The organism is Geodermatophilus sp. URMC 62, assembly GCF_052931475.1.
Genome location: NZ_JBRFHY010000001.1, coordinates 1,088,489 through 1,146,159, shown reverse-complemented (window position 1 = coordinate 1,146,159; position 57,671 = coordinate 1,088,489). Strand labels below are relative to the sequence as shown.

Annotated in this window: 45 protein-coding genes and 1 pseudogene (2 of these 46 running past the window's edge); 27 read left to right on the top strand and 19 right to left on the bottom strand. The window is 72.8% G+C overall.

Features of this window, described 5'->3' with window-relative positions; translation table 11 throughout:
• Window positions 1–1,178, top strand: partial view of a 2-succinyl-5-enolpyruvyl-6-hydroxy-3-cyclohexene-1-carboxylic-acid synthase gene (gene menD, locus ACU616_RS05415; RefSeq protein ID WP_446757452.1) — the 3' portion only. 499 nt of this gene lie to the left of the window's left edge; only the last 1,178 of its 1,677 coding nucleotides appear in the window; its start codon lies off the left edge, out of view; its stop codon occupies window positions 1,176–1,178.
• 18 nt (window positions 1,179–1,196) lie between these two features.
• On the opposite strand, the gene ACU616_RS05410 is transcribed toward menD, so the two are convergent.
• Both ACU616_RS05410 and ACU616_RS05405 read right to left on the bottom strand, forming a co-directional pair.
• Window positions 1,197–1,817 carry a class I SAM-dependent methyltransferase gene (locus ACU616_RS05410; RefSeq protein WP_446757451.1) on the bottom strand — a complete coding sequence of 207 codons (621 nt, stop codon included), beginning with the start codon at window positions 1,815–1,817 and terminating at the stop codon, window positions 1,197–1,199.
• Window positions 1,817–3,088 (bottom strand): isochorismate synthase, encoded by a 1,272-nt coding sequence (locus tag ACU616_RS05405; protein WP_446757450.1) that lies wholly within the window; start codon window positions 3,086–3,088, stop codon window positions 1,817–1,819. Before ACU616_RS05405 ends, ACU616_RS05410 begins: the two co-directional genes overlap by 1 nt.
• Before the next feature lie 35 nt (window positions 3,089–3,123).
• On the opposite strand from ACU616_RS05405, the gene ACU616_RS05400 reads away from it, so the two are divergent.
• From ACU616_RS05400 to ACU616_RS05310, 19 genes are all read left to right on the top strand, one after another.
• A complete protein-coding gene (locus ACU616_RS05400; RefSeq protein WP_446757449.1) occupies window positions 3,124–3,843 on the top strand; it encodes a demethylmenaquinone methyltransferase in 720 nt (239 codons plus the stop codon).
• Window positions 3,844–4,090: 247 nt separating this feature from the next.
• Complete coding sequence (locus tag ACU616_RS05395; protein ID WP_446757448.1) at window positions 4,091–4,762, top strand: phosphoribosyltransferase; 672 nt, start codon at window positions 4,091–4,093, stop codon at window positions 4,760–4,762.
• A gap of 52 nt (window positions 4,763–4,814) precedes the next feature.
• Entirely contained in the window at window positions 4,815–6,089 is a 1,275-nt protein-coding gene (locus ACU616_RS05390; protein WP_446757447.1) for a geranylgeranyl reductase family protein, read from the top strand.
• A gap of 163 nt (window positions 6,090–6,252) precedes the next feature.
• Window positions 6,253–6,615, top strand: coding sequence for an NADH-quinone oxidoreductase subunit A (locus tag ACU616_RS05385; RefSeq protein ID WP_106275325.1), 363 nt, complete (start codon window positions 6,253–6,255; stop codon window positions 6,613–6,615).
• Between the two features lie 15 nt (window positions 6,616–6,630).
• Complete coding sequence (locus ACU616_RS05380) at window positions 6,631–7,311, top strand: NuoB/complex I 20 kDa subunit family protein (protein WP_446757446.1); 681 nt, start codon at window positions 6,631–6,633, stop codon at window positions 7,309–7,311.
• A complete protein-coding gene (locus ACU616_RS05375; protein ID WP_446757445.1) occupies window positions 7,308–8,045 on the top strand; it encodes an NADH-quinone oxidoreductase subunit C in 738 nt (245 codons plus the stop codon). The genes ACU616_RS05380 and ACU616_RS05375 overlap by 4 nt, the downstream gene beginning before the upstream one ends.
• Before the next feature lie 10 nt (window positions 8,046–8,055).
• Window positions 8,056–9,378, top strand: coding sequence for an NADH-quinone oxidoreductase subunit D (locus tag ACU616_RS05370; RefSeq protein ID WP_446757444.1), 1,323 nt, complete (start codon window positions 8,056–8,058; stop codon window positions 9,376–9,378).
• 73 nt (window positions 9,379–9,451) lie between these two features.
• Window positions 9,452–10,465: an NADH-quinone oxidoreductase subunit NuoE gene (gene nuoE / locus ACU616_RS05365; RefSeq protein WP_446757443.1), complete on the top strand. Its 1,014-nt coding sequence runs from the start codon at window positions 9,452–9,454 to the stop codon at window positions 10,463–10,465.
• Window position 10,466: 1 nt separating this feature from the next.
• Complete coding sequence (gene nuoF, locus ACU616_RS05360) at window positions 10,467–11,795, top strand: NADH-quinone oxidoreductase subunit NuoF (protein WP_446757442.1); 1,329 nt, start codon at window positions 10,467–10,469, stop codon at window positions 11,793–11,795.
• Entirely contained in the window at window positions 11,792–14,299 is a 2,508-nt protein-coding gene (locus ACU616_RS05355) for an NADH-quinone oxidoreductase subunit G (RefSeq protein ID WP_446757441.1), read from the top strand. Before nuoF ends, ACU616_RS05355 begins: the two co-directional genes overlap by 4 nt.
• The gene (gene nuoH, locus ACU616_RS05350; protein WP_446757440.1) at window positions 14,296–15,807 is read left to right on the top strand and encodes an NADH-quinone oxidoreductase subunit NuoH; all 1,512 of its coding nucleotides are present in this window, start codon (window positions 14,296–14,298) and stop codon (window positions 15,805–15,807) included. Before ACU616_RS05355 ends, nuoH begins: the two co-directional genes overlap by 4 nt.
• On the top strand, window positions 15,800–16,474 hold the full coding sequence (gene nuoI, locus ACU616_RS05345; protein ID WP_446757439.1) for an NADH-quinone oxidoreductase subunit NuoI: 675 nt from the start codon (window positions 15,800–15,802) through the stop codon (window positions 16,472–16,474). Before nuoH ends, nuoI begins: the two co-directional genes overlap by 8 nt.
• Window positions 16,471–17,298: an NADH-quinone oxidoreductase subunit J gene (locus tag ACU616_RS05340; protein WP_446757438.1), complete on the top strand. Its 828-nt coding sequence runs from the start codon at window positions 16,471–16,473 to the stop codon at window positions 17,296–17,298. The genes nuoI and ACU616_RS05340 overlap by 4 nt, the downstream gene beginning before the upstream one ends.
• A gap of 73 nt (window positions 17,299–17,371) precedes the next feature.
• Window positions 17,372–17,671 carry an NADH-quinone oxidoreductase subunit NuoK gene (gene nuoK, locus ACU616_RS05335; protein WP_073421291.1) on the top strand — a complete coding sequence of 100 codons (300 nt, stop codon included), beginning with the start codon at window positions 17,372–17,374 and terminating at the stop codon, window positions 17,669–17,671.
• Window positions 17,672–17,686: 15 nt separating this feature from the next.
• On the top strand, window positions 17,687–19,591 hold the full coding sequence (gene nuoL, locus ACU616_RS05330; RefSeq protein WP_446757437.1) for an NADH-quinone oxidoreductase subunit L: 1,905 nt from the start codon (window positions 17,687–17,689) through the stop codon (window positions 19,589–19,591).
• A 61-nt stretch (window positions 19,592–19,652) separates the two neighbouring features.
• Window positions 19,653–21,326: an NADH-quinone oxidoreductase subunit M gene (locus tag ACU616_RS05325; RefSeq protein WP_446757436.1), complete on the top strand. Its 1,674-nt coding sequence runs from the start codon at window positions 19,653–19,655 to the stop codon at window positions 21,324–21,326.
• Window positions 21,326–22,864, top strand: a complete 1,539-nt coding sequence (nuoN, locus tag ACU616_RS05320) for an NADH-quinone oxidoreductase subunit NuoN (protein ID WP_446757435.1) — start codon at window positions 21,326–21,328, stop codon at window positions 22,862–22,864. Before ACU616_RS05325 ends, nuoN begins: the two co-directional genes overlap by 1 nt.
• Entirely contained in the window at window positions 22,864–23,922 is a 1,059-nt protein-coding gene (locus ACU616_RS05315; protein ID WP_446757434.1) for a polyprenyl synthetase family protein, read from the top strand. Before nuoN ends, ACU616_RS05315 begins: the two co-directional genes overlap by 1 nt.
• Before the next feature lie 11 nt (window positions 23,923–23,933).
• Window positions 23,934–25,160 carry a PQQ-dependent sugar dehydrogenase gene (locus tag ACU616_RS05310; protein ID WP_446757433.1) on the top strand — a complete coding sequence of 409 codons (1,227 nt, stop codon included), beginning with the start codon at window positions 23,934–23,936 and terminating at the stop codon, window positions 25,158–25,160.
• Window positions 25,161–25,455: 295 nt separating this feature from the next.
• Here ACU616_RS05310 and ACU616_RS05305 read toward each other — a convergent pair whose 3' ends face one another.
• Complete coding sequence (locus tag ACU616_RS05305) at window positions 25,456–26,115, bottom strand: pyridoxamine 5'-phosphate oxidase family protein (RefSeq protein ID WP_446757432.1); 660 nt, start codon at window positions 26,113–26,115, stop codon at window positions 25,456–25,458.
• Between the two features lie 85 nt (window positions 26,116–26,200).
• Between ACU616_RS05305 and pdxR the strand changes: the two genes are divergently transcribed.
• Window positions 26,201–27,595, top strand: a complete 1,395-nt coding sequence (gene pdxR / locus ACU616_RS05300) for a MocR-like pyridoxine biosynthesis transcription factor PdxR (RefSeq protein ID WP_446757431.1) — start codon at window positions 26,201–26,203, stop codon at window positions 27,593–27,595.
• Window positions 27,596–27,653: 58 nt separating this feature from the next.
• Here pdxR and ACU616_RS05295 read toward each other — a convergent pair whose 3' ends face one another.
• Complete coding sequence (locus ACU616_RS05295) at window positions 27,654–28,766, bottom strand: 2-oxoacid:ferredoxin oxidoreductase subunit beta (RefSeq protein ID WP_446757430.1); 1,113 nt, start codon at window positions 28,764–28,766, stop codon at window positions 27,654–27,656.
• Window positions 28,763–30,706, bottom strand: a complete 1,944-nt coding sequence (locus tag ACU616_RS05290; RefSeq protein ID WP_446757429.1) for a 2-oxoacid:acceptor oxidoreductase subunit alpha — start codon at window positions 30,704–30,706, stop codon at window positions 28,763–28,765. Before ACU616_RS05290 ends, ACU616_RS05295 begins: the two co-directional genes overlap by 4 nt.
• Before the next feature lie 142 nt (window positions 30,707–30,848).
• Between ACU616_RS05290 and htpX the strand changes: the two genes are divergently transcribed.
• A complete protein-coding gene (htpX, locus tag ACU616_RS05285) occupies window positions 30,849–31,784 on the top strand; it encodes a zinc metalloprotease HtpX (protein WP_446757428.1) in 936 nt (311 codons plus the stop codon).
• A gap of 64 nt (window positions 31,785–31,848) precedes the next feature.
• On the opposite strand, the gene ACU616_RS05280 is transcribed toward htpX, so the two are convergent.
• Entirely contained in the window at window positions 31,849–33,630 is a 1,782-nt protein-coding gene (locus tag ACU616_RS05280) for a putative bifunctional diguanylate cyclase/phosphodiesterase (protein WP_446757427.1), read from the bottom strand.
• Window positions 33,631–33,746: 116 nt separating this feature from the next.
• Here ACU616_RS05280 and ACU616_RS05275 point away from each other — a divergent pair, with 116 nt between their 5' ends.
• A complete protein-coding gene (locus ACU616_RS05275; protein WP_446757426.1) occupies window positions 33,747–35,108 on the top strand; it encodes an aminotransferase class V-fold PLP-dependent enzyme in 1,362 nt (453 codons plus the stop codon).
• Window positions 35,109–35,157: 49 nt separating this feature from the next.
• Here the strand turns inward: ACU616_RS05275 and ACU616_RS05270 are convergent, their stop codons facing one another.
• The 4 genes from ACU616_RS05270 to ACU616_RS05255 form a co-directional block, all read right to left on the bottom strand.
• Window positions 35,158–36,729, bottom strand: coding sequence for a DUF6297 family protein (locus tag ACU616_RS05270; protein ID WP_446757425.1), 1,572 nt, complete (start codon window positions 36,727–36,729; stop codon window positions 35,158–35,160).
• A complete protein-coding gene (locus ACU616_RS05265) occupies window positions 36,726–37,421 on the bottom strand; it encodes an ABC transporter ATP-binding protein (RefSeq protein WP_446757424.1) in 696 nt (231 codons plus the stop codon). The genes ACU616_RS05270 and ACU616_RS05265 overlap by 4 nt, the downstream gene beginning before the upstream one ends.
• Before the next feature lie 469 nt (window positions 37,422–37,890).
• On the bottom strand, window positions 37,891–38,730 hold the full coding sequence (locus ACU616_RS05260) for an IS5 family transposase (RefSeq protein ID WP_446757423.1): 840 nt from the start codon (window positions 38,728–38,730) through the stop codon (window positions 37,891–37,893).
• A gap of 396 nt (window positions 38,731–39,126) precedes the next feature.
• On the bottom strand, window positions 39,127–39,585 hold the full coding sequence (locus tag ACU616_RS05255; RefSeq protein WP_446757422.1) for a nuclear transport factor 2 family protein: 459 nt from the start codon (window positions 39,583–39,585) through the stop codon (window positions 39,127–39,129).
• A 286-nt stretch (window positions 39,586–39,871) separates the two neighbouring features.
• On the opposite strand from ACU616_RS05255, the gene ACU616_RS05250 reads away from it, so the two are divergent.
• Window positions 39,872–40,180: a hypothetical protein gene (locus ACU616_RS05250; RefSeq protein ID WP_446757421.1), complete on the top strand. Its 309-nt coding sequence runs from the start codon at window positions 39,872–39,874 to the stop codon at window positions 40,178–40,180.
• A gap of 692 nt (window positions 40,181–40,872) precedes the next feature.
• Window positions 40,873–41,175 (top strand): transposase, encoded by a 303-nt coding sequence (locus ACU616_RS05245; protein ID WP_446757420.1) that lies wholly within the window; start codon window positions 40,873–40,875, stop codon window positions 41,173–41,175.
• A gap of 232 nt (window positions 41,176–41,407) precedes the next feature.
• Here ACU616_RS05245 and ACU616_RS05240 read toward each other — a convergent pair whose 3' ends face one another.
• From ACU616_RS05240 to fxsT, 6 genes and pseudogenes are all read right to left on the bottom strand, one after another.
• Entirely contained in the window at window positions 41,408–42,838 is a 1,431-nt protein-coding gene (locus tag ACU616_RS05240) for a M28 family peptidase (RefSeq protein WP_446757419.1), read from the bottom strand.
• 214 nt (window positions 42,839–43,052) lie between these two features.
• Window positions 43,053–45,044 carry a S41 family peptidase gene (locus ACU616_RS05235; RefSeq protein WP_446757418.1) on the bottom strand — a complete coding sequence of 664 codons (1,992 nt, stop codon included), beginning with the start codon at window positions 45,042–45,044 and terminating at the stop codon, window positions 43,053–43,055.
• Between the two features lie 448 nt (window positions 45,045–45,492).
• Complete coding sequence (locus ACU616_RS05230; RefSeq protein ID WP_446757417.1) at window positions 45,493–45,933, bottom strand: HEAT repeat domain-containing protein; 441 nt, start codon at window positions 45,931–45,933, stop codon at window positions 45,493–45,495.
• 45 nt (window positions 45,934–45,978) lie between these two features.
• Window positions 45,979–46,467: a hypothetical protein gene (locus tag ACU616_RS05225; protein WP_446757416.1), complete on the bottom strand. Its 489-nt coding sequence runs from the start codon at window positions 46,465–46,467 to the stop codon at window positions 45,979–45,981.
• A 748-nt stretch (window positions 46,468–47,215) separates the two neighbouring features.
• Window positions 47,216–47,545: pseudogene (locus tag ACU616_RS05220) on the bottom strand (transposase); the annotation flags it as partial.
• 268 nt (window positions 47,546–47,813) lie between these two features.
• Window positions 47,814–50,741, bottom strand: a complete 2,928-nt coding sequence (gene fxsT, locus ACU616_RS05215) for an FxSxx-COOH system tetratricopeptide repeat protein (protein WP_446757415.1) — start codon at window positions 50,739–50,741, stop codon at window positions 47,814–47,816.
• Window positions 50,742–52,198: 1,457 nt separating this feature from the next.
• Here fxsT and ACU616_RS05210 point away from each other — a divergent pair.
• Window positions 52,199–53,005, top strand: a complete 807-nt coding sequence (locus tag ACU616_RS05210) for a tetratricopeptide repeat protein (RefSeq protein WP_446757414.1) — start codon at window positions 52,199–52,201, stop codon at window positions 53,003–53,005.
• Between the two features lie 815 nt (window positions 53,006–53,820).
• Here ACU616_RS05210 and ACU616_RS05205 read toward each other — a convergent pair.
• From ACU616_RS05205 to ACU616_RS05195, 3 genes are read right to left on the bottom strand one after another with little or no spacing between them, the layout of a single operon-like run.
• Window positions 53,821–55,377 (bottom strand): CapA family protein, encoded by a 1,557-nt coding sequence (locus ACU616_RS05205; protein ID WP_446757413.1) that lies wholly within the window; start codon window positions 55,375–55,377, stop codon window positions 53,821–53,823.
• A 13-nt stretch (window positions 55,378–55,390) separates the two neighbouring features.
• Entirely contained in the window at window positions 55,391–55,657 is a 267-nt protein-coding gene (locus tag ACU616_RS05200; RefSeq protein WP_446757412.1) for a hypothetical protein, read from the bottom strand.
• Window positions 55,654–56,457 carry a transposase family protein gene (locus tag ACU616_RS05195; protein WP_446756502.1) on the bottom strand — a complete coding sequence of 268 codons (804 nt, stop codon included), beginning with the start codon at window positions 56,455–56,457 and terminating at the stop codon, window positions 55,654–55,656. The genes ACU616_RS05200 and ACU616_RS05195 overlap by 4 nt, the downstream gene beginning before the upstream one ends.
• 477 nt (window positions 56,458–56,934) lie before the next feature.
• Between ACU616_RS05195 and ACU616_RS05190 the strand changes: the two genes are divergently transcribed.
• On the top strand, window positions 56,935–57,671 hold the 5' portion of the coding sequence (locus ACU616_RS05190; protein WP_446756511.1) for an IS110 family transposase. It continues 316 nt past the right edge of the window; only the first 737 of its 1,053 coding nucleotides appear in the window; its start codon is at window positions 56,935–56,937; its stop codon lies beyond the right edge, outside the window.

Here is a 57,671-nt window from a genome sequence, read left to right as displayed (position 1 = left end):
CGGGCGACCCCGGGCCGGTGCAGCTGAACCTGGCGTTCCGCGAGCCGCTGCTGCCCGACGGGGAGCCGCAGCCCGCCGGCGCGTGGGCGGGACGGGACGGCGGCGCGCCCTGGACGGCGGGCTCCGCCCCGGCGCCCGGGGCCGACCCGCTGCCGGGCGGTCCGCGCACGCTCGTCGTCGCCGGTGACGGGCCGACCGCGGTCGGCCGGGCCTGGGCCGCCGGGGCCGCGGCGGCCGGCTGGCCGGTGGTGGCCGAGCCCAGCGGTGGCGCGTGGACCGGCGACGCCGTCCGCGGCGGGGCGCTGCTGCTCGGCGTGCCCGGCTGGCTGGACGCGCACCGGCCCGAGTGGGTCGTCGTCGTGGGCCGCCCGACCCTGTCGCGGCCGGTGTCGGCGCTGCTGGCCGACCCGCGGGTGCGCGTGGAGACGGTCGTCGCGACACCGCGCTGGCCCGACGCCGGCCGGTCGAGCGCGCTGGTCACCCGGGCCGCGCCGCCGACGGGGCCGGCGTCCGACGACGGCTGGGCCGCCGCCTGGCGCGATGCCGCCGGCCGGGTCGGGACGGCGGTCGACGCGCTGCTCGGCGCCGCGCCCGGGCTGACCGCCGCCCGGCTGGCCCGCGACGTCGTCGCCGCGCTGCCGGCCGGGGCGCTGCTGGTGCTCGGCTCGTCGACGCCGGTGCGCGACGTCGACCGGCTCGCCGTCCCCCGCGGGGACGTGACCGTGCTGGCCAACCGCGGCGTCGCCGGGATCGACGGGACGGTCTCCACCGCGGTCGGTGCGGCGCTGGTGCACGGCGGGCCGGCCGTGGCGCTGCTGGGCGACCTGACGTTCCTGCACGACCTGCAGGGCCTGCTCACCGGCGACGGGGAGGCGCGGCCGGACCTCACGGTCGTCGTGCCCGACAACGACGGCGGCGGCATCTTCGCCCAGCTCGAGCCGGGCCGGCCGGCGCACGCCCGTGACTACCGGCGGGTGTTCGGGACGCCGCACGGCCGCGACCTGGTCGCGCTCGCCGAGGCCCTCGGCTGGCCGGCGACGGCGGTGCGCGACGCCGGCGAGCTGGCGGCGGCGCTGGCGCCGGGCGGACCCCGCGTGGTCGTCGTCCGCACCGACCAGCGGGCCGAGGCCGACCTCGCCGTCAGCCTCCGCGACGCGGCGTCCCGGGCCCTCACCTGACCGTCCGGGGCCGGCAGCTCACCCGGGGCGGTGCCACACCAGGGCGTACCGCCAGAACAGCAGCCGGCGCACCCGGACGCCGGGCAGCACCGCCCGTGCCCGCCGCCGCACCTCCCGGACGGTGAGCTCCGGCTCCCGCACCGGCATCCCCGGCGTCCGCTCGGGGCGTGGCGACCGGCGCAGCAGCCGCTCCACCCCGACGGCGCGGTGCAGCACGGCGGCGACCGCCTCGACCGGCAGCTCCCGGGGCAGGTCGCGGCGCGGCAGGGCGACCATCGCCAGCACCCCGCCCGGCCGGACCGCGGCGCCGAGGCAGCGCAGTGCCTCCTCCAGCGGGAGGTGGTGCAGGGAGCTCACGCCGACGACGGCGTCGTAGCCGCCCGCCGGCAGCTCGAGGGCCAGGACGTCGGCCTCGACGACGCGGACCGTCGCGGGCACCCGCGCCCGGGCCAGCGCCACCATCTCCGGCGACCGGTCGACGGCGTCCACGCGCGCGGCCCGCTCAGCGAGCAGGACGGCCAGGTCGCCGGCCCCGCACCCGACCTCCAGCACCCGGTCGCAGCGCGGCGGCAGCGCCCGCAGCAGCACCGGCCGGTAGTGCGCGTCGTGGTCCCAGGACAGGTCCGGGACCGGTCGCATCAGCTCTCCAGCGCGGCCTGGACGGCGGCGAACTTGGACTGGGTCTCGGCCAGCTCCGCGGCCGGGTTGGAGCCGGCCACGATGCCGCAGCCGGCGAACAGCCGGGCGGCGGCCGGGTCGGCGTCGGAGAGCTGGGCGCAGCGCAGGGCCAGGCCGAACTCGCCGTCGCCGCGGCCGTCGAGCCAGCCGACCGGCCCGGCGTAGCGGCCGCGGCCCGTGCCCTCGAGCTCGGCGATGACCGAGGCGGCGACGTCGGGCGGGGTGCCGCAGACGGCGGCGGTCGGGTGCACGGCGTCGACCAGCTCCAGCAGCCCGGCGCGGCCGCCGGCGCCGGACCGGCGCTGGGTGCCGGTGACGTCGGTGGCCAGGTGCCGCACGTTGGCCAGCGTGAGCAGCGCGGGTTCCGCGGGCACCGACAGCGCGGTGCAGTAGGGCTCCAGGGCCTGCACGAGGGAGTCGACCGCGAGGGCGTGCTCGGCGCGGTCCTTGGCCGAGGACAGCAGCCCGGCGGCCAGCCGGTCGTCGTCGGCCCCGGCGCCCCGGGGTGCGGTGCCGGCCAGCACCCGCGCGGACAGCTCCCGGCCCGTGCGCCGCAGCAGCAGCTCCGGGGTGGCGCCGAGCAGGCCGTCGACGGCGAAGGTCCAGCAGTCGGGGAAGCGGGCGGCCAGGCGGTCGAGCAGCCGGCGCGGGTCGAGCGGGACGTCGGCGGTGACCAGCAGGTCACGGGCGAGGACCACCTTGGCCAGCTCGCCGGCGCCGATGCGCTGCACCGCGGCGGCGACCGCCGAGCACCAGGAGGCGGGGTCGAGCGCACCGTCGGCGTAGCGCAGCCGGGCCGGTGCCGGGGGCAGCGGCGGGCCGGCGGCGAGCAGGTCGCGCGGGTCGGCGTCGCCGGCGGAGGTCAGCCAGGCGACGCCGGCGCACCGGCCGACGACGACCTCGGGGACGACGAACACCGACGTCTCCGCGGCCGGGTCGAAGGCGATGCTGGCGAAGACGACCGGCCCGGAGCCGGGGACGCCGACCTCGTCGTCGACCACCAGGTCGGCGCTGCGGGCGGCCCACCAGGCCGCGGCCTCGGCGAGCGCGCCGGGACCGCGGACCTCGAGCCGGTCGGCCTCGCCCCAGCCCACCAGGCCCTCGCCGCGGCGCACCCACGACAGGGCGCCGGTGCGCGGCAGCAGCCCCAGCAGGTCGGGGGAGTCCTCGAGCGCGACGGTCGTGACGGCGGGCGCGGCGGCGTCCGTCGAGGTCACGGCCGCCGCGGTCACGGCTCCAATGTAGGCAGCCGGTAGCGTCGGCCGCCGTGGGACACCGGCGAGAGAGCGCACACACCGCCGGGGTGCGGGCCGGGCTGGACAAGCAGCCGGCCGACGTCGCGGCGATGTTCGACCGGGTCGCCCGCCGCTACGACGTCACCAACACCGTGCTGTCGGGCGGTCTGGACGCCGGGTGGCGGCGGGCCACCCGGGAGGCGCTCGGGGCGCGACCGGGGGCGACGGTGCTCGACGTCGCGGCCGGGACGGCGGTGTCGACCGTCGAGCTGGCCGCGGCCGGCGTGCACGCGATCGCCTGCGACTTCTCGCTGGGGATGCTGCGGGCCGGGGCGGCGCGGCCGGTGCCCAAGGTGGCCGGTGACGCGATGGCGCTGCCGCTGGCCGACGCCAGCGTCGACGGGCTGGTCATCTCCTTCGGCCTGCGCAACGTGGCCGACCCCGACGCCGCGCTGCGCGAGTTCGCGCGGGTGGTGCGGCCGGGCGGGACGCTCGTCGTCTGCGAGTTCTCCAGCCCCGTCTGGGCGCCGTTCCGCACCGTCTACACCGAGTACCTGATGCGGGCGCTGCCGCGGATCGCCCGCGCGGTGAGCAGCAACCCCGACGCCTACGTCTACCTGGCCGAGTCGATCCGCGCCTGGCCCGACCAGCCGGCGCTGGCCGCGCGCGTCCAGGCGGCCGGGTGGGCCGACGTCGAGTGGCGCGACCTCACCGGCGGCATCGTCGCGCTGCACCGCGCCCGCCGGCCGTAGGTGACCTGCTGGACGGCCCCGTCCAGGGGCCCGCACCGCGCGGAGCGTGGTGTGGAGGGCGACGGGGTCCTTGTAGCGTCGGTCCATGACGACACCGACCCCGATGCCCGAGCCGCCCGGGCCCTCCCCGTCGCCGGTCGACCCGATCTCCCCGCCGTCGCCGGCCCCGCTCCCGCAGCCCAGCCCGACCGACCCCACCGCCCCACCGCCCTCGGGACCGCAGCCCGTCTGACGCGGCGGCGGCGCGGTGGGCCACCGTCGCCCGTTCGCCGACCGGCGCGACGCCGGCCGGCAGCTCGCCGCGCGCCTCACCGACCCGGGCCGGACCGGCGCCGTCCCGCTCGGGCCCGACGCGCTGGTCCTCGGCCTGCCCCGCGGCGGAGTCGTCGTCGCCGCCGAGGTCGCCGCGGCGCTCGGCGCCGAGCTCGACGTCGTCGCCGTCCGCAAGCTCGGGCTGCCCGGCCACCCCGAGCTGGCCATGGGCGCCCTCGCCGCCGTCGGGGACACCGTGCAGAGCGTCCGCAGCGAGGCCGTCCTCGCCCGCGTGACCGTCGACGCCGCGGCCGCCGACGAGGTCTACCGCGCCGAGCTCGCCGAGCTGCGCCGCCGCCAGCGGGCCTACCGCGGCGACCGCCCACCGCCCGACGTCGCCGGCCGCACCGTCGTCCTCGTCGACGACGGCCTGGCCACCGGCTCCACCGCCCGCGCGGCGCTGGGCGCCGTCCGCGGGGCCGGCCCCGCCGCCGTCGTCGTGGCGGTCCCCGTCGGCGCCCCCGACGTCTGCTCCGGGCTCGACGCCGACCAGGTCGTCTGCCTGCTCACCCCCTCGCCGTTCGGCGCGGTCGGCCGGTACTACGACGACTTCGGCCAGACCACCGACGACGAGGTCGCGGCGGCCCTGGCGAGGTCCCCCGCCTAGGCTCGGACGGCGGTCCGGAGGGGCTGCAGCCGAGCACCGAGGGGGCCAGCGCGTGACGAGTCCGACCGCCGGGGGCACCGCCGACGTCGTGGTGGTCGGTGCCGGCCCCGCGGGGTCGGCCGCCGCCTGGACGCTGGCCACCGCCGGACTCGACGTCGTCGTGCTGGAGAAGGCCCGCTTCCCCCGCGAGAAGGTCTGCGGCGACGGCCTCACACCGCGCGCGGTGAGGGCGCTCGACGAGATGGGCGTCGACACCTCGCCCGCCGCCGGCTGGGTGCGGCACCGGGGGCTGCGCGTGTTCGGCGGCGGCCAGGTGGTCGAGGTCGACTGGCCGCGGCTGGACTCCTGGCCCTCCTACGGCCTCATCCGGGCGCGGAGGGACCTCGACCCGATGCTGGCCGAGCACGCCGTCGCCGCCGGTGCCCGGCTCGAGCAGGAGGTCACCGTCACCGACCCGCTGCTCGACGACGCCGGCCGGGTCGCCGGGGTGCACGCCCAGGCGGGTCCCGGCAGGGAGGCGGTGACCTGGCGGGCGCCGCTGGTCGTCTCCGCCGAGGGCCTGTCCGGCCGGCTGGCCAAGGCGATCGGCCTCACCCGCCGCGAGGACCGGCCGCTCGGCGTCGCCGTCCGCCGGTACGTCGCGACGCCGCGCGGTGAGGACCCCTGGCTCGACATCTCCTTCGACCTCTCGACCGAGGGTCCGACCGCCGACTCCATGCCCGGCTACGGCTGGTCCTTCGGCATGGGCGACGGCACCGCCAACGTCGGCTTCGGCCTGCTCGACACCCGGCGCGGCGGCGGCACCGACCCCCGCACCGTGCTGCGCCGGTGGCTGGCCACCCTGCCGCCGGAGTGGGAGCTCGGCGAGGAGCACGCGGTCACCCCGCTGCGCGGCGCCGGGCTGCCCATGGCGCTGGGCCGCGGCCCGGCCTACACCCGGGGCCTGCTGCTGGCCGGCGACACCGCCGGGGTCGTGAACCCGTTCAACGGCGAGGGCATCAGCTACGCGCTCGAGACCGGCCGGATGGCCGGCGAGACGGCGGCCGCGGCGCTGGCGGCGGCGGAGGGGCCGGCCCGCGAGGCCGTCCTGCGGCGCTACCCGCAGTGGCTGCGCGAGGAGTACGGCCGCCACCACCGCCTCGGCACGGCGTTCCTCGCCCTGCTCGACCGGCCGGGCCTGGTCCGCTTCGCCACCGCGCACGGGCTCAAGCGCCCGGCGATGGTGGCCGCCGCCCTGCGGCTGATGGGCAACCTCTCCGACGGCCGCGACGGCGACCGCATCGACCAGGTGATCGCGCTGCTCACCCGGCTCACCCCGTCGGTCTGACGGCGGGTGAGCCGGTCCGTGACCGGACCGTGACCGGCTGGTGGGAAGTCGACCACCCCCCGCGCTTCCGATCGGCAGACCCGAGGCATAGGCTCAGAACCGTCCATTTGTGAATTTGTTCACAAGCTCCGTGCACGTCGCGTGACGCCGAGGGGAGGCGCTGGTGCTCTCGACCTACGTGCCCATCGTGGGTCTGTTCGCGCTGGCCGCGGCCTTCGCCCTGTTCTCCGTCGCGGTCGCCCCGTTCGTGGGTCCGCGCCGCTACAACCGGGCCAAGCTCGAGGCCTACGAGTGCGGCATCGAGCCGGTCGACCAGCCGCTGCACGGCGGCCGCTTCCCGGTGAAGTACTACCTGACGGCGATGCTGTTCATCGTCTTCGACATCGAGATCGTCTTCCTCTACCCGTGGGCCGTCGCCAACGACGCGCTGGGTGTCTTCGGCCTGGTCGAGATGGTCGTGTTCATCGCGACCGTCTTCCTCGCCTACGCCTACGTGTGGCGCCGCGGCGGCCTCGAGTGGGACTGACGGTGAGGAGCTGACATGGGTCTCGAGGAGAAGCTGCCCAGCGGTTTCCTGCTGACCAGCGTGGAGAAGCTGGTCAACTGGACGCGCAAGTCCTCGCTGTGGCCGGCCACCTTCGGCCTGGCCTGCTGCGCCATCGAGATGATGGCCACCGGCGCCGGCCGCTACGACCTCGCGCGCTTCGGCATGGAGGTCTTCCGCGCCTCGCCGCGCCAGGCCGACCTGATGATCGTCGCCGGCCGGGTGAGCCAGAAGATGGCGCCGGTCCTGCGGCAGATCTACGACCAGATGCCCGAGCCCCGCTGGGTGCTCGCCATGGGCGTGTGCGCGAGCTCCGGCGGCATGTTCAACAACTACGCGGTGGTGCAGGGCGTCGACCACGTCGTCCCGGTGGACATGTACCTGCCCGGCTGCCCGCCGCGCCCGGAGATGCTGATGGACGCCATCCTCAAGCTCCACCACAAGATCCAGAACGAGCCCCTCGGGGAGCGGCGGGCCCGCCAGCTCGAGCGGGACCGGGCCGAGGGGCGCGCCCGCGACCTGCTGGTGGAGATGCCCTCCAGCGTGCGGGTCGACAAGGCCGCCCGGCGCGCCTACGAACAGGCCGCGGCCGAGGGGCGGACCGGCCAGTTCGCCATCGAGCAGCGCGGCGGCAAGGCCGTCCTGCTGCCCGAGCCGTACGTGCGGAGCGAGCGGTGACCGGCCCCGGCGACCGCAGCGGCGCCGACGCCGGCCAGGGCGTGACCGCGCCCAGCGGCGGGTTCCGCAAGGGGGCCTTCGGCGTCAGCGGCAGCGGCGACACCTCCGGCTTCGGCGGCCTGGTCCGCGTCGAGCCCGGCGGTGCGGTGGCGCTGCACTCCACCGACCGGCCCTACGGCGGCTGGTTCGACGAGGTCACCGACGCCCTGATCGACGCCGTCGGCGCAGCCACCTACGCCGCCGCAGTCCGGCGGGTGCTGGTCGACCGCGGCGAGATCACCTACTTCGTCGCCCGCGAGCACCTGCTCACCCTGGTGCGGGCCCTGCGCGACGACGACGCGCTGCGCTTCGAGCTGTGCAGCAGCGTCTCCGGCGTCGACTACGAGGGCAGCGGCGGCCCGGCCGCCGCCCCCGGCCGGCCGCGGCTGCACGTCGTCTACCACCTGACCTCGATGACCTACCGGCGGCGGATCCGCCTCGAGGTCGCCGTCACCGCCGAGGACCCGCACGTGCCGTCGGTGTCGTCGGTGTACCCCACGGCGGACTGGCACGAGCGGGAGACCTACGACATGTTCGGCGTCGTCTTCGACGGCCACCCGGCGCTCACCCGGATCCTCATGCCCGACGACTGGGACGGGCACCCGCAGCGCAAGGACTACCCGCTCGGCGGCGTACCGGTCGAGTACCACGACGCGACGATCCCGCCGCCCGACACCCGGCGCACCTACCGGTGAGGGGCCTGCGATGAGCACCACGTACGACCCGTACGCCGGGTCGCGGCAGACCACCGAGGGCCGCGTCTACACCGTCACCGGCGGCGACTGGGACCAGACCCTCGGCAGCGACCTCAGCGGCGAGGAACGCCTCGTCGTCAACATGGGGCCCCAGCACCCGTCCACGCACGGCGTCCTGCGGCTGGTGCTCGACCTCGAGGGCGAGACGGTGACCAAGGCGCGGGTGGTCATCGGCTACCTGCACACCGGCATCGAGAAGAACGTCGAGTACCGCAACTGGACGCAGGGGACGACGTTCGTCACGCGGATGGACTACCTGGCCCCGCTGTTCAACGAGGCCGGCTACTGCATGGCCGTGGAGAAGCTGCTCGGCATCGAGGTGCCGCAGCGCGCGCGGACCATCCGGGTGCTGGTCATGGAGATCAACCGGATCGCCTCCCACCTGGTCGGGCTGGCCACCGGCGGCATGGAGCTCGGCGCGCTCACCGGCATGACCAACGGCTTCCGCGAGCGGGAGCTGTGCCTCGACCTGCTCGAGGAGATCACCGGCCTGCGGATGAACCACGCCTACATCCGCCCCGGCGGCGTGGCGCAGGACCTCCCGCCCGGCGCGGTGGACTCGATCCGCGAGTGGCTCGCGGTCATGCCCGGACAGCTGGCCGGCTACCACAAGCTGCTCACCGGCCAGCCGATCTGGCAGCGCCGGCTCAAGGACGTCGGCTACCTCGACGTCACCGGCTGCCTGGCGCTGGGCGTCACCGGGCCGATCCTGCGCGCGGCCGGCCTGCCGTGGGACCTGCGCAAGGTCGACCCCTACCTCGGCTACGAGTCCTACGACTTCGAGGTGCCGACGGCCGACACGTCCGACGCGTGGGGCCGCTACCTGGTGCGCATGGCCGAGATGTTCGAGTCGCTCAAGATCGTCGAGCAGGCGCTCGACCGGCTCGAGCCCGGCCCGGTCATGGTCGAGGACCGCAAGATCGCCTGGCCCGCGCAGCTGTCCCTGGGTGCCGACGGCATGGGCAACTCCCTCGAGCACGTCAAGCACATCATGGGCACCTCGATGGAGGCCCTGATCCACCACTTCAAGCTGGTCACCGAGGGCTTCCGGGTGCCGGCCGGGCAGGTGTACGTGCCGGTCGAGTCGCCGCGCGGCGAGCTCGGCTACCACGTGGTCAGCGACGGCGGCACCCGCCCGTTCCGCGTCCACGTGCGCGACCCCAGCTTCGTCAACCTGCAGGCGACCGCGGCGATGAGCGAGGGCGGCATGATCGCCGACGTCATCGCGGCCATCGCCTCCATCGATCCCGTCATGGGAGGTGTGGACAGGTGAGCGAGCTCGCGAGCTCACTGAGGGACACAGCAGCGCTGCGAACGGCGTCGACGAGCGCCAGCGAGGAGACGTCGTGAGCTCGCTGCCCGGGTCGTCGGAGGGGGCGGCCACGACGGGGCTGGTCGACAACCCGGTCGAGCCGGCCCCCGCCGACCTGCCGCCGATCCCCGCGCAGGCCCGGCTCGAGGCGCGGGAGATCATGGCCCGCTACCCGCAGCCGCGCTCGGCCCTGCTGCCGATGCTGCACCTGGTGCAGAGCTACCAGGGCTACGTCTCACCCGAGGGCGTCGCGCTGTGCGCCGAGGAGCTGGGGCTGACCAAGGCCGAGGTCGGCGCGGTGGCGACCTTCTACACGATGTACAAGCGCCACCCGACCGGCCGGCACATCGTCAGCGTCTGCACCAACACCCTGTGCGCCGTCCTCGGCGGGCAGCGGATCATGGACGCCCTCTCGGCCGACCTCGGCGTCCACCACGACGAGACGGCGGCCGACGGCTCGGTCACCCTCGAGCACGCCGAGTGCCTGGCCGCCTGCGACTACGCGCCGGTGGTCACCGTCGACTACGAGTTCTACGACCAGCAGGACGTCGACAGCGCCCGCGCGCTGGTGGCCGCGCTGCGCCGGGGCGAGAAGCCGCACCCCACCCGCGGCGCGCCGCTCACCGACTTCCGCGGCGTCTCCCGCCAGCTGGCCGGCTTCTCCCAGCACGCCGACGCCGCGGCCGCCCGGGCCGCCGTCGACGCCCCGGGGGAGTGGGGCCCCACCCTGGCCGGCGTCCGGCTGGCCGCCGAGCGCGGCGAGGCCGCCCCGCCGATGGACGGCCCCGAGCCGCAGCCCGCCGACGACGGCGAGCCCGCCGACACGGTGGCCCCGTCCGGCGACGCCGGCCGGACGCCCGAGAAGGAGGCCGCCGACGCGCGCGTCGCCGCGGCCGACAACCCCGCCGAGCGCGCCGGTGCGGCGCAGACGCACCCCGACCGCGGCACCGAGTACGGCCGGAAGACGCCGCCCGGGTCCCGCCCCACCCCCGACACCCCCGCAGGGACCGAGCCGGGCACCTCCGGCCAGGGTCCAGGGAAGGCCTGACATGCCGCTCACCCCTGTCCTCACCTCGCGCTGGGGCGCCGACCAGCCCTGGCGGCTGGCCACCTACGAGTCGCTCGACGGCTACGCCGCGCTGCGCACCGCGCTGTCGATGGCCCCCGACGAGCTGGTGTCGCTGGTCAAGGACTCCGGCCTGCGCGGCCGCGGCGGCGCGGGCTTCCCCACCGGCATGAAGTGGAGCTTCATCCCGCAGCCCAAGCCGGGGGAGACGCCCACCGGGCCGGCCGCCATGCCCAAGTACCTCGTGGTCAACGCCGACGAGGGCGAGCCGGGAACCTGCAAGGACCTCCCGCTGATGATGACCGACCCGCACGCCCTGGTGGAGGGCGTCATCATCTCGGCGTACGCGATCCGCTGCCGGTTCGCCGTCATCTACGTCCGCGGCGAGGCGGTGCACGCCCACCGCCGGCTGGTCAACGCCGTCGAGGAGGCCTACGCGGCCGGATACCTCGGCACCGACGTCCTCGGCTCGGGCTACGACCTCGAGCTGGTGGTGCACGCCGGCGCCGGGGCCTACATCTGCGGCGAGGAGACGGCGCTGCTCGACTCGCTCGAGGGCTACCGCGGCCAGCCGCGCCTCAAGCCGCCGTTCCCCGCCGTCGCCGGCCTCTACGGCGCCCCGACGGTCATCAACAACGTCGAGACGCTGGCCACCGTGCCGTTCGTCGTCCGCGGCGGGGCGGAGTGGTTCAAGCGGTTCGGCCCGGAGAAGTCGCCGGGACCGAAGATCTACTCGCTGTCGGGCCGGGTGGTGCGCCCGGGCCAGTACGAGGCCCCGATGGGCACGACGATGCGCGAGCTGCTGGCGATGGCCGGTGGCGTCCGTCCCGGGCACGAGCTCAGGTTCTGGACGCCGGGCGGCTCGTCGACGCCGTACTTCACCGCCGAGCACCTCGACGTCCCGCTCGACTTCGACTCCGTGGGCGCCGCGGGCTCGATGCTCGGCACCACGGCGCTCATGGTGTTCGACGAGACCGACTCGATCGTCGAGGCGACCCTGCGGTTCACCCAGTTCTACGCGCACGAGAGCTGCGGCAAGTGCACCCCGTGCCGCGAGGGGACCTACTGGCTGGTGCAGGTGCTGCAGCGCCTCGTCGACGGCCGGGGCACCGCGGCCGACCTCGACCTGCTCACCGACACCTGCGACAACATCCTCGGCCGGTCGTTCTGCGCGCTCGGTGACGGCGCGACCAGCTGCATCACCAGCTCCCTGAAGTACTTCCGCGACGACTACGTCGCCCTGCTGCCCCCCGAGGAGCAGGCCCGCCTGGGCCGCTCCCTGCGCCTCGAGCCCGTCGGAGTGGCCTCGTGACACTGACCCCCACCAGCCCCGAGCCGGCGGCGGCGGTGCCGCCCGGCGTGCCCGGGCCGCACACCCCGCCCGACGCCGTCCACTGCACCATCGACGGCTTCGACGTCGCGGTGCCCAAGGGGACGCTGATCATCCGGGCCGCCGAGATGGTCGGCATCCAGATCCCGCGGTTCTGCGACCACCCCCTGCTCGACCCGGTCGGCGCCTGCCGACAGTGCCTGGTCGAGGTCGAGGGCCAGCGCAAGCCGGTCGCCTCCTGCACCATGCCGGTCACCGACGGCATGGCGGTGAAGACGCAGCTGACCAGCGCGGTCGCCGACAAGGCGCAGCAGGGCACGATGGAGCTGCTGCTGATCAACCACCCGCTGGACTGCCCGGTCTGCGACAAGGGCGGGGAGTGCCCGCTGCAGAACCAGGCCATGAGCAACGGCCGCGCCGAGACCCGCTTCGTCGACGTCAAGCGGACCTATCCCAAGCCGCTGCCGATCAGCAGCGAGATCCTGCTCGACCGCGAGCGCTGCGTGCTGTGCGCCCGCTGCACCCGCTTCTCCCAGCAGGTGGCCGGCGACCCGTTCATCGAGCTGTTCGAGCGGGGCGCGCTGGAACAGGTCGCCGTCTACGAGGACGAGCCGTTCTCCTCCTACTTCTCCGGCAACACCACCCAGATCTGCCCGGTCGGGGCCCTGACCAGCGCGCAGTACCGGTTCCGGTCGCGTCCCTTCGACCTGCGCAGCGAGCCCTCGGTGTGCGAGCACTGCGCCTCGGGCTGCGCCATGCGCACCGACTACCGGCGCGGGAAGGTCATGCGCCGGCTGGCCGGCGATGACCCGGCGGTCAACGAGGAGTGGACCTGCGACAAGGGCCGGTACGCGTTCCGCTACGCGGCCACCAACGACCGGCTGACCACCCCGCTGGTCCGCGGCGCGGACGGCGTGCTGGCGCCGGCGTCCTGGCCCGACGCCTGGGCCGCCGCGGCCGAGGGTCTGCGCGCGGCCCGGGCGGCCGGTGGGGTGGGCGTGCTGCCCGGCGGCCGGCTGACCGTCGAGGACGCCTACGCCTACGCCAAGTTCGCGCGGGTCGCCCTGGGCACGCACGACGTCGACGCCCGCGCCCGGGCGCACTCGGCCGAGGAGCAGGCCTTCCTCACCGCGCACGTCGCCGGCACCTCCCCCGGCAGCGGTGCGGTCACCTACGACGAGGTCACCGCCGCCCCGGTCGTGCTGCTGGCCGGGCTGGAGCCGGAGGAGGAGTCGCCGATCGTCTTCCTGCGGCTGCGCCGGGCGGTCCGGAAGGGCTCGCTGGCCGTCTACGACCTCGCGCCGTTCGCCACCCGCGCGGCGCAGAAGCTGCAGGCCACCGTGCTGGTCACCCGACCCGGCGACGAGGCCCGCGCCCTCGCCGCGCTCGGCGAGGGCAGCTGGGGCGGTCCCGCGGTCGAGGCGCTGCGGCAGCCGAGCGCGGTCGTGCTCGCCGGCGAGCGGCTGGCCGAGGTCCCCGGGGCGTTCACCGCGCTGGCCGCGCTCGCCCGCGCCACCGGCGCCCGCGTGGCCTGGGTGCCGCGGCGGGCGGGGGAGCGCGGCGCGGTCGAGGCCGGCGCGCTGCCGGGACTGCTGCCCGGCGGGCGCCCGGTCGCCGACCCGGTCGCGCGCGCCGAGGTCGCCGCCCTGTGGGGCCTGGACCCCACCGGCCTGCCGGCCGCGCCGGGTCGCGACACCACCGGCATCCTCACCGCCGTCCGCGACGGCCGGCTGGCCGGCCTGCTCGTCGGGGGCGTCGACCCCGCGGACCTGCCCGACCCGCGGCTGGCCGCGCAGGCCCTCGCCGCGGCGTCCTTCGTCGTCAGCCTCGAGCAGCGGCCGAGCGCCGTCACCGAGCACGCCGACGTGGTGCTGCCCGTCGCCGCGGCGCCGGAGAAGGCCGGCAGCTACCTCGACTGGGAGGGACGGGTGCGCTCCTTCGACGCCACCCTGCACGGCACCGGGCAGCTGCCCGACGGCCGGGTGCTGCACGGCCTGGCCGAGTACCTCGACGTCGACCTGCGGCTGCCCGCGCCCGAGGCGGCCCGCGCCGAGCTCGCCGCGCTGGGCGCCGCTCCCGAGCGGGCCGCGGCCACCGGGCTCGACGTCCCGCCCGCGGCGGCTCCCCGGCCCGGCGACGGCGAGGCGGTGCTGGCCTCCTGGCGGCAGCTGCTCGACGTCGGCACGCTCCAGCGCGACGAGCCCGAGCTGGCCGGCACGGCCCGCCCGCCGGTCGCGCGGATCGGCGCCGAGGCCGCCGCGCGGCTGGGCCTGGCCGACGGCGAGCTGCTCACCGTCACCGGCGCCGCCGGGTCGGTGACCCTGCCCGTCTGCGTCACCGACATGCCCGACGGCGTCGTGTGGCTGCCGATGCGCTCGCCCGGCAGCGAGCTGCGCAGCGCGCTGGGCACCGTGCCGGGCGGCGTCGTCCGGCTCGGTGCGGTCCGCACCGGCGCCACCGCCGCCCGTGCGGGGGGTGCCGCGTGAGGGCCCTCGCCGTCGCCGCCGACCAGCCCACGCTGGCCGACTTCGGGCACGACGTCTGGTGGATCGTGCTGCTCAAGATCGTCGGCGTCTTCGCGGTGCTCGTGCTGATGACGCTGTTCGCGATCGTCTTCGAGCGCAAGGTCGTCGCCCGCATGCAGCAGCGCTCCGGCCCCAACCGGGTCGGCCCGCGCGGCTCGCTGCAGAGCCTCGCCGACGGGCTGAAGCTGGCGTTCAAGGAGGACATCATGCCGGCGCTGGCCGACCGGCCGGTGTACTTCCTCGCGCCGGTCATCGCCGCGGTCCCGGCGTTCCTGGCCTTCTCGGTCATCCCGCTCGGCCCGGTCGTCAGCATCTTCGGCCAGCGCACGCCGCTGCAGCTGACCGACGCCCCCATCGGCGTGCTCGTCGTGCTGGCCTGCTCGGCGATGGGCGTCTACGGCATCGTGCTCGCGGGGTGGGCCTCCGGCTCGACCTACCCGCTGCTGGGCGGCCTGCGCAGCGCCGCGCAGATGGTCAGCTACGAGATCGCGATGGGCCTGTCCATCGTCGCGGTGTTCCTCTACGCCGGGTCGATGTCGACCTCGGAGATCGTCGCGGCGCAGGCCGACGGCAACCGGCTGTCGTTCTTCGGGCTGGAGGTCACCGGGCCGAGCTGGTTCGCGATCCTGCTGCCGGTCAGCTTCGTCGTCTACGTGGTCGCCGTCGTCGGGGAGACCAACCGCGCGCCGTTCGACCTGCCCGAGGCCGAGAGCGAGCTGGTCGGCGGGTTCCACACCGAGTACACGTCGCTGAAGTTCGCGCTGTTCTTCCTCGCCGAGTACATCAACATGGTCACCGTCTCGGCGCTGGCCGCGACGCTGTTCCTCGGCGGCTGGCGGGCCCCGTGGCCGCTGTCGATCTGGGACGGCGCCAACTCCGGGTGGTGGCCGCTGCTGTGGTTCTTCCTCAAGGTCACCGCCGCGCTGTTCGTCTTCATCTGGCTGCGCGGCACGCTGCCCCGGCTGCGCTACGACCAGTTCATGCGCTTCGGCTGGAAGGTGCTCGTCCCGACGGCGCTGGTGTGGATCCTCGTCGTGGCCACGATGCGCACCGTCTCCCGCGAGGCGGAGCTGTCCACCGGTGAGGTGGCGGTCTTCGTCGGCGTGCCGATCGCGCTGGTCGTGCTCGCCGGGCTGCTCATCGCCAGCCGGACGGCCAACCGCGACACCCGGCTCATGGCCGAGGACGCCGCCGCCGGCGGCATCCACGCCACCGACCCCGAGCCCGACGTGCTGCCGCCGGCCGGGCCGCGCCACCGGCCCGCGCAGGGCGCCGGTCCGGCCCGCGCCGAGGGCGGCTACCCGGTGCCGCCGATGGACCTCACCGTGCCGCCCTCGCCCCGGCTGCGCCGTGCCGAGCCGGTCGGTGCACCCGCCGGCGGCACCCCCGGTGGCAGCCCCGGTGGTGTGGTCAGCAGTGGCCGCCGCGGCAGCACCGCCACCCGCGCACAGGAGGACCTCGATGGCTGAGCAGGACCCGGCTCCCGTGACCCGGCAGGACCCCACGACCACCGGCGGGCAGAAGGGCCTCGCGCAGGCGTCGCGCGGGGCGGTCGAGCGGGCCGGCCGCGACGGCGGCGCCGCGCCGGCCCGCCGCAGCCTGCTCCCGGCGCCCGGCCAGGGCTTCGGCGTCACCTTCGGTCAGATGTTCAAGAAGGTGACCACCGAGCAGTACCCCGAGACGCCCAAGGTGACCAAGCCGCGCTACCACGGCCGGCACGTGCTCAACCGGCACCCCGACGGGCTGGAGAAGTGCGTCGGCTGCGAGCTGTGCGCCTGGGCCTGCCCGGCCGACGCCATCTACGTCGAGGGCGGCGACAACACCGAGGACGCGCGCTACAGCCCCGGTGAGCGGTACGGGCGCGTCTACCAGATCAACTACCTGCGCTGCATCTTCTGCGGGCTGTGCATCGAGGCCTGCCCGACCCGGTCGCTGACCATGAGCAACGACTTCGAGCTCGCCGACGACAACCGGCAGGACCTGATCTACACCAAGGAGCAGCTCATGGCCCCGCTCCTGCCCGGCATGGAGGCCCCGCCGCACGCCATGCGGCTCGGCGAGGACGAGAAGGACTACTACGTGCGCGAGCCGCAGCCCGGGTCCGCGGCCGAGCCGGTGACGGCGGAGCGGGCGTGAGCGTCGTCGCGGCGGCCGCCGACACGTCCGTGCAGCTGGGCACCGGCGAGGCCGTCGTCTTCTGGATCCTGGGGCCGATCGCGCTGGCCGGGGCGCTGGGCATGGTGTTCAGCCGCAACGCCGTCCACTCGGCGCTCTGGCTGGTCAACACGATGCTCACGTTCGGCGTCTTCTACGTCGTCCAGGAGGCGCCGTTCCTCGGCGCGGTGCAGATCATCGTCTACACCGGCGCGATCATGATCCTGTTCCTGTTCGTCCTCATGCTGGTCGGCCGGGACTCCTCCGACTCCGTCGTCGAGACGCTGCGCGGCCAGCGGGTGGCGGCGATCGTGCTGGGGGTCGGCTTCGCCGGCCTCGTCGGTGCCGGCATCGCGCGCGCCACCCAGGACACCGCGGCCACCGGCCTGACCGACGCGCAGGGCGATCGGAACAACATCGAGGCGATCGCCGAGCTGCTGTTCACCCGCTACCTGCTGGCCTTCGAGGTCACCAGCGCCCTGCTGATCACCGCCGCCGTCGGCGCGATGGTGCTGGCCCACATCGAGCGCGAGCCCGGCACCCGGCGGACGCAGAAGGAGCTGTCGCGGGCGCGCTTCCTCACCGACCGGCCGCAGACGCTGCCCGGTCCCGGGGTGTACGCGCGGGCCAACTCCGTCGCCGCCCCCGCGCTGCTGCCCGACGGGCGCGCCGCCGAGGAGACCGTCGCCACCGGGATCGAGGCCCAGGAGGTCGAGCAGATGCCCCGCCCCACCGGCCGGGCCCAGCTCGGCAGTCCCGACGCGGCGCTCGGCACCCCCGACGGCGTGGTGGACGGCCACAGGTGAGCGAGCGAGCGAGCTCACCCAGGGGCACAGCACACCGCGTCATGACGACGACGGGCGCCGGCGAGGAGGCGGAATGACACTCACGCACTACCTGGTGCTCGCCGCGATCCTGTTCACCATCGGCGCGGTCGGCGTGCTGGTGCGGCGCAACGCGATCGTCGTGTTCATGTGCGTCGAGCTGATGCTCAACTCGGTGAACCTCACGCTGGTCACCTTCGCCCGGGCCACCGGCACCGTCGACGGCCAGATCATGGCCTTCTTCGTCATGGTCGTGGCCGCCGCCGAGGTCGTCGTCGGCCTCGCGATCATCATGTCGATCTACCGGACCCGCCGGTCGGCGTCGGTCGACGACGCCAACCTGCTCAAGTACTGACGGGAGCCGGCGCACATGGACACCGTCGCGGCCGAGGGACTGCTCGGCGCATCCTGGCTGGTCATCGCACTGCCCCTGGCCGGCGCCGCCGTGCTGCTGCTGGGCGGCCGGCGCACCGACCGCTGGGGCCACCTGCTGGGGACGGCGACCGTCGTCGCGGCCTTCCTCGTCGGGCTGCTGTGCACCGTGCAGCTGGCCGGCACCGAGGGCCGCTCGGTCGACGTCGACCTGTTCACCTTCGTCTCGGCCGGCTCGCTCGACGTGCAGGCCGGCCTGCTCGTCGACCCGCTGTCGGCGACCTTCGTGCTGCTGATCACCGGCGTGGGCGCGCTCATCCACGTCTACTCGATCGGCTACATGGCGCACGACCCGCGCCGGCGCCGGTTCTTCGCCTACCTCAACCTGTTCGTCGCGGCGATGCTCCTGCTCGTCCTCGGCGACAACTACGTGGCCCTCTACGTCGGGTGGGAGGGCGTGGGCCTGGCGTCCTACCTGCTCATCGCCTTCTGGCACGAGCGCCCCGCGGCGGCCACCGCCGCCAAGAAGGCGTTCATCATGAACCGCGTCGGCGACGTCGGCCTGGCGCTGGCGATCTTCACGATGTTCGCCCAGCTCGGCACGGTCAGCTACGAGGGCGTCTTCGGCGGCATCGGGGCCCTCGCCGGCGGGACGGTCACCGCCATCGGCCTGCTCCTGCTGCTCGGCGCGTGCGGCAAGTCCGGCCAGTTCCCGCTGCAGGCCTGGCTGCCCGACGCCATGGAGGGCCCGACGCCGGTCTCGGCGCTCATCCACGCCGCGACGATGGTCACCGCCGGCGTCTACCTCATCGCCCGGTCGGCGCCGGTCTACGACCTCACGCCGACCGCCCGCGCCGTCGTCCTCGCCGTCGGCGCGGTCACCCTGCTCATCGGCGCCATCAGCGGCTGTGCCTTCGACGACATCAAGAAGGTGCTGGCGTACTCGACGGTCAGCCAGATCGGCTACATGTTCCTGGCCGTGGGCCTGGGCCCGGTCGGCTACGCGGCCGGCATCGCCCACCTGCTCACCCACGGCTTCTTCAAGGCCGGGCTCTTCCTCGGCGCCGGGTCGGTCATGCACGCCATGGGCGACCAGGTCGACATGCGCCGCTTCGGCGGGCTGGCGAAGCGGCTGCCGGTCACCTTCGTGACCTTCGGCCTGGGCTACCTGGCCCTCATCGGGTTCCCGTTCCTGTCCGGCTACTGGACCAAGGACGCGATCATCGAGGCCGCCCTGGACCGGGGCGGGGCGTCGGGCTGGCTGCTGGGCACGGTGGCGGTGGTCGGCGCCGGGCTGACCGCCTTCTACATGACCCGGCTGATGCTGATGACCTTCCTCGGCCGGCCGCGCTGGACGCCCGACGTGCACCCGCACGAGTCGCCGTCGGTGATGACCGCGCCGATGGTCCTGCTCGCCGTCGGCTCGGTGGCCGCGGGCTTCCTGCTGGTCAACGTCTTCCCGCTCGACGAGTGGCTGGCCCCGGTGTTCGGCGCCCCCGAGGAGGCCGAGCACGTGGTGGCTCCCGCCGTCGTCGGGGTCGTGGTGACGGCGGTGGTGCTCGTCGGCGTCCTCGCCGCGTGGCTGTTCGTCGGCCGCCGCGAGATCCCGGAGGTGGCGCCGGCGCGCGTCTCGCCGGTCACCCGCGCCGCTCGCCGGGCGCTCTACGCCGACACGGTCAACGAGTCGCTGTTCATGCGGCCGGGCCAGTGGCTGACCCGGGCGCTGGTCTGGGTGGACAACCGCGGCGTCGACGGCGCGGTCAACGGGCTGGCGGCCACGCTCGGCGGCTCGTCGTCGCGCCTGGGCCGCGCGCAGACCGGCTTCGTCCGGTCCTACGCGCTCGGGATGCTCGGCGGCGCGGTCGTCGTCGCCGGTGCGCTGCTGGCGGTGACGGCCGGGTGAGCGGGTCCCCTGTCCTCGGAGGAGACGACGACGTGCCGACCACGACACCGAGGAGCCTGGCGTGAGCGACTCCCTGCTCCTGCTCGCGATGCTGGTGGTGCCCGCGCTCGGCGCCGCCGGTGTCGCGGCGCTGCCCCGCGCGAACGCGGCCCTGGCCCGTCAGGTCACCCTGGGCGTGAGCCTGGTCGTGCTGCTGCTGGCCGTGCTGGCCGCCGTCGCCTTCGACCCCGACGGCGACCGGTTCCAGCTGACCAGCTCGGTCCCGTGGATCCCCGGCTTCGGCGTCGACTTCGCCCTCGGCGTCGACGGCATCGCGCTGGTGATGCTCCTGCTGGTCGGCGTCCTCGTCCCCGTCGTGGTGCTCGCCTCCTGGCGCGACGTCGCGCCCGGGCGCCGCTCGATGCGCGCCTTCTGGGCCTGGCTGCTGCTGCTCGAGGCCTGCATGGTCGGCGTCTTCGCCGCCACCGACGTCTTCCTCTTCTACGTCTTCTTCGAGGCGATGCTCGTCCCGATGTACTTCATCGTGGGTAGCTTCGGCGGCCCGCGCCGGCAGTACGCCGCGGTGAAGTTCTTCCTCTACAGCCTGGTGGGCGGGCTGGTCATGCTCGCCGCCGTCATCGGGCTCTACGTCGTCAGCGAGGCCGCGGGGGAGGGCACCTTCTCCTTCACCGCGCTCAACGGGATCGACATCGACCCGGGCGTGCAGCGGCTGCTGTTCCTCGGCTTCTTCGTGGCCTTCGCCATCAAGGCGCCGCTGGTGCCCTTCCACACCTGGCTGCCCGACGCCGGTGCCGAGGCCCCGATCGGCGGGGCGGTGCTGCTCGTCGGCGTCCTCGACAAGGTCGGCACCTTCGGCTTCCTGCGCTACTGCCTGCCGCTGTTCCCCGACGCCTCGCGGGAGTTCGCGCCCTACGTCCTCGTGCTCGCCGTCGCCGGGGTCCTCTACGCGGCGCTGCTGGCCATGGGGCAGAGCGACATGAAGCGGCTGGTCAGCTACACCTCGATCGCCCACTTCGGCTTCATCGCGCTGGGCGTCTTCGCGTTCACCACCGAGGCCGGCACCGGCGCGGTGCTCTACATGGTCAACCACGGCATCGCGACCGGCCTGCTGTTCCTCGTCGTCGGCATGCTCATCGCCCGCGGCGGCTCCCGGCTGGTCGGCGACTACGGCGGTGTGGCCGGCGCGGCGCCCAAGCTGGCCGGGGTGTTCCTCGTCGCGGGGCTGGCCTCGCTGGCGCTGCCGGGCACCAACAGCTTCGTCAGCGAGTTCCTCGTGCTCATCGGCTCGTTCCCGACCCGTCCGGTGTTCACCGTCCTCGCCACCGTCGGCATCGTGCTCGCCGCGCTCTACGTGCTGCTGCTCTACCAACGGACGATGCACGGCCCGCCGCGCGGGATCCTCGCCGGCCCCGCCGACGCCGACGCCCTCACCGACGCCCTCACCGACGGCGTCCCGGCAGCCCCCGCCGGCGGGCACGGCGCGAGCGCCGCCACGGCCACGGCGACGGCCACGCTCACCGCGCCGGCACCGGCCCGCGCGGTCCTGCGGGTGCGCGACCTGTCCCGCCGGGAGGTCGCGGTCGTCGCCCCGCTGGTGGCGCTGATCGTGGTGCTCGGCGTGTACCCGCAGCCGCTGGTCCGGCTGATCGAACCGGCCGTCGCCGCCACGATGGGCGACGTCGGGGCCGACCCGGCCGGCACCACTCCCGCCGGCTCTCCCGAGGGGACCGACTGATGCCGATCGAGGCCCCCGACCTATCGCTGGCCGCGCTCACGCCGCTGCTGTTCGTCTTCGCCGCCGCCTGCGTCGGGGTGCTGGTGGAGGCCTTCGGCCCGCGCGATCGGCACGCGGTGCAGGTCGCCATCGCCCTGCTGGGCACCGTCGGCGCGCTGGTCAGCACCCTGCTGCTGGCCGGGGCCCACGAGATCACGGCCGGGGGGGCGCTCGCCGTCGACGGCGCCGGGCTGTTCCTCCAGGCGACGATCGCCGGCCTGGGCGCGCTGTCGATCCTGCTGTTCGCCGAGCGCAACCTCGACCCCGCCCGCTCGGCGTTCGTCGTCTCCGCGGCCGTGCCGGCCGGCAGCGTCCGCGACCGGGAGCTGCTCACCGTCCCGCGGGTACAGACCGAGGTCTACCCGCTGGCGGCCTTCGCCATCGGCGGCATGATGCTCTTCGTCGCGGCCAACGACCTGCTGGTCATGTTCGTCGCCCTCGAGGTGCTCAGCCTGCCGCTCTACCTGATCAGCGGCCTGGCCCGCCGGCGCCGGCTGCTCTCCCAGGAGGCGGCGGTCAAGTACTTCCTGCTGGGGGCGTTCGCCTCGGCGTTCTTCCTCTACGGCCTGGCGCTGGTCTACGGCGCCACGGGCAGCGTGCGGCTCGCCGACGTCCGTGACGCCGTGGGCACCGGCGGCGTGCTGCTCGTCCTCGGGCTGGCGCTGCTCGTCGTCGGCCTGCTGTTCAAGGCCAGCGTGGCGCCGTTCCACACCTGGACGCCCGACGTCTACCAGGGCGCGCCGACCCCCGTGACCGCCTTCATGGCCGCCTGCACCAAGGTCGCGGCCTTCGGCGCCATCCTGCGGCTGCTCTACGTCGCCTTCGGCACCGACGAGTGGACCTGGCGGCCGCTGGTCTACGGCGTCGCGATCGTCTCGATGGTCGTGGGCGCCGTCCTGGGGCTCACCCAGACCGACCTCAAGCGGATGCTCGCCTACTCGTCGGTGGCGCACGCCGGCTTCCTGCTCACCGGCGTCCTCGGGTTCTCCGTCGCCGGGGAGGCCGCCGGCTCGGGGCTGTCGGCCACGATGTTCTACCTGCTGGCCTACGGCCTGACCACGCTGGGCGCCTTCGCCGTCCTCACCCTGGTGCGCAGCGGCGACGGCGAGGCCACCCACCTGTCGCAGTGGGCGGGGCTGGCGCAGCGCTCCCCGCTGACCGCCGCGGTGATGAGCCTGTTCCTGCTGGCGCTGGCCGGCATCCCGCTGACCAGCGGGTTCACCGGCAAGTTCGCCGTCTTCCGGGCCGCGATCGAGGACGGCGCCTGGCCGCTGGCGGTGGTCGCGCTGCTGGCCAGCGCGGTGGCGGCCTTCTTCTACCTGCGGGTCATCGTGCTCATGTACTTCTCCGAGCCCGCGGTCGACGGCCCCACCGTCGGCGTGCCCGGCCTGCCCACCACGATCGTGCTCGCGGTGACCGCGGCGGCCACCCTCGTCCTCGGGATCGTCCCCGGGTCGGTGCTGGGCCTGGCGGACCAGGCGGCTATCTTCGTCGGTTGATGACCGGACCCCGTGCCGCCGTCGACGGGGACGCCCCGGCCGAGGTCTGGCACCGCATCTCGACCCCCGCCTCCACCGTCGGCGCCTGGCTGCCCGGCGGCCCGCTCGGCGCGTCCCTGACAGACGGCCTGGGCCGGGTGGAGGCGGCGCTGGCGGCCGCGGTGGCCAGCGACCACTCGTTCGTCTCCGAGGCGGCCGGGCACCTGATGGCCGCGGGCGGCAAGCGGTTTCGGCCGATGCTGGCGCTGCTGGCCGCCCAGCTCGGCGACGCGCAGGCGCCGGAGGTCGTGCGAGCGGCCGTCGTCTGCGAGCTCACCCACCTGGCGACGCTCTACCACGACGACGTCATGGACGAGGCCGCCGTCCGCCGCGGGGCGCCCAGCGCCAACAGCCGCTGGACCAACAGCGTCGCGATCCTCACCGGCGACTTCCTCTTCGCCCGCGCCTCCGACATCCTCGCCGACCTCGGGCCCGAGGCGGTGCGCATCCAGGCCCGCACGTTCGAGCGGCTGGTCACCGGGCAGATCCGCGAGACCGTGGGGGCCCGCCCCGGTGAGGACCGGGTGGCGCACTACCTCGAGGTGCTCGCCGACAAGACCGGCTCCCTGGTGGCCACCTCGGCCCGCTTCGGCGCCTCCTTCGCCGGCGTCGACCCCGCGCTCGTCGAGGCGCTCACCCGCTTCGGCGAGCTCGTGGGCGTGGCCTTCCAGCTCTCCGACGACCTGATCGACATCGTCAGCGAGGACGGCGCCTCCGGGAAGTCGCCGGGCACCGACCTGCGCGAGGGCATCGCGACGCTGCCCGCGCTGATCGCGCTGGCCGGCGCCGACCCGGCCGAGGCCCGGCTGCGCGAGCTGGTCGCGCGCCCGCTGTCCGACGCGGCCGAGCACGCCGAGGCGCTCGCCCTGCTGCGCGGGTCCGCGGCGCTGGCCCGGGCCACCGAGGTGCTGCGCGACTACGCCGACCGCGCGCGGGCCTCCCTGTCCGACGTGCCGGCCGGCGACGTCCGCGACGCCCTCTCGGCGCTGTGCGACTACGTGGTGACCCGCACCAGCTGACAGAGGACCCCGTGCCCCCCACCGCTGGCAGGCTCGCGGCCGGTCCCTGCGCGGGGGCCGTGCTGGTGGCCCTGGTGCTGCTCGCCGGCTGCAGTGCCGCGCAGGTCGACGACGGGGCTCCCGACATCCCCGGCGTCGTCGCGAGTCCCTCGGTGGCCGTCCCGGCGCTGCGGGTGGAGACCGTCCTCGACGGGCTCGACCACCCCTGGGACGTCGCTCTCGCCCCGGAGGGCACCCTGCTCGTCGACGAGCGCGGCGGCGGGTTCACCGCGGTGCTGCCCGACGGGACGACCCGCGCGCTCGACGCCGACTCCTCCGACCTCTTCGCCGACGGCGAGACCGGCCTGATGGGCCTGGTGCTCGACCCAGCCTTCGCCGGGAACCGGCGGTTCTACACCTGCCAGGGCGTCGAGGAGGACGACGGAGCGGAGATCCAGGTCATCGCCTGGACCGTCGACGCCGGCTGGACGACGGCGACCCGCGTGGACGACCCGCTGCTCGGCGACATCCCGGTCAACGAGCGCACCGGCCGGCACGGCGGCTGCCGCGTCCGCTTCGACCCCTCGGGCGCCCTGCTCGTGGGCACCGGGGACAACGCCGTCGGCAGCAACGCGCAGGACCTCTCGACCCTCGCCGGCAAGGTGCTGCGGATCGACGCGGCCACCGGCGGCCCGGCTCCCGGGAACCCGTTCGCCGGCTCGGCCGACCCGCGCACCCGTCTGGTGCTCAGCTACGGCCACCGCAACGTGCAGGGCATCGCCGTCCGGCCCGGGACCGGCGAGGTCTACACCGTCGAGCAGGGCACCCGCCGCGACGACGAGGTCAACCGGTCGGTCCCCGGCGCGAACTACGGCTACGACCCCGACGGCGCTCCCGACGGACCGGCCGGCGCGTACGACGAGAGCGTCCCGATGACCGACCCCGGCATCCCCGGCGCCGTCACCGCCGTGTGGTCCTCCGGCGCCCCGACCATCGCCACCAGCGGCGGCGACTTCCTCAGCGGCCCGCAGTGGGGCGGCTACGACGGCGTCCTGCTGCTCGGGGTGCAGAAGGGCACGGGGGTGCTCGCGCTGCGCCTGGACGAGGAGGGCGAGCTGGTCGAGCAGTTCCGCGTACCGGAGCTGGAGGACGCCTACGGCCGGGTGCGCACGCCGCTGCTCGGCGCCGACGGTGCGCTCTACCTGACCACCGACAACGGCGACGGCGACGACCGCCTCCTGCGCGTCGTCCCCGCGTAGCGGGTCGTCGCGCCGAGTGGGCCCCGGAGGGGTCCGCGCAGGCGCGGCGGGTTGGGCTCAGCGCCGGTGGGGGACGGCACCCGGCCGCGGTGTCGGCCGGGAGGCCGACAGGGGGCAGGGTCCGCGCAGGCGCGGCGGGTTGGGCTCAGCGCCGGTAGGGGACGGCACCCGGCCGCGGTGTCGGCCGGGAGGCCGACGGGGGGCAGGGTCCGCGCAGGCGCGGCGGGTTGGGCTCAGCGCCGGTGGGGGACGGCACCCGGCCGCGGTGTCGGCCGGGAGGCCGACCGTGTCGTGGTCACACCCGTCGGCTGAGCACCCGGTCGGGCACCGGCGTCCCGGCCGGCAGGAGCGGGCACGGCTCGGGCTCCCCGACGACGGTGCGCACCGGCAGCACCCCGGCCCACACCGGCAGGCCCAGGTCGGCCTCGTCGTCGCCGGGTGGCCCGGTCCGCACCTTGACGCTCGCCTCGGTGAGGTCCAGGGCCAGCAGCGCCGTCGCGGCCAGCTCCTTGCGGTCCGGCTGCCGGGTCGCCGTCCACGAGCCCGGCGCCAGGTGCTCGGTGAGCGCCTCCAGCCCGAGCAGCCGCTCGGCGGGGTCGTCGACGAGCCGCGCGGTCCCGTGGACGACGGCGCAGCGGTAGTTCATCGAGTGGTGGAACGCCGAGCGGGCGTAGACCACGCCGTCGACGTGGGTGACGGTGAAGCAGACCGGTCCGCCGGCGGCCGCGGCGCGCAGGGTGGCCGCGCCGGTGGACCCGTGCAGGTAGAGGGTGTCGCCGCTCCGGCCGTAGCCGGTGGGCAGCACGACGGGAGCGCCGTCGAGCACGATCCCGAGGTGCCCGACCAGCCCGGCGTCGAGGACGGCGTGCAGCTCGGCGCGGTCGGTCCGGGCGCGTGTGGCGCCCCGGCGGACGGTGCTGCGGGCGGTGGGGGAGAGCGGTCGTGCGGCGGTCATGCACCCACCCTGGGCCACCGACTGGCCTCCTCCAAGGGCCAGTAGGCTGCCCTTCCACCAGGCCACTCGAGCGAGGAGGTGCGGTGTGGACGTGCCCCCCGTGGTGCTCGACCGCACATCGGGCCGGCCGCTGTCGGTGCAGCTCGCCGACGCGCTGCGCGCGGCGGCCGCGGGCGGGGTCCTGCGGTCCGGGGACCGGCTGCCCTCGACCCGCGAGCTGGCCGCGGCGCTGCGGGTCAGCCGCACCGTCACCTCCGCCGCCTACGACCAGCTGCTGGCCGAGGGGTGGGCCGCCGGGCGGCGCGGCTCGGGCACCTACGTCGTCGGGGCGGCCCCCGCCGGTCCTGCCGTGTCCGCGCCGCGGCCACCGTCGCCGTCCGGGGCCCGGCCCACCGTCGACCTGCGGGCCGGGACGCCCTGCCTGGAGGTGCTCGACCGAGGCGCCTGGCGGCGGGCCTGGCGGGCCGCGGGCGACCTCCCGCCCGACGGCGGCCCGGAGGCGGCCGGGGACCCGGGGTTCCAGCTCGCCGTCACCGAACACCTCCTCCGGCACCGGGGGCTGGCCGCGTCCCCGTCCGACGTGCTGGCCACCGCGGGCACCTCCGCGGCGGTCGCCGAGGTCGCCCGCCTCCTGCCCCCGGGCAGCCGGGTCGGGCTGGAGGACCCCGGCTACCAGCGGGCGGCCGGGGCGCTGCGGGCCGCCGGCGTGCAGGTGGTCCCCTGCCCGGTGGACGACGACGGGCTGGTCGTCGACGACCTGCCGGTCGGCCTGGCCGCGGTCTACTGCACGCCGGCACACCAGTTCCCCCTGGGCCGGCGGCTGTCGGCGTCCCGGCGGGTGGCCCTCGTCGCCCGGGCGCGCGCCGAGGGCTGGTGGGTCCTGGAGGACGACTACGACGGGGAGCTGCGCTACGACGTCGCCCCGCTGCCGCTGCTGGCCGCGCTCGGCCCCGACGTCGTCGTGCACCTCGGGACCAGCAGCAAGGTCGTCAGCCCGACCCTCGGCGTCGGCTGGCTGGTGGCGCCCCCGTCCCTGCGCGCGGACCTGCTGGCCGCCCGGACCGCGACCGGCACCCGTCCGGCGCGCGCGGGGCAGCGGGTGTTCGCCGCGCTGGCCGCCTCCGGCGACCTCGCCCGGCACCTGCGCCGGCTGCGCCGCGAGCTCGCCGAGCGGCGGGCCCTCGTGGTGGGCGCGCTGGCCGGGGCCGGGGTGCCCGCGGAGGGCGACCCGGCAGGGGCGCACGTCCTGGTCCCGCTGCCCGGCCGGGACGCCGAGGAGGCCGCGGTCGCCGACGCGGCGGCGCGGGGGATCGTCGTCGACGGGCTCGGACGCCACTGGGCCGGCCCGGAGCCGCACCGGCCGGCGGCCGGCCTGGTGCTCGGGTTCGCCGCGCCGTCCCGCGCCGAGCTCACCCAGTCCCTGCCGGTGCTGACCACGCTGCTGGCCACGGTGCTGCGCGCGACGCCCGGACGGTCGTGAACGCCGACCGGGCCCGCCCCCGCGGTGCGGGGACGGGCCCGGTCGGGACCGAGGAGGACTACGCGGAGACGGTCCAGGTGTCGCCGCCGGACAGCAGCGCCTCGAGGTCGCCCGGCGCCTGCGTGCGGGCCTCCTCGAGCTGGTCGGCCATCATCCGGTCGTACGTCGCCTTCTGCACCGAGCGGAACACGCCCATCGGCGTGTAGCGCAGGTCCTGGCTCGACAGCCGCGACAGGGCGAACGCGTAGGACGGGTCCTGGCGGGTCGCGTCGTGGACGACGATCTCGCCGGCGTCGACCTGGTTGGTCTCGGCGATCCGCAGCCCGCCGAACTCGTCGCGGACCACGCAGGAGGCGCCGTCCGGGCCGAACACCAGCGGCTGCCCGTGCACCAGCGGGATGGTCCACATCGGGCCGGTGGTCGGGTCCTTGAGCAGGTCGAACGCACCGTCGTTGAAGATGTTGCAGTTCTGGTAGATCTCGACCAGCGAGGTGCCCTGGTGCTCGGCCGCCTGCCGCAGCACGTCGGTGAGGCCCTTGCGGTCGGAGTCCATGGCCCGGCCGACGAAGGTCGCATCGGCACCGATCGCCAGCGACACCGGGTTGAACGGGTGGTCCAGGGAGCCCATGGGGGTGGACTTGGTGACCTTGCCGACCTCGGAGGTGGGGGAGTACTGACCCTTGGTCAGCCCGTAGATCCGGTTGTTGAACAGCAGGATCGTCATGTTCACGTTGCGGCGCAGCGCGTGGATCAGGTGGTTGCCGCCGATGGACAGCGCGTCGCCGTCGCCGGTGACGACCCACACCGACAGGTCCGGCCGGGAGGCGGCCAGGCCGGTGGCGATGGCCGGGGCGCGGCCGTGGATCGAGTGCATCCCGTAGGTGTTCATGTAGTACGGGAAGCGGGACGAGCAGCCGATGCCCGAGACGATGACCATGTCCTCGCGGGCGATGCCGAGGCTGGGCAGGAAGCTCTGGACGGCGTTGAGGATGACGTAGTCACCGCAGCCGGGGCACCAGCGGACCTCCTGGTCGGTCTTCATGTCCTTCGCCTTGAGCGAGGTCTGCTTCTCGCCCTGGCTGTCGACCGAGTCCGCGATCGCCTGCTGGATGTTGGCGTCGATCGGCGTCCCCGGCATGCCGAGGTCGTGCACGTGCGGGGAGGTGGTCACTTCGTGCCTCCGGTGGCGGCGGTGGGAGCGGTGGAGTCGATGACGTCCTGGACCACCGCGGCGAGCTCGGCGGCCCGGAAGGGCAGCCCGCGCACCTGGGTGTGGCTCTGGACGTCGACGAGGTACTTCGCGCGCAGCAACAGCGACAGCTGCCCGAGGTTCATCTCGGGGCAGACCACCCGGTCGTAGCGGCTCAGGACCTCACCGAGGTCGGCCGGCATGGGGTTGACGTGCCGCAGGTGGATCTGGGCGACCGAGCGGCCCGAGCGGCGGATCCGCCGGCACGCCGCGCCGATCGGCCCGTAGGTCGAGCCCCAGCCGATGACCGCCACGCGGGCGTCGCCGTCGGGGTCGTCGACGTCGGTCGGCGGGATGTCGGCGGCGATGCCGTCGACCTTGGCCTGCCGCAGCCGGGTCATCAGGTCGTGGTTGGCCGGGTCGTAGGAGATGTTGCCGGTCCTGTCGGCCTTCTCCAGCCCACCGATGCGGTGCTGCATGCCCGCGGTGCCCGGGACGGCCCACGGGCGGGCCAGCGTCTCCGGGTCGCGCAGGTAGGGCAGGAACTCCGGCGTCCCGTCGGCGGCCGCGCCGTTGGGCTCGGTGGCGAAGTCCACCGTCAGGTCGGGCAGGTCCTCCACCGACGGCACCGACCACGGCTCGGCGCCGTTGGCCAGGTAGCCGTCGGACAGCAGCATGACCGGCGTCCGGTACTTCAGCGCGATCCGCGCCGCCTCCAGCGCCGCGTCGAAGCAGTCACCGGGGGAGCGGGGCGCGATGACCGGCAGCGGCGCCTCGCCGTTGCGGCCGAACATCGCCTGCAGCAGGTCCGACTGCTCGGTCTTGGTCGGCAGCCCGGTCGAGGGGCCGCCGCGCTGGACGTCGACGACGACGAGCGGCAGCTCGGTCATCACCGCCAGACCCAGGGCCTCGGACTTCAGCGAGACGCCGGGGCCCGACGTCGTCGTGACGCCCAGGGCACCGCCGAAGGAGGCACCGATGGCCGAGCCGATGCCGGCGATCTCGTCCTCGGCCTGGAAGGTGCGCACGCCGAAGGACTTGTGCCGGGACAGCTCGTGGAGGATGTCCGACGCCGGGGTGATCGGGTAGGCGCCGAGGAACACCGGCAGGCCCGACCGCTGACCGGCCGCGACCAGCCCGAGGGCGAGCGCCTGGTTGCCGGAGATGTTGCGGTAGCGGCCCGGGGCCATGGGGGCCGGCTTGATCTCGTAGGAGACCGCGAAGGCCTCCGTCGTCTCGCCGTAGTTGTAGCCGGCGCGGAAGGCGGCGATGTTCGCCGCGGCGATCTCGGGCTTGCGGCGGAACTGGCGCTCGAGGAAGCGGACGGTGCCCTCGGTCGGCCGGTGGTACATCCAGCTGAGCAGGCCCAGCGTGAACATGTTCTTGCTCCGCTCGGCCTCCTTCTTGCCGAGGCCGGTGTCCTTGAGCGCCTCCAGCGTCATGCTGGTGAGCGCCACGCTGACGACCTGCCAGCCGTCGAGGGAGCCGTCCTCGAGCGGGCTGGTCGCGTAGCCGACCTTGGCCAGGTTGCGGGGGGTGAACTCGTCGCTGTCGACGATCACCAGCCCGCCGCCGGGCAGGTCGGCGAGGTTGGCCTTGAGCGCCGCCGGGTTCATGGCCACCAGGACGTCGGGGGCGTCGCCCGGGGTCATGATGTCGTGGTCGGCGAAGTGCAGCTGGAACGAGCTGACGCCGGGCAGGGTCCCCGTCGGCGCGCGGATCTCGGCCGGGAAGTTGGGCAGCGTCGAGAGGTCGTTGCCGAAGGACGCGGTCTCGCTGGTGAAGCGGTTGCCCGTCAGCTGCATGCCGTCGCCGGAGTCGCCGGCGAGCCGGATGACGACGCGGTCGAGCTCGACCACGCTCTTGACGAGGCCACCGGGGGCCGAGCTGCCGGGCGTGGTGGACGGTTCGAGAGCAGTCATCGTGTGCTACCTCCAAAGACCACAGGTTACGGGCGTGTGACCCGGCTGGTCGCGTGACGCGGATCACGTCAGCGGTTGGCACGCGTGGCGTTCGGAGGCGACAACCGAGCGTGGCCGCCGGGGATTCCGGACGCTGCCGTCCGTGAGCGGCGTCACCCGTCGGACCCGGGAACGGCGGTCGGGGGCACTCCGTTCACGGGGGGTGCGGCGCTGGGGCAACGAGGTGCGGACCGCGCTCCTGCTGGGGCTGATGGCCGGTCTCGTCCTCGCCGCGGGTGCCCTCGTCGGCGGCCGCGGGGGGCTGCTGGTCGCCCTCGTCGTCGCCCTGGGGGTCAACGGCTGGGCGTGGTGGCGCTCCGACCGGCTGGCGCTGCGCGCGATGCGCGCCTTCCCGGTGACCGAGACGCAGGCGCCGGGCCTGTACGCGATGGTGCGCGAGCTGGCCACCGAGGCACGCCAGCCGATGCCGCGCCTCTACGTCAGCCCCACCGACCAGCCCAACGCGTTCGCCACCGGCCGGACCCCGCGCCGCGCGGCGGTCTGCTGCACGCAGGGAGTCCTCGAGCTGCTCGACCGCCGGGAGCTGCGCGCGGTGCTGGCCCACGAGCTCTCCCACGTCTACAACCGCGACATCCTCCTCAGCTCGGTCGCCGGCGCGCTGGCGACCGTCGTCACCTACCTGGCCCACCTGGCCGCGTTCGGCGCGCTGTCCGGCGGCCGTTCGGAGGACCGCGGCGGGGGCAACGTGCTCGGCACGCTGCTGCTCGTCGTGCTCGGGCCGCTGGCCGCCGTCCTGGTCCGGCTGGCGGTCGGCCGCGGCCGCGAGTACCAGGCCGACGCCGACGGCGCGCGCCTGTCCGGTGACCCGCTGGCCCTCGCCGACGCGCTGCGCCGCATCTCCCGGGGGGCGGCGGCCCGCCCGCTGCCGGCCGACGACCGCCTGGTCACCCAGAGCCACCTGATGATCGCCGCGCCCTTCCGGTCGGCCGGGCTGGCGGCGCTGTTCGCCACCCACCCGCCGATGGCCGAGCGGATCGCCCGGCTGGAGCGGATGGCCCGGGGGCCCCGCGGCGGCTGAGGTGCCCTACGGCCGCGGCCCCGCGCCGGGTGGCGCGGGGCCTCGGTGGCGCGGGGCCTCGGTGTCACGCGGGGACGAGCATCGCCGGCTCGGACCGGCGCCCGGTCAGCAGCAGCTTCACCGCGTCGCCGGGCACCAGCGGGCGGGAGAAGTGGTAGCCCTGGCCGAGCGGGCAGTGCAGGGCGCGCAGGGTCTCGACCTGGTCGCCGGTCTCGAGCCCCTCGGCCACCACCTCCAGGTGCAGGTCCTGGGCGAGCCGGGTGATGGCCGCGACCACGGCGTGCCCCTCGGCGCCGGTCGTCACCCCGTCGATGAAGGACTTGTCGATCTTCAGGGTGTCGATCGGGAAGCGCCGCAGGTAGCCCAGCGACGAGTAGCCCGTGCCGAAGTCGTCGAGGGCCAGCCGCACACCCAGGGCCTTGAGCTGGTCGATCTTGCGGGTCGTCTCCTCGGTGTCGTGCGCGAACAGCGACTCGGTGATCTCCAGGGTGAGCAGCGACGGGGCCAGGCCCGACTGCCGCAGCGCCTCGGCGACGTCCCCGACCAGGTCGGGGTGGTGGAACTGCCGGACGGAGACGTTGACGCTCATCCGCAGCCGGCCCAGCGGCGAGCGGTGCTGCCAGACGGCGGCCTGCCGCGTCGCCTCCTGCACCACCCAGCGGCCGATCGGCACGATCAGGCCGGTCTCCTCGGCCAGCGGGATGAACTCCAGCGGGGACACCAGTCCCCGCTCGGGGTGCCGCCACCGGACCAGCGCCTCGAACCCGACGACGACCTGCGTGCGGACGTCGACGATGGGCTGGTAGTGCAGCTCGAGCTGCTCGGCGTCGAGCGCGCCGGACAGGTCCGCCCGGACGGCATCGCGCTGCACCTGGGCCGTGTGGTGGCTGGGCTGGAAGACCTCCAGCCGGCCCTTGCCGCCGGTCTTGGCCGCGTACATCGCCAGGTCGGCGGCGCGCAGCATGCTGATGGCGCTGGCCGCGCACGCGTCCGAGGTGGCCAGGCCGATGCTCAGCCCGGTGCGCACCACGTGGTCACCGATGCGCGTGGGCGCCCGCAGCGAGTCGAGGATGCGGTGCGCCACCCGCTCGGCCTGGTGCGCGCTGCCGGGGCCGGTGAGCAGGATGGCGAACTCGTCACCGGAGAGGCGGGCCACGGTGTCGGTGTCGCGGACGCTGCCGACCATGCGCTCGGCGAGGAGCCTGATCAGGGCGTCGCCGCCCTCGTGCCCGAGGCTGTCGTTGGCCGCCTTGAGGTTGTCGACGTCGAGGAACAGCACGGCCGACGGCGTGCCGGACTCCCGGCGGGCGAGGTCGGCCTCGGCCATCCGCTCCATGAACAGGGCGCGGTTCGGCAGGCCGGTGAGCGCGTCGTGGAAGGCCTGGTAGCGCAGCCGGTCCTCCAGTTCCTTGCGGCCCTCGACGGCGCCGAGCAGGCTGTTGAAGGCGCGGCCGGCCTCACCGATCTGGTCGTCGGAGTCGACGGTGATCCGCTCGAAGACCGCCGCCGACCAGTCGCCGGAGCTGGTGGCGGAGGTGATGACGCCGGTCGCCGACCGCAGGTGGCTGCCGAGCACCTCCATGCGGCCGCCGACGACCCCGCGGCACAGCGCGTAGTTCATCGCGCCCACGAGGAAGCCGGCGACCAGGCACGCGGAGGCGAACAGCGGGCGGTCGGCGATGGTCTCGGGCACGCCGAGCAGCACCGCGAACGGCGGGAACACGAAACCGACGGCCAGGCCCAGGCCGACCATGTAGATCGCCATGTCCCAGAAGACCCGGGAGGTCAGGCGGAAGGCCCGGCGGGGACGCGGCTGCGCCTCGGCGCCGGTGTCGTGCATCGTCATACCGGGCAGATCGGACCTGCTCCGACGTGACTTGAGCGACCACACGGGAGGTGCCTCCCCCGGGTGAGATCAGGGGAGTCGCTCAAGTTCGGCGCCCGGAGGTCGATCAGGCTGCCATGGAGATGACGCTGTCCTTCACGGCCGGCCAGTACGTGGGCGACGACCTGTGGGTGTCGGTGCTCGACGGGCAGCCCCGCCAGTACGTCGACCTGGACACGGCCGCCACGAGCTCGGCGTCGGTCGTCGTCGCCCGGGCGGTCCAGGAGTTCCTCCCCTGGTACGCGAGCGTGCACCGCGGGGCCGGCATCCGGTCCCAGCTCACCAGCCGGCGCTACGAGGAGGCGCGCGAGACCGTCGTGCGCTTCGTCGGCGGCGACCCGGCCACGCACACCGCGCTGTTCCCCCGGAACACCACCGAGGCGATCAACCTGCTGGCCTTCCGCCTGGGGCTCACCCGGGACGACGTCGTCGTCACCACGGCCGTCGAGCACCACGCCAACCTGCTGCCCTGGCAGCGGCACGCCCGGCTGCGCGTCGTGGACGTCGACGAGAGCGGCACCTTCGACGTCGCCGCGGTCGAGGCCGCGCTGGACCAGCACCCGCGGCCGCGCGTGCTGGCCGTCACCGGCGGCTCCAACGTCACCGGCTGGCTGCCCGACCTGCGGGCCATCGCCGCCGCGGCCCGCCAGCGCGGCGTCCTGGTGGTGGTCGACGGCGCCCAGCTCGTGCCGCACCGCCCCGTCGACATCACCGCCCTGGGCATCGACGTGATCGCCTTCTCCGGCCACAAGATGTACGCGCCGTTCGGCGCCGGCGCCCTCGTCGTCCCGCACGCGCTGCTCGCCGCGGGAGAGCCGTTCCTCGTCGGCGGCGGCGCGGTGAAGGCCGTCTCGTTCGACGACGTCGTCTGGGCCGACGGTCCTGACCGCGACGACGCCGGCTCGCCGAACGTCGTCGGCGTCGTGGCCCTCACCGCCGCCGCGGACGAGCTGCGCAGCGACGGGTGGTCGTCGGTGCGGGCGCACGAGGACCACCTGGTCCGTGCCCTCGACTCCGAGCTGCGCTCCGTCCCCGGCCTGCGCCGGCTGGGCCCGGTCACCGGGGACCGGCTGCCGGTCGCCGCCTTCAACCTCGAGGGCGTGCCGCACGGGCTGCTCGCCGCCCGGCTGGCCAACGAGTGGGCGATCGGCACCCGCAGCGGCTGCTTCTGCGCGCACCCCTACATGGGCCGGCTGCTCGGTCTCTCCGAGGCCGAGGTGGCCCAGTTCCACGCCGACGTCCGCAGCGGGGCCCGGCACCGGCTGCCGGGTGCGGTCCGGGTCAGCGCGAACCGGCAGACCTACCTCACCGACATCCCGCTGCTGGGGCAGGCGCTGCGGGAGATCGCCGCCACCCCGCAGGGCGCCGAGGAGTACGTGCTCGACGTGCGTGGGGAGTTCGTCCCCCGGCGGCGGTCGCTGACCCCGGCCGTCGTCTGACCGTGCCGGCGGCGTCCGGGCGAGGACCGCGCGGCACGGGGCGGTGCCGTCACCGGGCCCGGTTGCCGCGGCGGGCCACCAGGGCGAGCGCGCCGGCGCACAGCAGCGCCGACCACGCGAGCTGGACGGCCAGCAGGAACGGTGTCGGCCCACCGGAGACGAGGGCCACGGCGAGCGGCAGGCTGCCCACCAGCCCGACGTCGACCCCCTGCACGAGCGTCGCCCCCACCCCGGTGGGGACCACGCCCATCGGGGTGGCGACGACCGGGCCGGACCAGTCGATCTCGGCACGGAAGGCGCCGCGCAGCGACGCGGCGGCCCAGGCCGGAGCCGTGGCGGCGCACAGGCCGGTCACGAGGGCCGGCGCGTGGCTCGCCACGCCGATCAGCAGCCCGGTCAGCGCGGTCACCGCCGTGAGCAGGGCGAACGGCACGACGGCACGCGCGACCGTGACCCCGGCGGTCGAGAGCGGCAGCAGGCGGTCGAGCGCCGGGGCCGTCTGGGCCTGACGCGCCGGGTGACCGGCCGCGACGGCCGCGAGCGCCCAGCCGGCCACGCACGCGGTCCACACGGCCAGGGGGAGGGACCCGAGCCCCGCGGTGTAGGCGACCACGACGGGGACCGCGATCGCGACCAGCGCCTGGCCGAGGTGCCAGGGGGAGCGGACCAGCGCGGTGCCGTCGGCGGCGACCACCGCCTGCCAGGCGCCGGAGACGCGGGCGAAGCGGCGGCCGCGCCGGGGCGCGCGCGGACGGCGGGCGGCCAGCGCCCGGCCCAGTTCCCGGGTGTCGAGCGAGACCGCCGAGGCGGCCGCGTGCTGCGACGTCGCCCCGAGCGCGCGCAGCTGCGCGGCGCCCAGCCGGTCGAGCCCGGCGACGGCGCCGGCGAGCAGGGGGACGGCCGCGGCCGCCAGCACGACCGCACCGCCGGTGGGTGCCGCAGGCAGGGAGGGGACGACCCCGCCGCCGGTGAGCGCGGACGCGGTGCCCACGGCGACCGCCGCCACGGCCGTCCCCACGGCCACGGTGCCGGCGACCGGCGCCAGCCGGCCCGGTCGCCCCCGCGTCTGGTTGAGGGCCACGGCCCCGACCACGGCGGCCGCACACCCCGCCGTCCCGGTGAGGACGGCGGCGACGCCGGCGGGGGAGGGGGTGTCGGTCAGGGTCAGCGCCGGCGGCAGGGCCAGCACGACGGCGGCGCCGGTGACCGCCGTGACGACCCGGACCAGCTCCCCGCGCAGGAGCTCGCGGCGGCCGGCCGGCAGCGGCAGCCACCAGGCGGCCGCGGCGGGAGTGCTGCTCACCGGTCCCAGCCGGTCCAGGCAGACGACGAGACCCGCGACCGCCAGCGAGACGGCGACCGCGGCGGTGACCCCGGCCGGCAGCACGGGCACGGTGACCGGCGCCCCGGCCAGCGAGATCCGCTCGCGCAGCGAGGCGACCGCCCCGGCGAGCACCGCGACGCCGATCGCCACCGAGACCAGGTGGCCGTAGACCTCGCCGAGCCGGGCGGTCAGCGTGGTGTCGGCCCGCGCGGCCGTGGCCCGCCGGGTCAGCCGCCGGACGGCGGCGCCGGAGAGCTCGGCGGCGCGGACGGCGACGACGGGGGACGAGCCGGTCACAGGGTCGGGAGGACGTCGGCGGCCGCGGAGGGGTCGAGCCGGTGGCAGGCGGCCTCGCCGAGCAGGAGCACCTCGTCGGCCACGGCGCGGAGGAAGTCGGCGTCGTGGCAGGCGAAGACGAGCGCGGCGCCCTCGTCCCGGTGCCGGGCCAGCCGTCCGGCCAGCCGGGCGCGCATCCCGGCGTCGAGACGCCGCTCGGGCTCGTCGAGCACGACGAGCCGGGCCGGCCGGACGAGGGCCGCCGCCAGCGCCAGCCGGCGGCGCTGCCCGGACGACAGCTGCGACGGCAGGGCGTCGACCCGGTCGGCCAGCCCGAACGCCGCCACCTCGGCCTCCACCACCGCCTCGGCGTCCCGCACCCCGTGGCCCCGCGCGGTGAGCAGGTGCTCGCGGCCGGTCAGCGACGGGAAGAACGCGTCGTCGTCGAGCACGCAGGCCACGTCCCGGCGGAAGTCGGCCCGCCGCTCGTCGACCTCCCGGCCGTCGAGGGCGACCGTCCCGCCCAGGGGGGCGAGGAGCCCGACGAGGGTCTGCAGCAGCGTGGACTTGCCCGCGCCGTTGGCGCCGACGAGGCCCAGCGCCCGCCCGGGCCCCAGGACGACGTCGACCGGCGCGCACACCGGCTCGGTGGCGTACCCGACCAGCAGGCCCTCGGCCCGCAGCAGGGCCGCCCCCGCGCTCCCCGCGGTCACCGTCCCACCACGCCGGGCCGCCCCGCGCCTCCGCCGGCCGCGCGCCGGGGCCGGGACGGGGGGCGTGGCACCGCGGGCGGCAGCCGGCTCAGCGGTAGTTGTCGAACTGACCTGGGGTTTACGGCTGTGTGCGGCATTTGACGGAACCCGGGGCTGACCTGCACGTTCACCGCTGAGCAGTGTTGATCAACGACGGTTGAAGTTGGCCGAGTTGCGGACCATCTGCGGACTCTGCGGACTGTGTGCGGACTGAGAGGAGTGATCCGCGGGCCCGCCGGAGCCCTCCTCAGCGGTGGTGGGACCGCTCCACAGTCGCTCGAGGGTGCCGGCTGTGGAGAGCGGCGAGGAGCATGTGGACGGGCATCGGGACATCGGTGGTCGACCAGCCTCCCCGGCAACCACAGCTAGCGCTCGCGCCAGAGACACGCTCGCCGGTGCTCCTCCGTCAATAAGGACGTCCGCCAATAGGTCAGCGGATGCGCGGTGATCTTGACCGGGTGTTCCAGCGGTAGCGGTACCAGGCGGCCCGCAGCAGGGCACGGATCGTGACGATGGCGGCAGCCAGGGCCAGGTAGGCGTCGACGCAGGCGCGGCGTCGTTCGGTGCAGCGGAGGAGTTTGCCGAAGTCGTTGAGCCACGAGTTGGTCCGCTCGACGACCCATCGGCGGCCGACCTGGATCGGTGCGGGAGTGCCGCGATGGACGATCTGGCCGTGCAATCCCCGCTCATCGAGTGCCTCCCGACAGGGGCGGTAGTCATACCCGGCGTCCAGGTGCACCGTCACGTCGGCGGGCAGTGGAGCGAAGTCCTTGAGCGCATCGAGGGTGGCCGGCAGGAGGGCGTCATCGCGGGTGTTGGCCGGCGCGGAGACGGTGGCCAGCGGAACGCCGCCACCGTCGGTCAGTTGCGAGCGCTTCATGCCGCCCTTGCCGCGGTCGACGGGGCTGCGGCCGGCGCATTCGCCTCCGCAGACGGCCTTGGTGGTGCAGCCGTCCACGGCAAGGTCGGCCAGGTCCAGGCCGATTATCTGGTCGTAGGCGTCCACGCACACCAGCCTCAGCCGGTCCCAGACGCCCAGCCGGATCCACTCGTCGCGGCGGCGGCGCATCGTGGTTGCCGAGCAGGAGGCGTCAGCGAGTCGTTCGTAGCCACAGCCGAACACCAGCGCCTCGACGAGCTTGTCGAACACCACGGCGTCGTCGATGCGCGGCCGGTGACAGCCCAGCGGGTGCTCATCAACATGCGGGGGCAGCAGGACCAGGAACTGCTCGCGCAGCGGGTCAAGGATGCACGATGGGGCGGCAGGCACGAGGGGTCCACAGTTCACGGAGCGTTAGCACCTTCGCGAGCGTGGCCCTCGTGCCTGCCCTCGACGATCAGCCGCGCCGAACGCCGCAACTGCGCCTACTGGCGGGCACTCTAACTCGCCCGTCCTCCTGACGCGACCGGCCCCGCCGCCAGCTAGAGCATGATCGATCAAGCGGTCAGCCGCTGCGATTTCCTGCGCGTCTGAAGACGGCTTCCGGGACAGCCCACTGATTTGCACGTCAGAACCGTCGAATACCCGGATTCCGCGCTTCGGGCTCCGTGAGTTACAGCGCCATGAGGTCCTGACGTGCACTGGAGTACGCAGCCTTGCTCACCACCGCCCGGGCGCTCGGTCCCGCCCACCCCGCCATCGCCTCGGGGGACCGCTGCGGGGGCGTCAGGCCGGGTAACGCGGATCGGCGAAGAGAGCCCAGCCTTCCTGCAGTAGGCCGTCCGCGACTCGATAGACCGCGAGGACGGTGGCTGTTCCCGGTTTGTCTCCGCCGGTCGTGCGCGCGTAGGCCACGACGAAGTCGTCCCCGTAGCTCTGGGACGAGACCCACTCGCCCTTGTAATGGGGGTGGTCCCGGTACCACTTGCTGAGCAAGTCCATGTACGCGTCGATCTGGTAGTCACCCGTCAGGTGGTGACTGCCGGTGATGTGCCAGACGGCGTCCGGGCCCCACAGGGCTCGCGCGCCGACCCGGTCACCCGCCCGCATCCGCCCGAAGAAGTCGACCACGAGTTGCTCGAGGCCAACCCGCGCTTCCGTCATGGCAGCAGTGTCAGGCTCGACGACGGCCGTCGTGAAGTGGTTCGAGTCCTTCCAGGGCCTGGCCGGCAGATCCGAGTCCATACTCGCCCCCTGGACCCTGAGAGACGACAGCGCTGGGGCGGCGTCCCTGAGTGGGCCGCTCACGGACACGCGCGGCGACTCGCACGGAAGACGGCCTCAAGGACATCTGCCGACTCGAGGTCCTCGACGCGCTCCTAGCCCCGGTGCCACCCTCCTGCCAGGGTGGAAAGAGGGCCGCCGATGTATGCGCGACTGAGCAGGTACACGTTCCGGGTCGGGCAGCAGCAGCCATGGGATCGACAACCTCAAGCGCCTGCAGGCCATCCGGCAGGGCGATGCGCAGGAGGTGCCGGCGGCCCTCTCACTCATCACTGAACTTGATGGCTGCCGCGGGGCCTGGTTCTTGGTCCCCGAGGACGACCCTGACTACGACTCTCTGATTCAGGCGGAGGAAGACCGCATCAGGCAGGGTGTCCCGAGCTCCTTCGAACAGAAGGAGGCCCTCTTTTCTCTGTGGGACACGCAGCAGCAGGCGGAATCGGTCCGAGAACGCCTTGGGGAGAAGCTCGCGCATTTCTTCGGCGACGTAGGCCTCGCCCTCTCGAGGCCGCCGGAGACGGAGATTTTCCGCGTCGACGGCGGCTGGCCTCTGTAGTTCTGCTCGGCGAACCGGGCCGCCTCAGCAGGAGCGAATCGCGCTTCTGTGCGGCAGTACCGGCAGGTCACCATGCACCCCGAGCACTGATGTCCGGCCAAGCGCACCTTAGTCCGGGTCGCCGACGTCCGCAGAGCCGAGAAGTCCTTCGCGCAGACTTCCAGCGCCGTAGCCTGGACGATTTCCTTACACAGCAATCGGGGGTGGACCTGTCCCCAAGTGGGCCGGTTTGGGACAGGCGGCGGTGAACTACCTCTGTGGGCACCACCGGTAGCGTCGGCGGAGTGGCGCGGAGACCGGACTGGTTACAGCACACGCCGGACGCGCGCTTCGACCCTTACCGGGAGTGCGTGGGTCGCCTCTACCGGCGTGATCAGGAAGTCGGTCTGCTTCTGGTCCGGTAGACGTTCGCACGACGCCGGTGTCAGGGCACTGGTGGTGGACAAAGTGGTCGCCAACGTACGACAGCCCCTGGAAGTGGGTCATCCTGGACGGCGAGTTCAGCCACCATGTGGTTGGGCGATAGGGGGTCGAACGAGCCTACACGACTACGCGGCAGGGCGCTTTACGCTCTACGGCGAGACTCCGCAGGTAGATTGGACGACTCCGGAAGAGTCATGCAGGCTTCGTCAAGAAGCGTTCGGGCCAAACAAATAGGCCGTTTGCTCGCCGTGTGGAGTTGACCCGCTTCGGTGGACACCCTGAGCTTGGGCACGTCGCCCGAGGAAGGGGTCCTGATGGGCCGACCGAGCAAGTACTCCCCGGAATTCCGGGAAAAGGCCGTGGAGGTGGTCCGTGCGACCGGGAAGACCGTCGCCGAGGTCGCTCGTGACCTGCAGATCAATGACACGACGCCGGGCAACTGGGTCAAGGCCGACCGCGCCGAGCGCGGTGAGCCGGACAGTAGCGGGCTGCTGCCGCTGACGGCCGAGGAGCGGGCTGAGTTGACCCGGCTGTGCCGGGAGAACGCCAGGCTCAAGAGCGAGCCCGATTGATGGCAGTCGTTCCCGCCCATCCCTCGATTCCCACGACTTTGATCACCATGCGACCAAAGTCGCTCTCCTTGAACTCCATTCCATTATGGAAGTTTCTGGTCAGCAAGGGGACGGGGAGCGGGTAACCCCCTGAAGCAGACACGGTCCCGCCCCGCCTGCTCGTGACCGTTGGATCCTGTACGGGCCTCGGTCTCCGCGGTGGGGCCGGCGCATCGGCCCCACCGTGACCGCCTCAGTGCGGCTGGCTCGCCTCGGCGGCGTTGCTCGGGCCGTGTCCCTGGTCGGCAGTGGCGGCGGGTACGGGCGCCACGGCGGCGAGTAGCCGCCGGCCCTCCTCCTCGAGGTCCAGGGGGGAGTTGGCGAAGCGCAGGATCACGGCGGAGGCCGCGCCGGTCATCTCGTCCAGCGCCCGGTGGTCGATGTTGCTGAGGTCGTCGCACGACGCGTGGTAGCAGAAGTCGTAGCCGATGCCGGCCCGGCCGCCGAACAGCGCGGCCTGTTCCACGGTCTTGATCCCCTCGGCGCCGGTGAAGAGCCCGCCGGAGGCGATGCCCTCGGCGATGAACGGCCCGTAGTCGCTGCGGCCGCTGAACTCGGTCTCGCCCGAGGCTAGGCCCAGGGAGCCGAAGTGCTCGTGGAAGGCCGCCTCGATCACGGCCGAGCCGGCCGGGGCGGGCACCGAGCCGTCGTCCGGGCCGAACGCCGAGGCGTCGCCGTCGTAGACGAAGCGGCCGTGGTTCGGGGAGCCGATCATGTCGAAGTTCAGATACAGCGCGACGTTGCCGAGCGTCGCGGGATCGTTGGTCTTGAGGTCCGCGACGTAGTGGCGGGAGCCGAGCAGGCCGAACTCCTCCGCGCCCCACCAGGCGAAGCGCACGGCGTTGGCGGTCTCCGTGCCGGCGAGCACCTCGGCGATGGCCAGGATCCCCGCGGAGCCGGAGGCGTTGTCGTTGATCCCGGGGCCCTGCGGGACGCTGTCCAGGTGCGCGCCGACCATGACCGTGCGCTCCGGGTCACCCGAGCGGGTCTCGGCGAGGACGTTGAAGGTCTCCCGGCTCTCGGAGACGGTCTGCGTGCGGACCGTCACCTCGCCCCCGCCCAGCAGGGCGACCCCGGCGGCGTAGCTCAGGCCGACCACGGGAACGGTCGTCACCCCCGGGTCGCCCAGGGTGCCGGCGATCGCCCCCTCCGCCCCGGGCAGTCCCGTGTTGAAGATCAGCACCGCGGATGCCCCGGCGGCCGCCGCGTTGGCGGCCTTCACCCCGAAGGGGCACGTGCCCCGCTGGAGCAGGGCGATGTTCCCCGGCACGAAGTCGGCGAAGTCCCCGGCCTCGCACCCGCTGGTGCTCGCGGCCGGCTCGCCGGTCGTTCCCACGGCCTGCACCGGTGCCGTCACGGTCCCGGAGCCGGAATAGGTCATGACCGCGACGTCCGCGGCGGCGAGCTGCCTGCCGCCCGCGCTGACCGTGGCCGGGCTGACCTCCTGGAAGAAGGGGAAGGAGAAGGTCTGGACCCGCGGGGCGTAGCCGGCGGCCCGCAGCCTGCCGACCACGTAGTCGACGCTGCCCCGGTAGCCGGACGTGCCCGAGGCCCGGTTGCCGTTGTTGGCGGTGGCGATGGCCTGGAACACCTCGAGGTGCTCCAGCACCTTTCCGGCAGGCACGGCCGCCGCGGTCACAGCGACCACTCCGGCGCGCTCGGCTTCGCAGCGGCGGACACGTCTTCGGCGCTCCCGGCGCCGGTGCTTAATAGCACGAGGGCCGCTGTGGCGGCCACGGTCCGGTGGTGATGAGTGCGGTGGCGCATGGGATCTCCCGAGAGGCAACGAAAGTAGCCCCGCCGTTCACATAGGATGTGCGCGGTCCGGAATCGGAGGGCTACAGGCGGATGGTTCGCCGTTGACGTACGTCGTCGTCGTCGAATCCAGTCAGGCTAACCTGTTTAGTGCCCTGTGGATAGGCCACTATGACCGGGACGCCTGGGGTGAGTTGGTGCGTGCTCCCGGGATGCCCGTCGAAGAACACGTCGAGACGGTTGAGTCCGTCGGTTTCAACGGTCACCGTGCGGTTGGCCGCGTCGATCCCGGCGTTCAGCTTCGAGAACGGCAGCTTGCGCAGTTCGCCGATGCAGTGGGCCAACAGGTCACGGTTGCCGTGAAGCAGATCGTCGAGGGTCAGCTCGTGCGGCGTACCCTCGATGCCCACGTCCTCGATCGGCTTGCCCTCGTTCGGTCCGGACCGCGTTGCGCGCCGATACGCGAAGCTCAATCCGATCCCATCGGGCAACGTGCGGAGAGGTTGGTCGGATGCTTCCAGCGCCGCGCGGATGTTGTCGTAGTCCCAGACATTTGCCCCACCAGCGCCAGTTGCCGAGCCGACGCATAGGAAAGGCCCAATGTTGTTATCGACGAATCCGGCCGAGAAGAGGTCACCGGAGGAGTAGGTGGTTGAATCCGCCACGAGTAGGACCGGCCCCCCGTACTGCTGACCGATCTCATTGGCCGTCTGCAACGGCGTGAGCGGAATCGCCTGCGAGTAGAGCTCCCCGTTCCGGACAGCATCGTGCAGCGACTTCTTCCACGGCCCCAGGTCGTCGGCCAACGGCCCATCGGCCAACGCCCGGGTGAACGGGGTGGCCAAAACGGAGTATTTTGTAGGCTCGATGGGCATCGGCGTGAACAACTGCAAGGCCGCCTCGGCCGCCACGATGTAGCCGCCCGGATTGCCCCGCACGTCGATGACCAGACCCCGCTCCGGCAACAGCGGGATCAGCCGCAGCAGCTCCCTGATAAACGCTCTGGGCCCAACATCAAAAGCGAAGATGCGGAGGTACCCAAAGGGGCCACCGGGCGCGTCCACTCGGAGGGCAGCGAGGGTACCGGGCAGTTGGGTCGATATGACCGTGGCGGCGGATTCCTCATCGTTCTTGCTGGACAGCTCCGGCGCATGCGCCTGTCCACCCCCCGCCACGTGAGGTGCGAACATCAAGATCTTGGCCAGGCGGACGGCCTCGGCTGCGGGGTCCAGCGCGAGGGCCTCTCCCGAATCTCCGTCCCCTTGTCCCGCAAACCCTGTGTTCAGGGCCGGCTGCCCCACCTGAGTCGGGTCGACCACCCGCCAGTCGACCTTCAGCTCCTTAGCGGTGCCGGGTTGGCCCTGCGCACCCGGCGTGCGGTAGCCGACAACCACCCAATACTCGTCTGGCGGCGGCCCATACTGGAGCGACCGGACCGTCAAGCTCTGGGTCGCCCAGGCCCGGAGGCTGTCGGGCCGCCCGCCGACCTCCCTTTCCCCGTGGCGCTGAACCGCGACATCGATAGGCATCCCATTCCAGAACTCGATCGTCACACCAGGACGGAAGTCCGGATCCTGCAGGGTCGAGCTCACCTTCGTGACCACGTAGCTGCCTGACCCGCCTCCGCCGCACCTCTCCACCTGGAACGGGAGCACGGCGGCCTTCCCCCTCAGTGTGGACGGACCGACGTAGCGCGTGTGCGCATCGCGCATGCGGGTCACGATGTCGGCCAGCTCGATGTGGAACTGGTCATCGGTGAGATCGTCGAGCTGGCTGCGCAGGATGCGGAGCCGTTGGATGGGATCGAAACCGTAGCGAGCCCGCTTCAGGGGCAGGTGCGTATAGAGCCCTTCGAGCACGCGCTCGATACCGCTGATGAGCTGGCCACGCTCCAGTGAGGTCAACGACCCCGGCGCCAGAAATGGGCCCTGCAGCACTGACGCGGCGTCGGCACTGCCTTGGTCCTCGAGCCCTCCCTGAGGCCCACTCTCGTCATCGCGTTGCTGTTTTGCCGCCTCGACGACGCTCGCCAAGTCGATGCCCCGCTGCGCCTGTTCAACACTACCCGATGTCATGGTCGACTCCCCTTCACCTCGTCCCGAACGCGCGTCATTCGCAGCCGTGCTCACTGATCCGACTCCCGCTCCACCGGCCGCGTCGCGAACGCCGCTAGATCGGCAATGGACAGAGCGCACCACGGCCGTCTCTGATACACGCTCAGCTCCACCTCGCCCAGCCCCGGCGTATGGCGCACGCTCAGCGCCCCGACCGCCTCGTAGAGCAGGTCCGCCCCTAAATACCGGTGTGACCCCGCTACGTCGGCGAACAGTGAGATCGAGGTGTCCCGTCGGAGACGACAGGTCATCGAGTGACGGGGCTGAGACGTCTGCATCACGGTCCGGCGTTGCATTTGTCGCGTCCGGGGCATCGCCATTGGTGTCCGGGGCCATCGCCAGCGCGTTCGTCGTCGTCAAGTCCGGTGGAACCGGTGCGGACGTTACCCGGCGCCCATAGCTCATGAGGTCACGTCGATGGACCTCCACCGGGGAGATTGTCGAAGACCTCGGCCGCGACGTCGCGGAGCGCCGGCTCGGACTCGAAGTCCCGCAGGGCCCGGATCTTGTCCCGGAGAGCATCGCTGGGTTGCGGCGGAGTGGCCCGGAGGGCTGTCTTGCGAACAGCAGGGTCATCGTCGTCCAGAAGCGTCAGGAACACTGACTCCGCTGCCATCCCGATGTGCTTCGCTCCCGATGCTGCTGCCGCCCGTATCCCTGGCTCGGGGCTGTTGGCGGCCAGCTCGAGGATCGGAGTCGCCTCGGGGTCTCCGATGCGACCGGCCAGGTAGGTGGCTTTGGCGGCCAGGTTGGGATCGCCGCCCTCGACAAAGCGTCGGAGGAGCGGCAGCGCGTCCGGACCGAACTGCGAGGCAGCCTCCTCGTAGTTCGGTTCGTCGCGGTCGAGCACCGCTCTCACCTGGTCATTGGTTACGGCCATGTGCGCTGCCGCCTTTCAGACGTTGACGGTGATGGGGCTGGCCTGCATGGTGTTGCACTCCGAGGCGACCAGGTCGGGCGGCGGATTGGTGATGTTGGCCGTCCCGTTGCCTGTCATGAGCCGGTCGTTGTCGTTGACGTGGTTCAAGCCGAGGACGTGGCCCTGCTCGTGAGCGAATGTCCACTGCGTAGCAGTCCGCACCACCACGGCGCCGGGCATCCCCAGCGGGTGTGACGCGCATCCGTTGAAGGGCGGGTCGGTCGCCTCGACGAAGTAGATCACGATGTCGTTCGAGCCGGCGGAGTTCCTGTGCGTGAAGAGCTGGTTTTGCTCGGCCGTGGTGCTGCCGAGGATGCACGTCCCGACGTCGACGATGTTGAGCGCGGGCAGGTTGAGAACCTCCTCAGATGCCCAGCTGACGTCGACGTTGCACGTCGCGTAGACCTCTCGCATGTTTTGGAAGAGAGTGGCGATCGGTATGTCCGGAGTCGTCAAGATCTTCACGTGGACCCTGACCCGCGACGTCACGGTCGGCAAGTGGTAGTTGCCGCTCCCGACGTTGTTGTGCGTACCTCCCTCGGGGCAGTTGGACGACGCCTGGTTCGGTCCAAACCACAAGCCCTGGCACTTGTTGCACCAGCGCCAACCGGTCTGGCCCGCACCCACGTTGAGAGCGAGCGAGTAGTTCCCGCTGCCCGTCAACGCGTGGGTCCCCCCCTCCGGGCAGGTGGACGATGCCTGGTTCGGTCCGAACCACAATCCCTGGCACTTGTTGCACCAGCGCCAACCCGACTGGTGGTTGGCCGGAGTCGTCGTAGCATTGCGCACCAATGAGTAGTTTCCGCTCCCGACGTTGTTGTGCGTGCCCCCCTGTGGGCAGTTGGACGACGATTGGCGCGTTCCGAGCCACAACCCCTGGCACTTATTACACCATCGGTAATTGTTCAGTGTCCCCCACGTGATGGCCATCTCGTCCCTTCCTCTGGGTGCTGGCAGGCTGTCGCGTCCCACTCGTGGAATCGATCCGGTCATCAAGGAAACGCGAGCAAAACATCGGATCCAGCCGATATCACCGCCTGGTAGGTGACCCGCGACGCGGGCGAGCACCAGTTTGTTCGCCACTTGTCACCGCACCGTCACCGCACCGTCACCGCCCTATCACGAGGCGCATCTCGACGGTTGGTCATCGCACCATCCGCAAGGTGGGGTCAAGTCCTTAGGCGTGGTGTTTAACGATCTTTAAGGGCTGGTGTTACAGGAACGGTCCGAAGCCCAGTTCGGTGCTGGCGAGGAAGCCGGCCAGCAGCGCCGGGCGATACTGCATACGTCTGAGGCGGGTCTTCACCAGCACGGTCAGCTCGGCGATGGTGTGCCTGGTCAGGTTCGCCAGCGAGCGCTTCAGATGTGCCCACACCGGCTCGACCGGGTTGAGCTCGTGGGCGTAGGGCGGCAGCCGGTAGACGGTCAGCCAGGGCCGGGCGGCGATCAGCTCGAACATCGCCCTGCTGGTGTGGGTGCTCAAGTTGTCCCAGACCAGCACGATCGGCCCGCCGAGCTGCCGGTGGGCGGCGTCGAGCAGGGCGGCGTAGTCGGCCTCGGCGAACCCCTTACGCCCGCTACCACGCCGGCCGTGTCCCGCCCCGGGTTCAGTGGAGGCTCGGAACTGACGCGGCGACGGTAGTCGCCGCGGGGTTGTGCCGGTAGAAGACGTCTTCGTGCTCTGCCGGTGGGATCAGGCCGATCTCGCCGTGCAGGCGTCGGTGGTTGGAAAAGCCGCGGTCTTCTTCGCGCGGGAGACGGGGCGGTGAGCCGCGGTCTGGTCTGCGAGTTCATCGCTGCGGGAAGACTCACTACGCTGGGGCGGCCGACTGTGCCTCGCCCAGCTGGGCTAAGGCGTTGGCTACGGCGGCTGCCGCCTTCCGGGTAGTGATGTGGTCCGGTCCGAACACCCGTTGGCAGCGCTGCAGCGTGTCCTCGCCCAGGGCGCGAGCTGACTCCCCCTCGCCGAGCGAGGTCAGCGCGCCGGTAAGAGCGGCCGCCACTCCCAGGGCCGTTAAGTGATCCGGGCCGAGAATCCGGCGACAGCGCTGCAGGGTGTCCTCACTCAGGATGCGGGCCGCCTCTGCCTCACCCAACTGGACCAGGATGTGGGCGAAGGCCGCGGCCGCCCACAGTGTGATCATCTGGTCGGGGCCGAGTGCCTGGCGGCAGCGCTGCAGGGTGTCCTCAGCCAAGGTGCGGGCCGCCTCGGCTTGGCCTAGATCGCCCAAGGCGAGGATCAGGCCGGCCGCTGCCCACAGGGTGACTTGGTGGTCGGGGCCCAGCATTCGGCGGCAGCGCTGCAGGGTGTCCTCACCCAGGATGCGGGCCGCCTCCGCCCCGCCCCCGAAGACCAGGGCGAAGGTCAGGCCGACCGCCGACGCGAGGGTGATGAAGTGGTCGGGGCCGTGCATCTCTCGGCAGCGCTGCAGGGTGTCCTCACCCAGGATGCGAGCCGGTTCCGCCTCGCCCACGAAGACCAGGGCGAAGGTCAGGCCGACGGCGGCCAGAAGGGTCAGCACGTGATCCGGACCTAAGATCCGCCGACAGCGCTGCAGGGTGTCCTCACCCAGGATGCGGGCCGCCTCCGCCTCGCCCAGCATGAGCAGAGGGAAGGCGAGATACGCCGCGGCGGTCAGGATGTCCGGATGGTCGGGCCCGAGGCTGGATTCCCAGCGCTGGATCACCTGCTCAGAGATGGCTCGACTGCTGGAGCAGTCCCCTCTTGTGTACAGGTAGCGGGCGGTGTCCAGAACTCGTTGCCGGGTGGCAGGTGAGTAGTCACCAAGGGGGGCGGTGGCGAGCACGTGCGGAGCGAGTTGGGCGTATGCGGGCCAGCTGGCTACGTCCTCCGGATTGCCGGGGGAGGCAGCGGCGAGGAATGCCAGCACCTGGTCCACGACGGCTTGGCGGTGGTCGGGGGGCAGTTGTTGGCGGATGACGGCCTGCACCAGCCGGTGGACCTGGAAGCCGTCGGGGTGACGGCGGGCCAGGGAGTAGGCGACCAGCGTTCCGACCGTGTCAGTGAGGGCGTCGGGGTCGGTGGCGGTGGTGTGTAGCGGCTCGGCGAGTAGCTCGGGGTGGCCGGTGAACAGGGTCAGTGGGATGGGTTCGGGGGCGAGGAAGGCGGCCAGTTCCAGCAGCTGCACCGCGGCTGGATCCTCGCGGCGTAGCCGTTCGAGGGATAGCGCCCAGGTGGTGTCAATCCGCCCGGAATACCCAAGCACGTCGCCGCGGGCGAGCAGGTCGGCTCGGCGGGTGCGAAAGCGGCGCAGATAGTCGCTCGCCGGTAGGTCGGTTTGCTCCAGGTAGCCGGCGGCCTGCGCGGCGGCTAGCGGCAGGTCCCCCAGCTCGGCGGCGAGCTTATCGGCCAGCTCCTCGCTCAGGGCCGGGATCCGGGCCCGCAGCAGCGCGATGGTCTCCGCCCGGGTGAGCACGTCGACCTCCAGCCGCCCGCCGAGGGCTCCCCAGCCGGGATAGCGGGAGGTGATCAACACGTGCCCGGACCCGCCGGGCCGGTAGGCCGCGATATCGCCCGGCCGTTCGGCGTTGTCGAAGACCAGCAGCCACCGGTCCCGGCCGCGCAGCTCGACGAACAATTGGTCGACGGTGTCGGTCACCGTCGGGCCGACCGGCAGCTGCAGTCGGGCGGCGAGGGCGGCGAGCTGATCGGGGATGAGCACCCGCTGTTCGGCGTCGATCCACCACACCAGCTCGTAGTCGGCGGCGAATCGGTAGGCGTACTCGATGGCCAGTTGGGTCTTGCCCACCCCACCGAGGCCGTGGAGCGCCTGCACCACCAGCGTCGGCTCCTCCGACTCCAACCGCCGCCGCAGCTCGGTGAGCATGGTGTCCCGGCCGGTGAAGTGCGGATTGCGGGCCGGCACGTTCCACACCCGCGGCCGCGCAGCGACGGCCGCAGCGAGCGGCGCCTCGGCGGAACCGTGCAAGGTGGGGCCCTCGGACGGTGGGGTCCAGTCCAGGCTCGGGTCCTGGGTGAGGATGGCAGCCTCCAGCTGTTGCAGCGCCCGGCCGGGGTCGATGCCCAACTCCTCGGCCAGGATGTGGCGCGCCCGCCGGTAGACCTCCAACGCCTCGGCCTGCCGGCCGGAGCGGTACAGGCTGAGCATCAGCAGTCGGTGCAGCCCCTCGTGCAGGGGATGCTCGGCAATCAGAGGCTCCAGCTCGCCGACGAGTTGCGCGTGTCGGCCCAGGGCCAGCTCGGCCTCTAGGCAGGCCTCGAGCGCAGCGAGCCGCTGCTGCTCCAGCCGCGGAATCTCGGCTCGAGCGAACGGTTCCTCGACAAACTCCGCCAGCGGCTGCCCGCGCCACAACCCCAACGCCTCACGCAGCAAGCTCGCCGCCCGCGCCGGCGCGGAACGCAGATCCTGCTCACCCTCGCGGACCAGCCGCTGGAAGCGATGCAGATCCAGCCGCTCAGGGTCGAGCTGGAGCAGATAGCCCGGCCCACGCCGCTGCAGCACCGCAGCACCCGCCCGATCGGGGACGTTGTCCGCCTGCAAGGCCTTCCGTAGCCGCGACACATAGGCCTGCATGGTGTTGACGGCGCCTCCCGGCGTCCGATCACCCCACAGGCCATCAATCAGGAGCTCGGTGGAGACCACCTCGTTCAGATGCAGCGCCAGCATGGCCAGCACCGCGCGTTGCCTGACACCTCCCAAGGCAAGCAGCCCATCCGCCACCCGAACCTCGAACGGACCCAGGATTCGAAGGTCCATCCCGGATCCCTCCGCTCCGACCGACTGACCCGGCCGATCCGCTCACCCGACCCCTCGGCCACTGAACGTCTGCCGCCGTGCACACAGCGCCACCACCAAGGATCCCTGCCCGCCGTCGTCCGCTCAAGACGTGTCAGCGGCCCTTCAGCGGTCCGTCAGCCCCTCCCGCCAACCTCGAGGTGGTTCACCCACCGGCACGAGCCCGGGCCCCGGCAACCACCCCGGCACCCGCCTTCCCGACCAGACAAGTCAAACCAGGGGACTAGATGAACGCGAACCGGCCGAGTCTCACGCGCAGGGCCATCGCCGCGGTGCTGCTGACACTCGCACTGCTGGGTGGAGGCATCCCGGCAGCGACGGGTGCGAACGTCATGCCCTGCCAGGACTGCAAGCCCCGCGTTTACCCCCTAGACGATATGGCCTGACGGCTCAGCTACTACCTGCGACGCCGGGCGGCGCCCTCGAGTCCAGCCCGGCTCGGGGGCGTCCCCTTCCCTCGTAGCAGACACCGTCGCGACCTCTTGACTCACTGACGTATTCCCTCAGAAACGTATCCGCGTGTCCTGCTGTCAATCCGGAGGAACGAAATGCACGGCAATCGGCAAGGAGCAACACGACGCGCTGGGGGCCTAGGCATGCCAACGCCTTCGCGCATCGCGCCGATCCGCCGCGGCCTGGTAGCCGCCGGCTTCCTCGCCACGGTGGCTGTCTCGGTCGTCGTCGAGGCCGCCGACGGGCCTGACAGGCCGCCCGTCGACCCCGGGGACTACCCCGTGTGGGCTGCTGCCTCGACTGGTGGGTCCGGTGGTGCCGGTGGGGCCGGTGGTGCCGGGGGATGGGATATCGATTGATGTAGAGGAGCACGGCGAGGAGGTCGCGGTCCTTGCCGGGAGTTCCGCCGGTCATGGTCGGCGGGATCCCGGCGGGGCCCCGTTCCGACGAAAAATCTCAAAGCGCTCCTGTCCGAACTCGCTCATTCAAGACGTATCAGTCCCGGTACAACACTCCTGCAGACCTCATCGCCAGCCTTGAGGTGGCCCGCTAATCGACGCAAGCCCGGGCCCTGGGAGCTGCACGCATTTCCACCTTCCGCCAGACGAGTCGAGGAGAATCGTCATGAGTAGGATCCGCCGTATCGCCATTACCCTCGCTGCCTCCGCTGGCCTGATCGCCCTCTCCACCGAGCCCGCTCTGGCTCTCGCCGGCACGAACCACTGCCACCCAGTCCACTGACCAGGTCACATCACAGGACGTGGACCGGTCGCCACTGGCGGATCCACGTCCTGTGCGCCACGGTGACAGCGCGTCGCCGGCTTCGTGCCGCGCTGCGCGTCGCACGAGCTGGGGACCTCGACCGAGCCGTGGTGGCTGCTGAACGGGCTACTCGACTGCTGGTTTACCAGCTGGGGAGGTGCTGGGGACCCGACTGGCAGGAAGCGGTGTGTGCCCTGCACCTGATGGCTGATCTGCAACGTCAAGACGTCCGCCTGGATGACGCCCTCGCCATCCTCGATGAGGCAGATGCCCTGCTACAGACGGCGCCCGTTGGCGAGCGCAGGGCCGCGTTGCTTGCTCGCACCCTGATACGCCGTGGCGACACCCGCCGATTACGCGCCGACTTCGCTTCGGCAGAAGGGGATCTGCTGTCAGCGCTGCAGCTCACGCGGGACCCGCTGGACCAGGTCAGCGCTGTCAACACCCTCGGGGTGTTGTTGAAAGACACCGGACGGCTGACGGAGGCCGAAGCGCAGTACACGGCGGCGCTGACGGCGCTCGAGGCCGAGTGTGGTACAAGCCATCCGCTTTCCAGGCGCATTCTGCACAACTTGGCGGGACTGGCGCACGCGCGTGGGCGCTACACCGAGGGGGAGACCTTCATACGGCAGGCTCTCGCACCCAGCCACGGACCCGAGCACGAGCACGCTGCAGACATCCTGAGCGACCGGGGAGTGCTGGGAGCACTTCTCGTCGGACAAGGTCGCCTAGATGAGGCAGAGACATTGTTTACTGAGCTCCGGGCACATTGGACCACTCTACGTGGACCACGCCATTACGAGGTCGCTTTCTGCGAGCATCACCTCGCCGTCGTGCGGGAGAAACGAGGGGATGCGCCCGGCGCTCTGGCTCTCTATGAGGACGCCCTGAGGAAGAAGCGGGATATCCTCGGCTCCGAACACCCGGAAGTGAGCGAACTCGTTCGATATGTAAACCGATTGCTAGCCGTGAAGACGGGACCGCCTAACCGTAGATCGAGCAGTCCTTGAGCCGATAAGGTGATCAAACTCGGTTGCCCTGGCTAGCAATGAATTGGCTTTTCTCACCACGTTCGCCCTCCACGGACGGGCAGAAAAGAATCTCTGCAGCTTGGAGCCGCGAGTCGGCCGAGCGGCGAGTGTCTTCTGGCGGGAGCCTGCACGAGGAGCCCGCGCTGGGAGTCCCTGACGACTCGGTGCAGGCTCGGCCAGTGGCGTCGACCGCAGCCCTCGACGGGGTGCGGATTCCTGGGCAGAAACCTCAATATGGCCGCCTCCGGATCGATCGGCCCGCTCCAAGGCCGGACCAGCGAACATCATGAGCCGACCCCAATAGGGCTCCTCCGCTCAGCTTTCGGCTCATCTGACAGGCGTTGGGCAGCTTCCACGGTCGCGTCTGCCTAAGCGCTGAACGAAGGAAGTGGGAGCCTTAAAATCCCGGATTGCGACATGCGTAACGAATGGAAAGTCCGACCACACCCGGTCCAACGGGGACGGCGCCGGTAGAGGATCTCAGGCAGCAGGTGGTCAGTTGCCTCGATCATAATTGCGCATCGAGATCAAACCCACGCGCTAGAGCCCAAAAGTTTGCGCGTCTTACTCGAGCCCAGTGGGTGTATTTACGGAAGTACCCCGTGGACGCTTGTGGGTCCTACCATGCAGATTGTGTTGAGCGTTCACAGAAGCGGCGAGAGCCCGCAGTTCTCGTGAGCAAGGGGAGCCACGGCGTTACAGCGCTCCGGGAAACCATGTCCAGCAGCGGAAGCGTGGCTGGTCTTGTCTCGCCTCGTGAACAAGCCCGCCAGGCCTGCGGGGCGGCCCGGGTGTCAGCAGGTGGGTGCACTCAGTTCGCCGGTGGGGGAGAGGTCGACGCCGCAGGCACCGAAGTCGGTGCGGGACAGGTTCCGCACCACGCTCAGGGCGTGCTGGCCGGGATCGATCTGCGCGAGTCCCGGGTCGACCATCACGGTGCCGACCAGCCGGCCGGAGTTCCAGGTTCCATCGGCGGCCAGCCGTAGCGTGAGGATCCCGCCGACGCCCGCCGGGCCGTCGTTGGACAGGGTGCGGTAGCCGGTGAAGTTGCCCAGGCTGTAGGCGATCAACCGGCCGCGGTACCACTCCATGCCCCGCAGCACGTGTGGACCGGCACCCAGGACCGCGTCCGCGCCGGCGTCGATCACCGCACGGGAGAAGGCCATGGCATCCCCTCGGTTCTCGCCGAGGAAGATCTCCGGGCCCGGGCGGACGTGGGACTGGTCGGCACCCTCCGCGCCGGCGTGGATGGTCACCAGGACCACATCGGCCTGCTCGGCGGCCTGACCGACGAGCTGTTGTGCGGCGGGGATGTCGAGCAGGCTCTGCGCCCAGCCGTAGGGTGCAAAACCGAGGATCGCCACCCGCAGAGACCCGACGTTCTGCAGGGTCACCTGCCCGGGCATGCCCGTGTAGTGCAGACCCGCCGCCGTCAGCGCGGCCTGCGAGTCACGCAGGCCCGCGTCGCCGAAGTCGTGGGAGTGGTTGTTGGCCAGGTTGATGACGGTGAACCCCGCCTCGCGCAGCCGTTGGGCATACGACGGTGGTGTCCGGAAGGCAAAACGGCCACTGCTGGTCGCGCCGCACTTGGTCGACGTCGCGATGTCGGTGAGGGCCTGGTCCAGGTTGGCCAGCACAATGTCGCCGGTGAGCTCCTCAGCGACGGCGTCGAACAGGTGGCGGCCATCGTCGGGAGGCAGTTCCGGCGTCGCCCCCATGATGACGTCGCCGACGGCACTGACCTCCACACTGGTGGGTGCGGACTGATCCCCAGATCCTCCCGCCTCCGCGGGAGGCGTCGCCTGGTCGGCGGAGGCACCGGCCGAGACGCTGGACGCCGAATCCCGGCCCGCGGACGGTTCGACAGGGCCATCGGGTGAGCACGCGGTGGTCACCACGGTGAGGACCACGGTCAGCAGCGACCACAGCAGTTTCGCCGAGGCCGACCGCGCCCCATGTCGCGACAGCCCGCGGGCCACCTCCGTCGCCGACTCCGCGAATCTTGGTGCACATACTGCCCCGCGCATGCCCGGAATGGTCGAGCAGGTCGGCGCTCGGACGGACCGGGTCTGCATGGTCAACGACCGCGAGGACGTCCCGTCTGCGTGTCGGGCACGGCCTGCTGCCAGACCTTCACCGGCCACGTCAGCTCCGTCGGCATGGCGCCGGGCGACGGCGTTGTCCAGGGCGGTGATCGCCAACCGGAACTTCATCCGTGCGTCGATGGAGTAGCCGACGATGCGGTTGGAGTGCATGTCCTTGACCGCGCACAGATAGAGCTTGCCCTCGGCGGTGCGGTGTTTGGCGATGTCGGTCAGCCATACGGCGTTGGGCGCCGCGGCGGTGAACACCCGCTGGACCCGGTCATCGTGCACCGGCGGCCCGGCACGCCCGGCCTTGCCGCGGCGGGGCTTGCCGAAAGGCGCTCCACCAGCCGTTGGTCGAGCAGATTGCCCAGGCGGTGCGTATCGCCATCGGATGGCCGCTGGCGCCGGCTTCGTCGACGAGCAGCCGGTAGCCGAACTCCGGATCGTCGCGGTGGGCATCGAACAGCGCGTTGGCCCGGTGAGCTTGGGTGAGTCCGCTGGTGGTGGTTGGGGCGGCCAGCCACCGGTAGTGAGGTTTTCTCACCTGGTTCCGCGGTCGAGTGAGGTGAGCACCAATGCGGCAGCTGCGATTGCGCCGATGCGGTGCGGGCTGACGGTGACCCGGTCGAGGGCGCGCCAGCGGCCGAGCAGGGCGTGACCGCGTTCGGTGGGCGCGCGCAGCGCGATGATCAGGGAGTTGTAGCAGCGGTTGTCGGTGTGCAGCGGCCCGTCAGGCTGGTGCTTGACCGGCACGTGCACGCCGATGCCGGCGCCGGTGTAGCCCTTGTCGGCCAGCACGGGCAGCCCCCGGGCGGCGTGCGGATACAGCGCCGGCAGCACCAGCTCGCGGGCCGCGGTCAGATCGTGGGTCGAGCCGGGGCGGACGTCAGAGACCCACAGCGGAAAGCCGCTGGGGTCGCACAGGACCTGCACGCTGCCGCCGAAGGCATGGTGCTTGCCGGAGTACCACAGGTGATGGCCGCGCTCGGCGCGGACGGCAACCCGGTCGGTGGGGACCAGGGTGCCGTCCAGACACACGAAGGACAGCCCGGCGGCGTGGGCGCGGTTCAGGACGTCGTCGAGCTCAGGAGCGCGCGTGGCGATCACATCCAGCGCCTCGTGCAGATAGCGGTAGGCGGTGGCGATGCTCAGCCCGGCCTGGCGAGCGAGCGTGCGTAGGTCCAGTCGGTGGCGCAGCCAACGCAGCGCGAGGACGACCTGGACGTGCACCGTGCCCGCCCGCTGCGCCGGGCGGGATCCGGGCCGCCGACGGTGCTGGGCGATCCAGCCGGTCACCGCCTTCAACACCGCGGTGGACACATCCAGGCTGGCACGATGAGACACAGCGGGCTCCCGGGGAAGTGGAGATCGGCCTTTGGCGAGACGATCTTCATCCCGGGAGCCCGCGCCCTCCTCCACAACCTCGACTGCGACCAGCGACGACGCCAATCAGGCCGTCAAGCCTGGTGAGAAAACCTCAGTAAGGCTGGCGGGCAAGGTTGAGAACCCGGCACGTCACCGCGACGGGGATCCCGTCGCCGGCGAGTTCACGGACGAGCGGGTAGATCTGTAAGTCTTGGTGGCGGCGGCCCGGTGAGGACTGCCAGGGTCGGTGCCGGTGATCGCGAGTGGCTCACGGTATATCTGGCCGCCGGTTCGGCGTGCCTTCAAAATGGCGTGTCCTCGGTTCACCGGCGCCGGCCCGAGCATCGTGTGGCTTGATTAGGAGCCTGGCCGCCGCTGGCGTGCCTCATTACAGATTTGCCCCTTCGGTGCTGCCTTCCGGGTCGAGCTGTTCATTCCATCGACGAGAGAGGCAGCATGTCCGGAGAAGACCTCGACGCGGTCATCGGCGTCGACACCCACCGCGACACCCACACGGCCGCGCTCGTGGACATGGTCGGCCGTCAGCTGGCCGTGCTGGTCATCAGCGCGGACGCGGCCGGCTACGCCCGCCTGCTCGCCTGGGCGGCCGAGCAGGCGCCCGGCGGTCGGGTGCTCTGGGCGATCGAGGGAACCCGCAGCCACGGAGCCGGGCTCTGCCGCGCGCTGGCGGCCGTGGACGCGCAGCTCACCGAGGTCGATCGGCCGACGCGGCGCGCCCGGCGCGCCGGCAAGAGCGATCCCATCGACGCGCTGCTGGCGGCCCGTGCGGCGTTGGCAGCCGGCTTCGTCCGGCAGCCCCGGATCGATGGGGATCGGGAGGCCGCCCGACTTCTGCTGGTCGAGCGCGACCGGTTGGTGCGGCACCGCACCGCGGTGCTCAATCAGATGCGGGATCTGGTGCTGACCGCGCCCGAGGAGCTGCGTCAGCGCCTGCGCGATCGCAGCATCGCCGGCCTGATCGCCGCCTGCTCCGCGCTCCGCCCGCGCGGCTCCGATGAGGTCGAGACGCGGGTGCGCCTGCAGTCACTTCGGCGGCTGGCCCGCCGCGCTCGAGCCCTCACCGAGGACGCGAAGACCGTGGAGGCCGACCTGAAGACCCTCACGGCCACAAACGTTCCACAGCTTCTGGCTGAGCCTGGTATCGGCCCGATCGTGGCGGCGCAGCTGTGGGT

What these genes read in the sequence shown, in the direction of transcription:
- ACU616_RS05255 (WP_446757422.1), bottom strand. Translation starts at nt 39,585, where the DNA reads ATGGACTCGGATCTGCCGGCCAGGCCCTGGAAGGACTCGAACCACTTC.
- nuoL (WP_446757437.1), top strand. Translation starts at nt 17,687, where the DNA reads ATGGACACCGTCGCGGCCGAGGGACTGCTCGGCGCATCCTGGCTGGTC.
- ACU616_RS05370 (WP_446757444.1), top strand. Translation starts at nt 8,056, where the DNA reads ATGAGCACCACGTACGACCCGTACGCCGGGTCGCGGCAGACCACCGAG.
- ACU616_RS05290 (WP_446757429.1), bottom strand. Translation starts at nt 30,706, where the DNA reads ATGACTGCTCTCGAACCGTCCACCACGCCCGGCAGCTCGGCCCCCGGT.
- nuoF (WP_446757442.1), top strand. Translation starts at nt 10,467, where the DNA reads ATGCCGCTCACCCCTGTCCTCACCTCGCGCTGGGGCGCCGACCAGCCC.
- ACU616_RS05235 (WP_446757418.1), bottom strand. Translation starts at nt 45,044, where the DNA reads ATGACATCGGGTAGTGTTGAACAGGCGCAGCGGGGCATCGACTTGGCG.
- nuoK (WP_073421291.1), top strand. Translation starts at nt 17,372, where the DNA reads ATGACACTCACGCACTACCTGGTGCTCGCCGCGATCCTGTTCACCATC.
- nuoN (WP_446757435.1), top strand. Translation starts at nt 21,326, where the DNA reads ATGCCGATCGAGGCCCCCGACCTATCGCTGGCCGCGCTCACGCCGCTG.
- ACU616_RS05210 (WP_446757414.1), top strand. Translation starts at nt 52,199, where the DNA reads ATGGCTGATCTGCAACGTCAAGACGTCCGCCTGGATGACGCCCTCGCC.
- ACU616_RS05280 (WP_446757427.1), bottom strand. Translation starts at nt 33,630, where the DNA reads ATGACGATGCACGACACCGGCGCCGAGGCGCAGCCGCGTCCCCGCCGG.
- ACU616_RS05315 (WP_446757434.1), top strand. Translation starts at nt 22,864, where the DNA reads ATGACCGGACCCCGTGCCGCCGTCGACGGGGACGCCCCGGCCGAGGTC.
- ACU616_RS05410 (WP_446757451.1), bottom strand. Translation starts at nt 1,817, where the DNA reads ATGCGACCGGTCCCGGACCTGTCCTGGGACCACGACGCGCACTACCGG.
- ACU616_RS05305 (WP_446757432.1), bottom strand. Translation starts at nt 26,115, where the DNA reads ATGACCGCCGCACGACCGCTCTCCCCCACCGCCCGCAGCACCGTCCGC.
- fxsT (WP_446757415.1), bottom strand. Translation starts at nt 50,741, where the DNA reads ATGGACCTTCGAATCCTGGGTCCGTTCGAGGTTCGGGTGGCGGATGGG.
- ACU616_RS05380 (WP_446757446.1), top strand. Translation starts at nt 6,631, where the DNA reads ATGGGTCTCGAGGAGAAGCTGCCCAGCGGTTTCCTGCTGACCAGCGTG.
- ACU616_RS05275 (WP_446757426.1), top strand. Translation starts at nt 33,747, where the DNA reads ATGGAGATGACGCTGTCCTTCACGGCCGGCCAGTACGTGGGCGACGAC.
- nuoI (WP_446757439.1), top strand. Translation starts at nt 15,800, where the DNA reads ATGGCTGAGCAGGACCCGGCTCCCGTGACCCGGCAGGACCCCACGACC.